This is a genomic window from Viridibacillus sp. d25.2, assembly GCF_055456015.2.
Genome location: NZ_CM196652.1, coordinates 57,672 through 115,342, shown reverse-complemented (window position 1 = coordinate 115,342; position 57,671 = coordinate 57,672). Strand labels below are relative to the sequence as shown.

61 protein-coding genes and 2 other annotated features (2 of these 63 cut by a window edge) are annotated in these 57,671 nt (G+C 36.7%); of the genes, 50 read left to right on the top strand and 11 right to left on the bottom strand.

Annotation, left to right across the window (positions count from 1 at the left end; all coding sequences use genetic code 11):
* Window positions 1-289, bottom strand: the start of a protein-coding gene (locus tag ACZLO7_RS00620; protein ID WP_464940901.1) for an ABC transporter permease. It extends 389 nt beyond the left edge of the window; only the first 289 of its 678 coding nucleotides appear in the window; it begins with the start codon at window positions 287-289; the stop codon falls past the left edge of the window.
* Between the two features lie 1,164 nt (window positions 290-1,453).
* Here ACZLO7_RS00620 and ACZLO7_RS00615 point away from each other — a divergent pair.
* The 5 genes from ACZLO7_RS00615 to ACZLO7_RS00595 all read left to right on the top strand — a co-directional run bounded on the left by ACZLO7_RS00615 (window position 1,454) and on the right by ACZLO7_RS00595 (window position 7,130).
* Window positions 1,454-2,722: an ATP-binding protein gene (locus ACZLO7_RS00615; protein ID WP_464940902.1), complete on the top strand. Its 1,269-nt coding sequence runs from the start codon at window positions 1,454-1,456 to the stop codon at window positions 2,720-2,722.
* 2 nt (window positions 2,723-2,724) lie between these two features.
* Window positions 2,725-3,621, top strand: coding sequence for a response regulator (locus ACZLO7_RS00610; RefSeq protein WP_464940906.1), 897 nt, complete (start codon window positions 2,725-2,727; stop codon window positions 3,619-3,621).
* 153 nt (window positions 3,622-3,774) lie between these two features.
* A complete protein-coding gene (locus ACZLO7_RS00605) occupies window positions 3,775-5,052 on the top strand; it encodes a cation:dicarboxylate symporter family transporter (protein WP_464940903.1) in 1,278 nt (425 codons plus the stop codon).
* Between the two features lie 267 nt (window positions 5,053-5,319).
* The gene (locus ACZLO7_RS00600) at window positions 5,320-6,237 is read left to right on the top strand and encodes a peptidylprolyl isomerase (protein ID WP_464940904.1); all 918 of its coding nucleotides are present in this window, start codon (window positions 5,320-5,322) and stop codon (window positions 6,235-6,237) included.
* A gap of 287 nt (window positions 6,238-6,524) precedes the next feature.
* Window positions 6,525-7,130, top strand: coding sequence for a class I SAM-dependent methyltransferase (locus ACZLO7_RS00595; protein ID WP_464940905.1), 606 nt, complete (start codon window positions 6,525-6,527; stop codon window positions 7,128-7,130).
* A gap of 197 nt (window positions 7,131-7,327) precedes the next feature.
* Here the strand turns inward: ACZLO7_RS00595 and ACZLO7_RS00590 are convergent.
* Together ACZLO7_RS00590 and ACZLO7_RS00585 are read right to left on the bottom strand one after the other, a co-directional pair.
* A protein-coding gene (locus tag ACZLO7_RS00590) for an IS3 family transposase (RefSeq protein ID WP_511261377.1) occupies window positions 7,328-8,472 on the bottom strand; the annotation gives its coding sequence in 2 pieces (ribosomal slippage) (window positions 7,328-8,199 and window positions 8,199-8,472; 1,146 coding nt in all).
* Between the two features lie 112 nt (window positions 8,473-8,584).
* The gene (locus ACZLO7_RS00585; RefSeq protein WP_464939438.1) at window positions 8,585-10,003 is read right to left on the bottom strand and encodes a cryptochrome/photolyase family protein; all 1,419 of its coding nucleotides are present in this window, start codon (window positions 10,001-10,003) and stop codon (window positions 8,585-8,587) included.
* A gap of 51 nt (window positions 10,004-10,054) precedes the next feature.
* Here ACZLO7_RS00585 and ACZLO7_RS00580 point away from each other — a divergent pair, with 51 nt between their 5' ends.
* Window positions 10,055-10,504 carry a hypothetical protein gene (locus tag ACZLO7_RS00580; protein ID WP_464939437.1) on the top strand — a complete coding sequence of 150 codons (450 nt, stop codon included), beginning with the start codon at window positions 10,055-10,057 and terminating at the stop codon, window positions 10,502-10,504.
* Window positions 10,505-10,509: 5 nt separating this feature from the next.
* Here ACZLO7_RS00580 and ACZLO7_RS00575 read toward each other — a convergent pair whose 3' ends face one another.
* Complete coding sequence (locus ACZLO7_RS00575) at window positions 10,510-11,130, bottom strand: TetR/AcrR family transcriptional regulator (protein WP_464939436.1); 621 nt, start codon at window positions 11,128-11,130, stop codon at window positions 10,510-10,512.
* A 118-nt stretch (window positions 11,131-11,248) separates the two neighbouring features.
* On the opposite strand from ACZLO7_RS00575, the gene ACZLO7_RS00570 reads away from it, so the two are divergent.
* The 7 genes from ACZLO7_RS00570 to ACZLO7_RS00540 all read left to right on the top strand — a co-directional run bounded on the left by ACZLO7_RS00570 (window position 11,249) and on the right by ACZLO7_RS00540 (window position 19,090).
* The gene (locus ACZLO7_RS00570; RefSeq protein ID WP_464939434.1) at window positions 11,249-13,468 is read left to right on the top strand and encodes an MMPL family transporter; all 2,220 of its coding nucleotides are present in this window, start codon (window positions 11,249-11,251) and stop codon (window positions 13,466-13,468) included.
* A 326-nt stretch (window positions 13,469-13,794) separates the two neighbouring features.
* The gene (locus ACZLO7_RS00565) at window positions 13,795-15,006 is read left to right on the top strand and encodes an ABC transporter substrate-binding protein (RefSeq protein WP_464939433.1); all 1,212 of its coding nucleotides are present in this window, start codon (window positions 13,795-13,797) and stop codon (window positions 15,004-15,006) included.
* An 85-nt stretch (window positions 15,007-15,091) separates the two neighbouring features.
* A complete protein-coding gene (locus ACZLO7_RS00560) occupies window positions 15,092-15,967 on the top strand; it encodes a branched-chain amino acid ABC transporter permease (RefSeq protein WP_464939432.1) in 876 nt (291 codons plus the stop codon).
* A gap of 13 nt (window positions 15,968-15,980) precedes the next feature.
* Window positions 15,981-16,943: a branched-chain amino acid ABC transporter permease gene (locus ACZLO7_RS00555; protein ID WP_464939431.1), complete on the top strand. Its 963-nt coding sequence runs from the start codon at window positions 15,981-15,983 to the stop codon at window positions 16,941-16,943.
* Entirely contained in the window at window positions 16,921-17,700 is a 780-nt protein-coding gene (locus tag ACZLO7_RS00550) for an ABC transporter ATP-binding protein (RefSeq protein WP_464939430.1), read from the top strand. Before ACZLO7_RS00555 ends, ACZLO7_RS00550 begins: the two co-directional genes overlap by 23 nt.
* A 1-nt stretch (window position 17,701) precedes the next feature.
* Window positions 17,702-18,409: an ABC transporter ATP-binding protein gene (locus ACZLO7_RS00545; RefSeq protein ID WP_464939429.1), complete on the top strand. Its 708-nt coding sequence runs from the start codon at window positions 17,702-17,704 to the stop codon at window positions 18,407-18,409.
* A 198-nt stretch (window positions 18,410-18,607) separates the two neighbouring features.
* Entirely contained in the window at window positions 18,608-19,090 is a 483-nt protein-coding gene (locus ACZLO7_RS00540) for a hypothetical protein (protein WP_464939428.1), read from the top strand.
* Window positions 19,091-19,217: 127 nt separating this feature from the next.
* Here the strand turns inward: ACZLO7_RS00540 and ACZLO7_RS00535 are convergent, their stop codons facing one another.
* Both ACZLO7_RS00535 and rluF read right to left on the bottom strand, forming a co-directional pair.
* Complete coding sequence (locus ACZLO7_RS00535; RefSeq protein ID WP_464939427.1) at window positions 19,218-19,937, bottom strand: DUF6904 family protein; 720 nt, start codon at window positions 19,935-19,937, stop codon at window positions 19,218-19,220.
* Window positions 19,938-19,974: 37 nt separating this feature from the next.
* Entirely contained in the window at window positions 19,975-20,679 is a 705-nt protein-coding gene (rluF, locus tag ACZLO7_RS00530) for a 23S rRNA pseudouridine(2604) synthase RluF (RefSeq protein WP_511261376.1), read from the bottom strand.
* A 214-nt stretch (window positions 20,680-20,893) separates the two neighbouring features.
* Between rluF and adh the strand changes: the two genes are divergently transcribed.
* Together adh and ACZLO7_RS00520 are read left to right on the top strand one after the other, a co-directional pair.
* Entirely contained in the window at window positions 20,894-22,414 is a 1,521-nt protein-coding gene (adh, locus tag ACZLO7_RS00525; RefSeq protein WP_464939425.1) for an aldehyde dehydrogenase, read from the top strand.
* Between the two features lie 18 nt (window positions 22,415-22,432).
* Window positions 22,433-22,795, top strand: coding sequence for a DUF779 domain-containing protein (locus tag ACZLO7_RS00520; RefSeq protein ID WP_464939424.1), 363 nt, complete (start codon window positions 22,433-22,435; stop codon window positions 22,793-22,795).
* Window positions 22,796-22,814: 19 nt separating this feature from the next.
* On the opposite strand, the gene ACZLO7_RS00515 is transcribed toward ACZLO7_RS00520, so the two are convergent.
* Window positions 22,815-23,642 (bottom strand): AAC(3) family N-acetyltransferase, encoded by an 828-nt coding sequence (locus ACZLO7_RS00515; RefSeq protein WP_464939423.1) that lies wholly within the window; start codon window positions 23,640-23,642, stop codon window positions 22,815-22,817.
* Between the two features lie 91 nt (window positions 23,643-23,733).
* Here ACZLO7_RS00515 and ACZLO7_RS00510 point away from each other — a divergent pair, with 91 nt between their 5' ends.
* From ACZLO7_RS00510 to ACZLO7_RS00500, 3 genes are all read left to right on the top strand, one after another.
* Window positions 23,734-24,717 carry a DUF4003 family protein gene (locus ACZLO7_RS00510; protein WP_464939422.1) on the top strand — a complete coding sequence of 328 codons (984 nt, stop codon included), beginning with the start codon at window positions 23,734-23,736 and terminating at the stop codon, window positions 24,715-24,717.
* A 77-nt stretch (window positions 24,718-24,794) separates the two neighbouring features.
* Window positions 24,795-26,222 (top strand): aldehyde dehydrogenase family protein, encoded by a 1,428-nt coding sequence (locus ACZLO7_RS00505; RefSeq protein WP_464939421.1) that lies wholly within the window; start codon window positions 24,795-24,797, stop codon window positions 26,220-26,222.
* Window positions 26,223-26,460: 238 nt separating this feature from the next.
* A complete protein-coding gene (locus ACZLO7_RS00500; RefSeq protein ID WP_464939420.1) occupies window positions 26,461-26,937 on the top strand; it encodes an acyl-CoA thioesterase in 477 nt (158 codons plus the stop codon).
* Between the two features lie 46 nt (window positions 26,938-26,983).
* On the opposite strand, the gene ACZLO7_RS00495 is transcribed toward ACZLO7_RS00500, so the two are convergent.
* The gene (locus tag ACZLO7_RS00495) at window positions 26,984-27,595 is read right to left on the bottom strand and encodes a histidine phosphatase family protein (RefSeq protein ID WP_464939419.1); all 612 of its coding nucleotides are present in this window, start codon (window positions 27,593-27,595) and stop codon (window positions 26,984-26,986) included.
* Window positions 27,596-27,701: 106 nt separating this feature from the next.
* Here ACZLO7_RS00495 and ACZLO7_RS00490 point away from each other — a divergent pair, with 106 nt between their 5' ends.
* From ACZLO7_RS00490 to ACZLO7_RS00465, 6 genes are all read left to right on the top strand, one after another.
* Window positions 27,702-28,649, top strand: a complete 948-nt coding sequence (locus ACZLO7_RS00490; protein WP_464939418.1) for a hypothetical protein — start codon at window positions 27,702-27,704, stop codon at window positions 28,647-28,649.
* A 148-nt stretch (window positions 28,650-28,797) separates the two neighbouring features.
* On the top strand, window positions 28,798-29,571 hold the full coding sequence (locus ACZLO7_RS00485) for a hypothetical protein (protein WP_464939417.1): 774 nt from the start codon (window positions 28,798-28,800) through the stop codon (window positions 29,569-29,571).
* The gene (locus tag ACZLO7_RS00480; protein WP_464939416.1) at window positions 29,568-29,933 is read left to right on the top strand and encodes a GntR family transcriptional regulator; all 366 of its coding nucleotides are present in this window, start codon (window positions 29,568-29,570) and stop codon (window positions 29,931-29,933) included. The genes ACZLO7_RS00485 and ACZLO7_RS00480 overlap by 4 nt, the downstream gene beginning before the upstream one ends.
* Before the next feature lie 2 nt (window positions 29,934-29,935).
* On the top strand, window positions 29,936-30,646 hold the full coding sequence (locus ACZLO7_RS00475) for an ABC transporter ATP-binding protein (protein ID WP_464939415.1): 711 nt from the start codon (window positions 29,936-29,938) through the stop codon (window positions 30,644-30,646).
* On the top strand, window positions 30,636-31,559 hold the full coding sequence (locus ACZLO7_RS00470) for an ABC transporter ATP-binding protein (RefSeq protein ID WP_464939414.1): 924 nt from the start codon (window positions 30,636-30,638) through the stop codon (window positions 31,557-31,559). Before ACZLO7_RS00475 ends, ACZLO7_RS00470 begins: the two co-directional genes overlap by 11 nt.
* Complete coding sequence (locus ACZLO7_RS00465; protein WP_464939413.1) at window positions 31,537-32,535, top strand: DUF2705 family protein; 999 nt, start codon at window positions 31,537-31,539, stop codon at window positions 32,533-32,535. Before ACZLO7_RS00470 ends, ACZLO7_RS00465 begins: the two co-directional genes overlap by 23 nt.
* Window positions 32,536-32,683: 148 nt before the next feature.
* Here ACZLO7_RS00465 and ACZLO7_RS00460 read toward each other — a convergent pair whose 3' ends face one another.
* The gene (locus tag ACZLO7_RS00460; RefSeq protein WP_464939412.1) at window positions 32,684-33,994 is read right to left on the bottom strand and encodes a protoglobin domain-containing protein; all 1,311 of its coding nucleotides are present in this window, start codon (window positions 33,992-33,994) and stop codon (window positions 32,684-32,686) included.
* A 323-nt stretch (window positions 33,995-34,317) separates the two neighbouring features.
* On the opposite strand from ACZLO7_RS00460, the gene ACZLO7_RS00455 reads away from it, so the two are divergent.
* Window positions 34,318-34,521 (top strand): hypothetical protein, encoded by a 204-nt coding sequence (locus tag ACZLO7_RS00455; RefSeq protein WP_427752915.1) that lies wholly within the window; start codon window positions 34,318-34,320, stop codon window positions 34,519-34,521.
* Window positions 34,522-34,561: 40 nt separating this feature from the next.
* Here ACZLO7_RS00455 and corA read toward each other — a convergent pair whose 3' ends face one another.
* Entirely contained in the window at window positions 34,562-35,524 is a 963-nt protein-coding gene (corA, locus tag ACZLO7_RS00450) for a magnesium/cobalt transporter CorA (protein WP_464939411.1), read from the bottom strand.
* A gap of 545 nt (window positions 35,525-36,069) precedes the next feature.
* Between corA and ACZLO7_RS00445 the strand changes: the two genes are divergently transcribed.
* The 6 genes from ACZLO7_RS00445 to radA all read left to right on the top strand — a co-directional run bounded on the left by ACZLO7_RS00445 (window position 36,070) and on the right by radA (window position 42,711).
* Window positions 36,070-36,375, top strand: coding sequence for a magnetosome magnetite crystal formation protein family (locus tag ACZLO7_RS00445; RefSeq protein ID WP_427752918.1), 306 nt, complete (start codon window positions 36,070-36,072; stop codon window positions 36,373-36,375).
* Between the two features lie 239 nt (window positions 36,376-36,614).
* Window positions 36,615-37,085, top strand: a complete 471-nt coding sequence (locus ACZLO7_RS00440; protein ID WP_464939410.1) for a CtsR family transcriptional regulator — start codon at window positions 36,615-36,617, stop codon at window positions 37,083-37,085.
* A gap of 66 nt (window positions 37,086-37,151) precedes the next feature.
* Window positions 37,152-37,664 (top strand): UvrB/UvrC motif-containing protein, encoded by a 513-nt coding sequence (locus tag ACZLO7_RS00435; protein ID WP_511261375.1) that lies wholly within the window; start codon window positions 37,152-37,154, stop codon window positions 37,662-37,664.
* On the top strand, window positions 37,654-38,769 hold the full coding sequence (gene mcsB, locus ACZLO7_RS00430; protein ID WP_464939408.1) for a protein-arginine kinase McsB: 1,116 nt from the start codon (window positions 37,654-37,656) through the stop codon (window positions 38,767-38,769). The genes ACZLO7_RS00435 and mcsB overlap by 11 nt, the downstream gene beginning before the upstream one ends.
* On the top strand, window positions 38,759-41,197 hold the full coding sequence (locus ACZLO7_RS00425) for an ATP-dependent Clp protease ATP-binding subunit (RefSeq protein WP_464939407.1): 2,439 nt from the start codon (window positions 38,759-38,761) through the stop codon (window positions 41,195-41,197). Before mcsB ends, ACZLO7_RS00425 begins: the two co-directional genes overlap by 11 nt.
* Window positions 41,198-41,334: 137 nt before the next feature.
* The gene (gene radA, locus ACZLO7_RS00420) at window positions 41,335-42,711 is read left to right on the top strand and encodes a DNA repair protein RadA (RefSeq protein ID WP_464939406.1); all 1,377 of its coding nucleotides are present in this window, start codon (window positions 41,335-41,337) and stop codon (window positions 42,709-42,711) included.
* A gap of 41 nt (window positions 42,712-42,752) precedes the next feature.
* On the opposite strand, the gene ACZLO7_RS00415 is transcribed toward radA, so the two are convergent.
* On the bottom strand, window positions 42,753-43,415 hold the full coding sequence (locus ACZLO7_RS00415) for an acetate uptake transporter (RefSeq protein WP_464939405.1): 663 nt from the start codon (window positions 43,413-43,415) through the stop codon (window positions 42,753-42,755).
* A 310-nt stretch (window positions 43,416-43,725) separates the two neighbouring features.
* Here ACZLO7_RS00415 and ACZLO7_RS00410 point away from each other — a divergent pair, with 310 nt between their 5' ends.
* The 19 genes from ACZLO7_RS00410 to rpoB form a co-directional block, all read left to right on the top strand.
* Window positions 43,726-44,826 carry a PIN/TRAM domain-containing protein gene (locus ACZLO7_RS00410; protein WP_464939404.1) on the top strand — a complete coding sequence of 367 codons (1,101 nt, stop codon included), beginning with the start codon at window positions 43,726-43,728 and terminating at the stop codon, window positions 44,824-44,826.
* Between the two features lie 63 nt (window positions 44,827-44,889).
* Complete coding sequence (gene ispD, locus ACZLO7_RS00405; protein ID WP_464939403.1) at window positions 44,890-45,579, top strand: 2-C-methyl-D-erythritol 4-phosphate cytidylyltransferase; 690 nt, start codon at window positions 44,890-44,892, stop codon at window positions 45,577-45,579.
* A 2-nt stretch (window positions 45,580-45,581) separates the two neighbouring features.
* Window positions 45,582-46,058, top strand: coding sequence for a 2-C-methyl-D-erythritol 2,4-cyclodiphosphate synthase (ispF, locus tag ACZLO7_RS00400; protein WP_464939402.1), 477 nt, complete (start codon window positions 45,582-45,584; stop codon window positions 46,056-46,058).
* 75 nt (window positions 46,059-46,133) lie between these two features.
* Entirely contained in the window at window positions 46,134-47,594 is a 1,461-nt protein-coding gene (gene gltX / locus ACZLO7_RS00395; RefSeq protein ID WP_464939401.1) for a glutamate--tRNA ligase, read from the top strand.
* Between the two features lie 49 nt (window positions 47,595-47,643).
* Window positions 47,644-47,867, top strand: a binding site (T-box leader).
* 51 nt (window positions 47,868-47,918) lie between these two features.
* Entirely contained in the window at window positions 47,919-48,566 is a 648-nt protein-coding gene (gene cysE / locus ACZLO7_RS00390; RefSeq protein ID WP_464939400.1) for a serine O-acetyltransferase, read from the top strand.
* Window positions 48,567-48,571: 5 nt separating this feature from the next.
* Complete coding sequence (cysS, locus tag ACZLO7_RS00385) at window positions 48,572-49,972, top strand: cysteine--tRNA ligase (RefSeq protein ID WP_464939399.1); 1,401 nt, start codon at window positions 48,572-48,574, stop codon at window positions 49,970-49,972.
* Between the two features lie 5 nt (window positions 49,973-49,977).
* Window positions 49,978-50,418 carry a Mini-ribonuclease 3 gene (locus tag ACZLO7_RS00380; RefSeq protein WP_511261414.1) on the top strand — a complete coding sequence of 147 codons (441 nt, stop codon included), beginning with the start codon at window positions 49,978-49,980 and terminating at the stop codon, window positions 50,416-50,418.
* Window positions 50,396-51,145, top strand: coding sequence for a 23S rRNA (guanosine(2251)-2'-O)-methyltransferase RlmB (gene rlmB, locus ACZLO7_RS00375; protein ID WP_464939397.1), 750 nt, complete (start codon window positions 50,396-50,398; stop codon window positions 51,143-51,145). Before ACZLO7_RS00380 ends, rlmB begins: the two co-directional genes overlap by 23 nt.
* A 10-nt stretch (window positions 51,146-51,155) precedes the next feature.
* Complete coding sequence (locus ACZLO7_RS00370) at window positions 51,156-51,674, top strand: NYN domain-containing protein (RefSeq protein WP_464939396.1); 519 nt, start codon at window positions 51,156-51,158, stop codon at window positions 51,672-51,674.
* A 62-nt stretch (window positions 51,675-51,736) separates the two neighbouring features.
* Complete coding sequence (gene sigH, locus ACZLO7_RS00365) at window positions 51,737-52,381, top strand: RNA polymerase sporulation sigma factor SigH (protein ID WP_193738000.1); 645 nt, start codon at window positions 51,737-51,739, stop codon at window positions 52,379-52,381.
* Window positions 52,382-52,389: 8 nt separating this feature from the next.
* A complete protein-coding gene (gene rpmG / locus ACZLO7_RS00360) occupies window positions 52,390-52,617 on the top strand; it encodes a 50S ribosomal protein L33 (RefSeq protein ID WP_464939395.1) in 228 nt (75 codons plus the stop codon).
* Window positions 52,618-52,661: 44 nt separating this feature from the next.
* Entirely contained in the window at window positions 52,662-52,847 is a 186-nt protein-coding gene (secE, locus tag ACZLO7_RS00355; protein WP_464939394.1) for a preprotein translocase subunit SecE, read from the top strand.
* A 103-nt stretch (window positions 52,848-52,950) separates the two neighbouring features.
* Window positions 52,951-53,484 (top strand): transcription termination/antitermination protein NusG, encoded by a 534-nt coding sequence (gene nusG, locus ACZLO7_RS00350; RefSeq protein ID WP_038179027.1) that lies wholly within the window; start codon window positions 52,951-52,953, stop codon window positions 53,482-53,484.
* A 173-nt stretch (window positions 53,485-53,657) separates the two neighbouring features.
* Window positions 53,658-54,083, top strand: coding sequence for a 50S ribosomal protein L11 (rplK, locus tag ACZLO7_RS00345; RefSeq protein WP_038179029.1), 426 nt, complete (start codon window positions 53,658-53,660; stop codon window positions 54,081-54,083).
* A gap of 129 nt (window positions 54,084-54,212) precedes the next feature.
* Window positions 54,213-54,908, top strand: a complete 696-nt coding sequence (gene rplA, locus ACZLO7_RS00340) for a 50S ribosomal protein L1 (protein ID WP_464939393.1) — start codon at window positions 54,213-54,215, stop codon at window positions 54,906-54,908.
* Between the two features lie 47 nt (window positions 54,909-54,955).
* Window positions 54,956-55,100: a sequence feature (ribosomal protein L10 leader region), on the top strand.
* Window positions 55,101-55,132: 32 nt separating this feature from the next.
* Window positions 55,133-55,633, top strand: coding sequence for a 50S ribosomal protein L10 (rplJ, locus tag ACZLO7_RS00335; RefSeq protein WP_427752577.1), 501 nt, complete (start codon window positions 55,133-55,135; stop codon window positions 55,631-55,633).
* Between the two features lie 74 nt (window positions 55,634-55,707).
* On the top strand, window positions 55,708-56,067 hold the full coding sequence (gene rplL / locus ACZLO7_RS00330) for a 50S ribosomal protein L7/L12 (RefSeq protein WP_427752578.1): 360 nt from the start codon (window positions 55,708-55,710) through the stop codon (window positions 56,065-56,067).
* Window positions 56,068-56,144: 77 nt separating this feature from the next.
* Window positions 56,145-56,744 (top strand): class I SAM-dependent methyltransferase, encoded by a 600-nt coding sequence (locus ACZLO7_RS00325; RefSeq protein ID WP_464939392.1) that lies wholly within the window; start codon window positions 56,145-56,147, stop codon window positions 56,742-56,744.
* Window positions 56,745-56,985: 241 nt separating this feature from the next.
* Window positions 56,986-57,671 carry the beginning of a DNA-directed RNA polymerase subunit beta gene (rpoB, locus tag ACZLO7_RS00320; protein WP_464939391.1) on the top strand. It continues 2,878 nt past the right edge of the window, so 686 of the gene's 3,564 nt are visible here — the first part of the coding sequence; it begins with the start codon at window positions 56,986-56,988; the stop codon falls past the right edge of the window.

Below are 57,671 nucleotides of genomic sequence, written 5' to 3'. Positions count from 1 at the left end.
CAATAATATTTGTGCGTGAAGTTTTCGTAATAAGGAAACGAATTGTTTGTGTCGATGTTTCACGGCTTATCGCATCATGGGAGAGCATAAGGACGAATAAAAAACCAAATAATAAGACAAGGAGTCTGGTGGCAGATGTATAATCATTTGTTCCTGAATCGAAACTCGCTAGGTTTTTTGAAACGAATGAGCTCATAAAATATGATGTGAGAACGAACAGTGCAATAATAAATAAGGATTTAAAGCTTTTCGTCATCTCCGTGAATTCTTTTGTAGCAATAGCAAGCATAATTTCGCCTTCTTTCTTAGATAGTATAAAGTAATAAGATATCTTATTTATTTTGAAAGAATTTACGTGCAGCCTTAAAGGTTAGCGTTGAAATCGTAAAGAAAATGATGAAAATACTAATATGTAATAGTAACGGTAACATTTCTCCTTTAGGGTGTATGGTTGTGTTAAATACGAATATAGTAGCAAAGTAATCTAACAGGATAGCAATTAAAAATAATGTACTTATGTGAAAAAGTGTAGAAATTTTTTTGTATACCAATAAAAGAAAACAGTTAAGGAAATGAAAAAATAAATGGTACCTGCCCAATAAACAGCTAGATAGAGAATAATTGTAGGGGTAAATAAGCAAATACTAATAATCCATACATCATTTTTAGAAAGTTTAATGTTATTTATATAAATAAAGCTGGAGTTATAACTACTAAGAATTGAATAGGTAAATTACCTAATGTACTATTTACACCCATTAAAAAACCACCCTTTCTCATTTAGTATAGAGAAGTAATAGGAGGTTTTAAATACCAATTATATAATTTTATTACAAAAAGTTATTATAACCTCATTCAAGTTCCTGTTGTAATTCTTTTGGGAACTGTACCTCGTGGAAAAAACTGCACATATTTGAACACTACCGTAATGCCCTAAGCTTAAACGTACGGAAGGATGAATGTACAAAAAGGCTAAAAATCAACCAGGTAAGTTGGGCGAAGAAACAAAAAAATCTTACGGACTATAGGATAAAGGTTTTATCATTGCTTACGTACACAACCATCTAAGACCAATCTATCTACATAAGTAAAGCTCGTATCAAGAGTTAAGTAACTAGAACGAAGAAATTTAGTCTTTAACTCTTTTAAATTAACCATCATAGTGAACTTGAAATTTTTTCTGATAACCTCGCTGAAAATAGGGGAAGTGTATTTAGAAAAAAACATTTAATTAACCATTTTTCAACAAACAATTCAGGTCGTATTTAAACATAAATAAAATATTCTGCACGTTTAACTATAGGATTGTTCTAATGAACATAAGCAAACATTTAAGTAAATGTTTTTCCTTGTAAATAGAACAATGGTAAAATGGCGTAGTGGTTGCGTTTTCATGGGAAATAGAGATTTATTACAGATCCATGTTATCGTCTATTTATATAGGAGAGTTCTAATGAACAATTTAAGTACTAAATGGAGAAAGTTTGAACTAATATGGATAATTCTAATTGCTATTTTGACAGCAATTAGTAGTGAGATAAAAGTGACACCTTTTAATGGAGAGAATTTTCGATTTGGTCTAGGAAGTATAATGTTTTTTTTACTTATATTAGTTCGTCCACCAGTCGCGGTTATAAGAACTGGGATTATAACGGGATTGACCGTTGTTACTTTCAGAATTATGAGCGATATAGCGTTTAATATGGGTTATTTTACGGAAAGCTTACTGCAAAATGCGCCTGCTTTTATTTACTATTTTATTTTTGCTTGCGGTTTTCGAATAATAAACGTTGAGAAGTATAAAGAAAAATCATCGCGCTTAGGTATATACGCAACGTTTCTTGAAATAATAGGTAATAGCACAGAGCATATTATACGATATTGTTTAATACCTGAAACAAATATTGGTATATATGATTTAGGATTATTAAGTGCTGTTGCATTATTGAGAAGCTTTTTTGTTATAGGTTTATATAGTTCTGTCGTTATTTCAGAACAACATAAACGATTAGAAGAAAAGTTAACAGTCGATTCAGGTTTATATGTGGAGACATTATATTTACAAAAATCAATGAATCATATAGAGAAAATTACAGCGTCAAGCTATGATCTTTATCGTAAATTAAAGGACATTGAACAAAGAGAGTTAAGTGTAAAGGCTTTGCATATTGCCCAGGAAATTCATGAAGTAAAGAAGGATGCACAACGTATATTCTCAGGTTTATCGAATATTACGCTTCAAAAAACGAATGATGTTTATTTTTTATCGAATCTAATTGATTTCGTTACAACGGCTAATACGAAATATAGTGAGCTATTAGGTAAAAAAATTGTATTTCATGTGGAATCATCCGCAGATTTTGAAACAAATCAACAAATTCCCTTATTAGCAATGCTTAATAACCTCGTAGCAAACGCTGTTGAAGCAATTGATGATGATGGTGAAATTTCAATTGAGGTATCTGATATAGAGGCGAAGACATGCTTTAAAGTAAGAGATTCAGGAAAAGGTGTATCTAAAGAGGATTTAGATATTATTTTCGAGCCAGGTTTTACGACGAAATACAATAAGCAAGGTGTTGCAGCAACTGGAATTGGATTATCTCACGTACGAGAAATTGTACAAATGCTTGAAGGTTATATTTCTGTTGAAAATCTTGAGGATGGCTTGATTTTTCAAATCGAAATACCAACGAAGAATATTCGAAAGGGAGTTGAATAATCCTGCGCTATTTTATAATAGATGATGATGCAGCTAGCCGCCGAATGCTGAAGCAAATAATTATTGAAGGTGATTTGGGGGTAGTAATTGGTGAGGCTGATAGTGGGGAAAGTGGATTGCCGCTTGTTCTATCAAGTCATCCTGATCTTGTGCTTATCGATTTATTAATGCCAGATTTAGATGGTATTGAAACAATTGAACAATTGAAGAAACAAGGATTTAGAGGGCATTTTGTGATGATTTCACAAGTCGTTAATAAGGAAATGGTTGGACAAGCATATGAAAAGGACATAGAGTTTTTTATCCATAAACCAGTCAATCGAGTGGAAGTGCAAAATGTTTTAAAGAAAACAGCAGAACGCTTTTTATTAAAGCGATCACTTCTAACGATTCGTGAATCATTAATAAATTTCGAAGAGACCACAAAAGAAGAGACACATCGGACTATTAAGGATGTCGTGTTATCAATTTTAAATGATATGGGTATTGTAGGAGAAGTAGGAAGTGACGACATTCTTTCAATTATGGAGTTGTTAATCAATCGTAGTGAGTCTTCAATGCAATTGCCTGCTTTAAAAGACTTATATGAAGAAATTGCATCCGAGACGAAGACGAATGGTGTAGAGATTATGAAGGAAAGTAAGGCGATTGAGCAGCGCATCCGTAGAACGATATTAGCCGCGATGAATAATTTAGCGACATTAGGTGTTGTAGATTATACAAATCCTGAGTTTGAATATTACGCACCACGCTATTTTGAGTTCTCAGAAATACGAACTTGTATGCGTTCAATTCAAGAGGACTCTAAAATGGCTAGGAAGCTAAAAGTGAACGTTAAGAAATTCTTACAAGTGCTGTATGTAGAGTCTTTAGAGAAATATCAACACCCACCAAAATAGTAAAAGTAGAAACTAAATAACGATATAAATTTTTATTTCAAAATTTTTTTAATTAAATCTTGTCGGATTTTGTCGGATTTGATAAGTCGTTATTAAAATGTGAATAAGGCTTTTTCTGTAAAAAGTAAAACAGAACAAAGGGGTGACTTATTGATGAAGAAAAAATTTAAAATAAGTTTAGCTGTTCAAATATTGATTGGACTTGTTTTAGGTATTACAGTAGGTGCAATTTTCTTCGGTAATCCTAAGGTTGAAGCTTATTTACAACCAATTGGAACAATCTTTTTGAATATGATCAAAATGATTGTTGTACCGATTATTGTTTCCACATTAATTTTAGGTGTCGCTGGAACAGGTGACATGAAACAACTTGGTAAATTAGGTGCGAAAACGCTTATTTATTTCGAAGTTGTAACAACGATCGCAATTGTTGTCGGTTTATTGATTGCAAATATTTTCAAACCTGGTGTTGGTGTGGATATGAGTGCTATCACTAAAGGTGATATTTCTCAGTATCTACATACAACTGAAGAAGTTCAGAGTCATGGTTTCGCAGATACAATCGTTAATATTGTTCCTACGAATATCATTGATGCTATGGCTACTACCAACATGTTGGCGGTAATCTTCTTCTCTGTATTATTTGGACTTGGTATAGCTTCTATTGGTGAAAGAGGGAAACCGGTTCTTGCTTTCTTCCAGGGAACAGCAGATGCTATGTTCTGGGTAACGAACACGGTTATGAAATTTGCTCCATTTGGTGTATTCGCATTAATTGGGATAACCGTTTCGAAATTTGGTCTAGAATCATTAATACCTTTAGGGAAATTGGCCATTTTAGTTTATGCTTCCATGATATTCTTTATTGTCGTGGTCTTAGGTTCGATTGCAAAACTGGTAGGGATCAATATTTTCCGTTTAATTAGAGTGTTAAAAGACGAGTTGATCTTAGCTTACTCTACTTCAAGCTCTGAAACTGTATTACCAAAAGTAATGCAAAAAATGGAGAAATTCGGTAGCCCGAAGGATGTTGTATCTTTTGTAATACCAACTGGATATTCATTTAACTTAGATGGTTCTACGTTATACCAAGCGATTGCTGCGATTTTCATCGCGCAAATGTATGGTGTTAATTTAACTATTATGGACCAAATTACATTAGTACTTGTATTAATGGTTACTTCTAAAGGTATTGCTGGCGTACCAGGTGTATCGTTTGTTGTATTATTAGCAACTCTTGGTACTGTAGGAATTCCGCCAGAAGGTTTAGCATTTATTGCTGGTATCGACCGTATTCTTGATATGGCTCGTACAGTTGTAAATGTAGTTGGTAACTCTTTAGCTACAGTTGTAATGAGTAGATGGGAAGGTCGTTTCGATTACGAAAAAGCGGCTAACTACTTTGACACACCAGAAGATTCAGTACGATAAATAGCTGAGTGAAATAATTATTTTCTTTCACTGCTATTACAAGTAGGACAAACTCTTACTAAAATAATGAACTCCACTAACTACGATGTTAGTGGAGTTTTTTTGTATTAAATGTCTATTCAATTACGGATTTGTTTATGACATCTAGTTGACGTATTGGAATGATGATTATTTTCTTTTAAAAATATAGATCCCGACATTTAGCTGACACATTTGTTCTGTAAAGTAGGTTTTGTAAAGAACGGAACTTAAGGAAGGATGAGATAAATGACAAACGAAATGGCAGGAGATAAGAAGGAGATTGGTAAACGCTTCATACTCGTCATTGGAACACCATTAATTTTACTAATTGCGTTAATTACCTATTATGTGACAGTACCAAGTGAAAATGAGTATATTGCTAAAATTAATGGAAAGAAAATAACCCAATCAGAGTTAAATAGAAAACCTGTCTCCCTATATGAAACAGACGTACTTAGTACACTGATTACAAGTAAAGTCATTGAACTAGAAGCTACAAAGCAAAAGGTTACAGTTTCAGATAAAGAGATTCAAGCAGAGTTAGATGACTTACAAAACTCTTATGGTGGAAAAGAGGCATTTGAAGCAGCGCTAGAATTTAACGCTATGACAGTGCAGAGTGCAAAAGACAACATCAAAACGTATTTAACAACTATAAAATTGATAGAACCAACAATTGATATCACTGAAAAAGAGCTAAAAACATATTTTAAAGAAAATAAAGATACTTTCTCTCAAGAAGAACAAGTACAAGCCAGTCATATTTTGGTTGAAGATGAGGATATAGCAAAAGAAGTGGCGAAAAAAATTAAAAATGGCAATGATTTTGCAGAGCTTGCTAGTAAGTATTCAACTGACACTGCAAGTGCTTCAGACGGAGGAAACTTAGATTATTTTGGCAAAGGTGTAATGGATGAGAACTTTGAAAAAGTAGCGTTTTCTATGAAAATAGATGAAATAAGTGATCCTATCAAAACGGATTATGGCTACCACATCATTAAAGTTACAGCGAAAAAAGCTGGGAAAGAAGCAACATTTGAAAACTCGAAAGATGATGTGAAAACAGCATTAAGGAATGAAAAAATAAATGTAAATTATTCAACATGGTTGTCTTCTTTATATGAGGATTATGATATCGAAAATACATTAGCTAGTAACAAATAAGAGATAAAGTCGTAGCCATTGGAGCTTAGATTCCTAGACTATAATCTTTTGTAGAGTGCTTTAGCTAAGGAACGAGCGCCTTTTTTAACATAAATATCTTATCCATTACGGCACCACTACCAGTTATGAAGAGGACTTCGCTAGCTAAATGAGCCATTTTATTTACCATTTCTTTGCCGTTAAATTATTATTAAATAATTATTATTAAATTGTGAGGCTATTATATGAGATAATCAAAAGTTTTAATCTTAAGATATTTAAAATTAAAAAAGTAGGTGCCTACAATTATGAATGAACTACAATTTGATCAACTTTTACATATTCAAACGACAGGAGATCAGTATGGCTATCCAACACTGACGCATTACCACCGTTATGAACCTACGCCATATGCCGCGTTAGAACAACTTTTTGAAAAATATAGTCTTGAAAGTACGGATTGTGTGGTGGATATGGGCTGTGGTAAGGGGCGTGTACCTTTTTATGTGCATCACCGCTTTCATATAAAGGTTATTGGGGTTGAAATGAATTCGACTTTTTACGAAAATGCTTTAACGAATAAAACGCAATATATGAAGAAAAACAGTGTGAAAAATAATGCTATAGATTTTCAATGTGTGTTAGCACAAGATTATTTAATTCAGCATAAGGATAATGTGTTTTTCTTTTTTAATCCATTCTCTGTCCAAATCTTCCGTAAAGTAGTGGACAATATTTTACGCTCTGTAGAAGAGGAACCCCGTCAAATTCATCTAATTTTATACTATCCTTCACTAGAGTATTTGCATTTTTTGGAATATGAGACCAACTTTGAATTAGATAAGGAAATATTCCTTAAAGAAGTTTCTACGCACAATATTAATGAAAGGATTTTACTATTTCGTTATGAATAAAATGTTGTAAATAAAATGATGCCAATCAAAGGGGCGTGATTTAGCATTGGAGCTTTTCAGCGTATTAAGTGAGGAAGAGGTCCAACAATATTTGACCATCCAACAAAAATTGCTGAGATCTGTTACAAAAGCAGAGGTATAAGAAAAAGCTTAGTTCTCGGCACTGAGTATCATTTTTGAGACAATAAGAAAACACCTTATTTTGCAGCCAGTTGACGATATTGTACCGGCGACTGGCTGTTTAATTTCGTTTTAATCCGGATATTGTTATAATAATAAATGTATTCTTCGACCATATTTATTACGCGCGCATTTGTCGTGCGGTAAATTTCGTCGAGGTAGAACGTTTCAGACTTTAGCGAGGAGTGAAACGTTTCGATTGGGGAATTATCAACGGGCGTGCCTTTACAAGACATGCTCATGGTAATTCCCTTTTCTTTGATTGTTTTTTGATATACATAAGATGTATATACAGATCCTTGATCACTATGCAGAATGCAGCCCTCTGGTAAATTAGGTAATTGATTGAGCGTATCTAAAACAAAGGCTGTATCTTGCTTAGACCCAATAGTTTGTGCAATAATCTCGCCATTAAACAGATCTAATATACTTGAAAGATACATCATGGTTTGTCCAAAAGGCAAGTAGGTAATATCTGTTACGAGCTTCTCTAATGGTTTTGTTGCACTAAAATTGCGGGCTAATAAATTGGGAGCGATGTAAGCTGGTTGGCCCGTACGTTTACGTTTCTTTACTTTTACACGGCACTGCCAGTTATATTTTTGCATCACACGTTGCACTGTTTTCTCACTAATACCTGTTAATGATTTTGTGATTTTTCGATAACCGTATCTAAATTTGTGTAGCTTGCACAAGTTACCAATTTGTTGGTCTCGAAGCTCCTTTGGTGTTTGCGTATGAACTTTTGCTTTCCAACGATAGTAAGACGAACGGGCAACTCCTAAATGAAGACAGATTTCACCAATTGACATTCTTCCTTTTAACTCCTCCACTAATTGAACTACGACTCTTGAGACCACTTCCTCTCCAACTCTGCGTACTTTTTTAATACTTCAATCTGTTGTTTTAGATAACGATTTTCAGCTTGTAACTTTGCGGTTTCACTTCCATATTCAGGGCCTTTACCGAAGGTATATTGTTTACCCACTGGCTGTTCAATCCGATGTAATTCACCATTTCGATACCATTTCAACCATGTTTTTAATTGACTGTGATTACGAATATTCAACTCTTCTAATACTTGCTTTACAGGAATCCCAGCTAACCTCATCTCAATTGCCTTCATTTTAATTTCTACTGGATAACTGACTCTTGTCCCCATAGAAAAAACACCTCCACGTTGGTTTTTAAAGGTAGGATACCCATTTTTTCAACGAAAGGTGTTTTTATTTGTCTCATATTTTTAGGTCAGTGCCCTCGGACATCTTTGAGGACTAAGCTTTTTTTATTATCTCATAAGCTTGCAATGCACGATTTCTCGCAAAATTATGTTCAACAATAGGATAAGGATAGTCTACTCCTAACACTACATGGGAGAACTCTAATACATTCTGAGGGGCTTCCCATGGTTGATGAATATATTTTTGGGGTACATGTTGCAATTCAGGTATCCACTGACGAACGTAATCTCCAGCTGGATCAAAACGTCGGCCTTGTGCGACGGGGTTAAAGATCCGGAAATAAGGAGCAGAGTCAATGCCACAGCCAGTTGTCCATTGCCATCCCATGGCATTATTGGCTACATCAAAGTCAATTAGTGTTTGCGCAAACCACTTAGAACCTTCTGTCCATGGAATAAGTAAGTGTTTGACCAAGAATGAAGCAACTACCATACGAACCCGATTATGCATGTAGCCAGTTGTTCGTAATTCTCGCATGCCAGCATCCACAAGTGGATAACCAGTTTGGCCAATTACCCATTTATTAAAATCGGTCGATGCACTGATCCAAGGAAAATCATTAAAGGCTTCGCGTAATGGTCTTTTAGGTATAGTAGGAAAGTGGATTAGCTGATCATATGCAAAATCACGCCATACCAGTTGTCTTAAAAATGCTTCAGCAGATGGACCTTCTAGTTCTTGCGATTGGATAGAATGCCAAATCGATTTTACGCTAATATTTCCCCATACTAAATAAGGGGATAGGAGTGAAGTTGCTTGTTTACTAGGGAAATCTTTATAGTGTTCATATTTATCAAGCTCATTTTCTAAAAACTGAGTCCAACTATTAATAGCTGATTGCTCCCCAATTTTCCAGTGTTGTTCTAACTTACTTTCTAAGTTGTTAGGTGATAATAACTGAAGATCATCTATGTTTAATGATGCAGGTAATGTAGAGATAACAGAAGTCATTTTTGGTATAGCATATGGAGTTGGTACATCCTCTTGCATAGTTCTCTTCCAATAAGAAGTGAATACTTTATATGGAGACATGTTTTTATTTAAAATGTTACATTGTTGATACAGTAGATTACCATGAAATGATTGCACTTCAACTCCTAATTTTGAAAGATGTACTTCAATTTCAAATACAGATTGCACCATGAATGGTTCATAGCACATGTTATAAAAAACTGCGTCAGCAGCAGTATCTTTTACAAGCTGAAGTAACTCTTTTTGTATAATGCCTTTACGGATAATAAGAGGTATACCTTTTGTTGCTAAATCTTGTTTTAGTGATATTAATGATTGATGAAGCGACCATTTTGCAGCAGCACTATCTTTATATTCAAATTCTTCTTCAGATGGCCAAATGAAAACAGGTATAATATGCCCCTGATGAGCGGCTTCAAAAAGTGCGGCATGATCGTGAATTCTTAAATCTTTTCTGAACCAAACGATGATTTTTTTCATACCAGTACCTCCAATTATAGTTCAGCAAACAATTAGGAAAGGGTGTTAGTAGTGAGAAAAACAGCTTTCGTTATACCAAGTATTACTGCAGGTACTATCTCGGGTCTTTTCCTCGGCTTCTTATTTAAGTATGTTGAAAGTCATTTCGGTATAAAAGTGTACACTCTGTTGTTAAATATTGATTATATTCCGATATTGGGACAACATCATTACCCAGAGATTGTGGAATTTCTACTGCATCTAATTATTGGAGTCGGTTTATCAGCTTTTTTCGTATACATAATTTACATGAAAAAATGTTTTAAAAGACATAAATCAACTGTAGTGATTTCAGTATCAATTCTAATATCTATAGTTTATTTTCCAACAACAGCACTATCTAATAGAACGCCGGCCTTTACCTCCATTAATGCATTGGTTGTGTGGATTGTTGGTCATCTTTTGTTTGGTATAGTATTAGCTAGTCTTTACTTTTTAATGTTCAAAAATAAAAAGATTTAGGTGTTTTATTGAACACCTAAACCTCTAAGGTAAAAATCAACAATTTGCGTTGTCGCTTCATCAATGGAAGGAAATATGGAGTTCGATTTCGCATCGCGATAATTGCCTACGTTTAATAAGGACATAAAGGAATGCGTTGCAAATTTCGGTTCGAATTGTGGAATTTCACCCGTGTTCATAGCATCTATTAATACTTTTTCTACAGCCTCATACATCTGTTCCTCAGATTCTTTCATCATTTGCAATTGTTGTTCGGATAAATGCGATTTTGCATCGCGCATAAAGCTACCCATATCCACATCAATTGTTGCGGATAGTTGAATTTTAACAAGCTGATATAATCTTGTTTTTAAAGGCGCATCTGTTGCTAAAATTTGCGAAATACGCGAAGCGATCCGCTGCATCATATGTACCATAGCATCAGTAAATAAATCTGCTTTCGTAGAGTAATAATAGTAGACAGATGCTTTTGTAATATCACACTCTTTTGCTACATCATCCATTGAAACAATTTTGTAGCCGTGTTGAATAAATAATTTTGTTGCTGTATCTAAAATAATCATTTTTGTTGGTTTTGTCGTTTGATTTTGACGAGGTCTCCCAAGGCTACGTGATTTCTGCCTCACTTGAACTCCTCCTACTTGGTTATTTTACATATATTATAGCATATTAGATGAAATAACTTGAAAAATTAACTGACCAGTATATATAATAAAAATAAATGTGTTAGGAAGGTGGTAGAACGTGAAAAAACATCCATTAGAAGTATGGGGTGAATTAGTTGGGGGAAAGAAGTCACGTTGGATTTCACTTACAACGTGGGTATTGCTCGTAACAGTTTTATCATTTATATGGCCACAAGTAAACAGTATTGACAATGATTCAGCTGAAAATGTCCCAGTCGACGCAATGTCTCAACAGGCTGCTAAATTAATCGATCAGGAGTTTTCCGATGGCTCGGGGAATCCATTATTAGTTGTATGGCATCGTGAAGGGAAATTATCGACTGAGGATTATTCAGCTATTCAAAATGTATACAAGAAATTAGCTGACAATACATTAAATCAACAAACAGTATTACCTCCATTAGGTAAATTACCACCGCAATCTTTAGCTGCAAGTGCATCTGAAAACGGTACAACAATTGTAACGCCTATTTTCTTTGATAAAGCTGCAAATACAGATGAACTTAAAAAAAGCACAGATGAATTTAAAAAAATTGTTAAAGAAGAATTAGGAAAAGACCCTTTCGCTGCAAAATTAGGTAGTGAAGAGATGCAGCTACGTCTATCAGGACCAGTTGGGATTCAAATTGATGCAGTTAGTTTGTTCTCTTCAGCAGATATTAAACTAATGATTGCAACAGTATTGCTTGTTTTAGTGCTTCTTATTTTGTTATACAGATCACCGCTACTAGCAATTATTCCTCTTATTATTGTTGGATTTGCTTATGGGATTATTAGTCCTTCATTAGGTTTCTTTGCAGAACAAGGTTGGATTAGTAAGGATGCCCAGGCAGTATCAATTATGACAGTACTACTCTTCGGGGCAGGAACAGACTATTGTTTATTTTTAATATCAAAATACCGTGAAATATTACTAGAGGAAGCAGATAAGTACAAGGCGATGAAGCTTGCTATCAGAGATTCAGGTGGCGCCATTGCTATGAGTGCTTTAACAGTTGTTATTGGTCTAGGTACCCTTGGACTTGCACATTATGGTTCGTTCCAAAGATTTGCAGTACCGTTTAGTTTTGCAATATTAGTTATGGGGATTGCAGCACTAACGATTTTACCAGCATTGCTTGTTCTATTTGGACGTGTTGTATTTTATCCTTTTGTTCCACGTACTATCGATATGGAGAAAGCTAGAGCTAATAAAAAAAATAAACCTTATAAAGAACCGAAGCCACAGCATAAATTTAGTCGTAAAGTGGGGCATCTTGTGACGCATAAGCCGTGGTTTGTTATTACGGCAACGGTAATTTTACTTGGATGCTTAGCGGCTTTTGTGCCACGAGTACACTTTACTTTCGATATTCTTTCTTCATTCCCAGAAGAGATGGAATCACGAGAAGGATTTAAGCTTATCTCTGATAATTTTTCCCCTGGAGAGCTTGCTCCTGTAAAGGTAATTGTTGATACAAATGGAGCGACTGTAGATTTACAAAATAATCTATCTAAATTAGATTATATAGACAGTGTAAAAAAAGCTCGTCAAGGAAGTAGTAATAAAGATATTCAGTTGTATGAATTAACACTTTCTGATAATCCATATTCTGCTGAATCATTAGAGCATATTCCCGATTTGAAGAAGAAAGTTAATACATTATTAAAAGAGGCTGGTATAGAGAATGCCACAAACAGTTTCTGGATTGGTGGCGAAACAGCAATACAATACGATACAAAAGAAACTATTGCTCGAGATGAATCAGTTATCATGCCTACAATGATTGCTATTATAGCGATACTATTATTAGTGTACTTGCGGTCAATTACAGCAACCGTCTATTTATTAGGTACTGTGGTTCTTTCATTTTTAGGTGCATTGGGTGCGGGATGGCTAGTGTTGCATTATGGTTTTGGAGCAGAGGCAATTCAAGGATCTATTCCTCTGTATTCTTTCGTATTTTTAGTAGCATTAGGTGAAGATTATAATATTTTCATGGTGTCAGAGATATGGAAGAAACGACGGACTCATAGCCATAAGGATGCAGTGGCAGACGGCGTTGTGCATACGAGTAGTGTTATTACGTCCGCAGGGCTTATTTTAGCTGGAACCTTTGCTGTATTAGCAACATTGCCAATTCAAGTGCTTGTACAATTTGGTGTTGTGACTGCGATTGGGATTTTGTTAGATACTTTTATCGTTCGTCCACTATTAGTACCAGCATTAACTACAGTTTCTGGTCGCTTTGCATTTTGGCCGGGGAGATTATCAAAAAAGGAATATAGCAAAATTTAAAAAGAAATCTCGAGGAATTTTAATTATATTTCTCGAGATTTCTTTATGATTATAAAATGACATAAATATACTGTTTAAAAAGGATAATAGTATATAAATAGCATAAAATAATAATACCAACATAATATATAAGAATATTTTAAATTAACTAAAAATTACTATAGACGTAATTGACAGAATGTTTTAATATATTGAATGTAATTAGAACCCGTTAAAGACCGATAATCTATTAAATATTATTTTATTGTATTGCGTATAGTAATCTAATTGTTTATAATTATCAGAAATATCTAAAAATATAGTTTTATAATTAAAGGGGGATTCATATGATATCAAAAAACAAACTAAAAAGATTTGCTTCTGTATTTTTAGCTTCTTCATTGATCATTGGAGCTTTAGCAGGTTGTGGTGCCAAAGACGGTACGACTAGTGGTGGTAGCGGCAGTGGTGGTAAAGACAGTGATGTCATTAAAGTTGGTATGAACTTAGAGCTATCAGGTGGTGTAGCGTCTTACGGCTCAGGAGTTGCTGCAGGGGCAGAGTTAGCAATTGATGAGATTAACGAAGCAGGCGGTATTGATGGTAAACAAATTGAAAAAGTTAAAATTGATAACAAATCAGATGCAGCTGAAGCAACAGCAGCAGCAATTAAATTAGCAACCCAAGAAAAGGTTGTAGCACAAATTGGTTCGGCAACATCGGGTAATACATTAGCTGCCGTTCAAATTGCAAATAAAAATAAAATGCCAATAATTGGACCGTCTGCTACATCTACGACTGTAACAGTAAATGAGGATGGTTCTGTCAATGATTATGCGTTCCGTACGTGCTTCATTGACCCATTCCAAGGGAAAATTGCAGCAAATTTTGCAACAAAAACTTTAAAACTTAAGGATGTAGCAATTTATGCGGATAGTTCTAGTGATTATGCAAAAGGCTTAGCTAAATCATTTAAAGAAACAGTTGAAGCTAATGGCGGTAAAGTAGTGGCTGAAGAAGCATATATCGCAAAAGATACAGATTTTAAATCTATATTGACTCGTTTAAAAGCCAAAAAACCAGAATTCATTTATATTCCTGGTTACTATGAAGAAGTTGGCTTGATTGTAAAACAAGCTCGTGAAGCAGGTATTGATGTACCTCTTATGGGTGGCGATGGTTGGGATTCACCAAAAATGGTTGAGTTAGCTGGTAAAGATGCATTAAATAACACATTCTTTACAAACCATTATTCTTCTGAAGATCCAGATGAAAAGATCCAAAAGTTCGTAAATGCATTTAAAGCCGCAAATAAAGATAAAGCACCAGATGCGTTTAACGCTCTTGGTTATGACACGGTTTATTGGTTAAAAGATGCCATAGAACGTGCAGGATCTACAGATGGTGAAGCAGTTCAAAAAGCTTTAGCAGCAACAAAAGATTTGCCATTAGTAACAGGTACATTCTCAGTTGATGAAAATCATCATCCAGTGAAAACAGCAACAGTCCTTCAATTTAAAGACGGTAAACAAGTGTTCAACTCTAAAGTTAATCCTTAATGATTTTCTAATAGAAAGGGGAGGCACAGACCTCCCTTTTCGCGTTTTAACTTACCCGGTAAGGGTTTAAAAGGAGTGAGATTTTATGGAATGGGTGCAACAACTAGTAAACGGTATTTCACTCGGTAGTATTTATGCTCTAATCGCATTAGGTTATACGATGGTTTACGGTATTATCAAGCTAATTAACTTTGCACACGGTGATGTATTTATGATCGGTGCATTTATTGGATTTTATGCAATATCAGGATGGGGCTTAGGATTCTTTCCAGCATTACTTTTAGCTATGGTTGTCTGTGCGATTTTTGGAGTGCTTATTGAACGTATTGCATATAAAAGGCTTCGTAATGCTACGAGAATAGCTGCATTAATCACAGCAATCGGTGTGTCATTATTAATTGAGTATAGTGTGATTTACTTCCGTGGAGCCCAACCCGAAGCGTATCCAGATGTCTTATCAAAAGGTACGTTCAACTTATTTGGCGCACAAATTAGTATTCAATCAATTATGATTTTGTCAGTCTCAATAGCTTTAATGCTTATTCTCCAATTTATTGTACATAAAACGAAAATTGGTAAGGCGATGCGTGCAGTATCACATGATGTAGAGGCAGCCCGTTTAATGGGTATCAATGTTGATAATACAATCTCTGCTACCTTTGCTATTGGTTCTGCATTAGCTGGAGCAGCAGGTGTAATTTTCGGAGTATATTATACAAAAATTGACCCGTTAATGGGTGTTATTCCAGGAGTTAAAGCTTTCGTAGCTGCAGTACTTGGTGGAATTGGTATTATCCCTGGTGCAATGGCTGGTGGCATGGTACTTGGCATTGTAGAGTCAATTGTTAGTGCATTAGGTTTCTCTTTATGGAGAGATGCTGCGGCATTTGTCATATTGATCTTAATATTAATCTTTAGACCATCGGGTATCTTTGGTAAAAACACCCGTGAGAAAGTGTAGGTGAGTGGTACTTATGAAAAAGTCTAAAGTATTTTGGCTATATGCAATCATTGCTCTTGTCGTTTACGCAATCGTACAATTCATGATTTCTAGTGAACAACTGGATATGTATTACTCAAACTTATTAATCACGATTGCCATTAATATCATTTTGGCTGTAAGTTTACATCTTGTTATTGGGATTACGGGACAATTCTCAATAGGCCACGCAGGATTTTTAGCAGTAGGTGCTTACATTTCTGCAATTTGTACGATGAATTTAGGCTTACCTTTCCCAGTTGCATTATTTATTGGTGCAATTGTAGCGGCACTTGCTGGATTGATTGTCGGTATACCATCTTTACGTTTGAAAGGTGACTATTTAGCGATTGCAACTCTAGGCTTCGCTGAGATCATTCGAATTATTTTCTTAAACACGGAGTATGTTGGTGGAGCAGCAGGTATGCAAATCACACAAATGACTACTTGGACCTATGCGTTCTTTGGTGTTTTCATCACAGTTATTATTATTACAAACTTCACAAAATCTAGGCATGGGCGAGCATGTATAGCAGTCCGTGAAGACGAGATTGCAGCAGATGCAATGGGGATTAACACAACCTATTATAAAGTCGTTGCTTTTGCGTTAGGTTCATTCTTTGCGGGTCTTGCAGGCGGTTTGTTTTCACATAACTTTTATATTATTCAACCTTCGCAATTCGGCTTTTTAAAATCTTTTGATATTTTAATATACGTTGTATTAGGTGGCCTAGGAAGTATGTCAGGTGCAATTATTGCTGCAATACTTTTGACAGTTATCTCAATGTATTTAACGGAATTTCCAGAAACGCGTATGATTATTTATAGTTTAGTATTAATTATTGTAATGCTCTATCGGCCATCAGGTTTGATGGGGACAAAGGAAATTACAGACTACTTTAAATTTGGTAAGCGTTCTAAAGGAGGTAATCTAGATGACCAAAAACCTTCTTCTTAAAGTAGAAAATGTCGGCATTCAATTTGGTGGATTAAAGGCAGTGCAAGGTTTGAATCTAGAGCTATTTCAAGGCGAATTAATCGGTTTAATTGGTCCAAATGGTGCCGGTAAAACGACGAGCTTTAATATGTTAACAGGTGTGTATAAACCTACTGAAGGTGAAATACTATTTGATGGCAAGCGAACCAATAATATGTCACCTCACCAAGTAACAAAAAGTGGTGTCAGTCGTACATTCCAAAATATCCGCCTATTTAAAGAATTATCTGTATTAGATAATGTTAAAGTAGCAAACCATTCATTAGCGAAGCACTCTATATTCAGTTCCGTATTTCGTTTACCAAGCTTCTTTTCGGGAGAAGCCAAAATGGAAGAGGTATCGATTGAATTTTTGAAAATATTTGGTCTAGATAAATATAGAGACGAATTAGCAAAAAACTTACCGTATGGAATGCAGCGTCGTCTTGAAATTGCGCGTGCACTAGCGGCAGGTCCAAAACTATTGCTTCTTGATGAACCTGCAGCAGGTATGAATCCGCAAGAAACGAAGGACTTAATGGAATTAATCGCATTAATTCGAAAGAGGTTCGATTTAACTATCTTACTAATTGAGCATGATATGGGATTGGTGATGGGCATTTGCGAACGAATTTATGTATTGGATCATGGTCAATTAATCGCGGACGGTACCTCTGAAGAAATTCGTAATAATCCAAAGGTTATTGAAGCTTACCTTGGTGAGGAGGTTACAGAATAATATGCTTAAAGTAAATGACATCAATGTATTTTATGGCAATATCCAAGCATTAAAAGGCGTCTCCTTGGAGGTAAATGAAGGTGAAATCGTAACATTAATCGGTGCTAATGGTGCAGGAAAAAGCACCCTATTAAAAACATTATCAGGTTTGTTAAAACCTAAGCAAGGATCAATTGAGTATCTTGGTTCTTCTATTGCAGGGAAGCAAGCACAATCTATCGTTAAAGCGGGCATTTCACATGTTCCAGAGGGACGTCGTGTATTTGCAAATATGACAGTTGAGGAAAACTTGGATCTAGGTGCTTACTTACGTAAAGATAGAGATGGCATAGCAAAAGACTTACAACGAGTCTTTGAGCTATTCCCTCGTTTGCTAGAGCGTCGTAAGCAGCAGTCAGGTACTTTGTCCGGTGGTGAGCAACAAATGCTTGCAATGGGTCGTGCAATTATGGCAAAACCAAAATTATTATTGCTTGATGAGCCATCTATGGGTCTTGCACCGCTTATGGTGAAAACGATTTTTAGTATTATAAAAGAAATAAATAAAGAGGGTACTACAATACTTCTTGTTGAACAAAATGCGCATATGGCGTTGTCTGTTGCAGACCGCGCCTATGTTATCGAGACAGGTCGAGTTGTGTTATCTGGCACTGCAAAAGAGCTGAAGGAAACTGAACAAGTTAAAGCAGCATATCTTGGAGGCTTGTAAAAAATAAGTATCAGCTTTAATTCATAAAAAAATAGAAACACCTTCGAATCGAGTATGTAAACAATACATACAACTATCGAAGGTGTTTTTATGCAATTCAAAATTGTTAAATTATAGGGTATTATAAAGGTAGTATAACTTAGTGAAATCTATAAACCAAAATGTGATAAATAGCTATTAAGTCTGGAGTGAATACTAATGATTAAGATAACCATATTGGATGATGACGAATCATTTATAGATATCCATGATGGAGAAGTGCACTGGTCGAATCTATTTGAATTTAATGCTATTCTCACGTTTGCTTATGGTGATAATGGGATATGTGAATTTGAAACTATGCACCATTTTATGTTAATAGAAAGTATGTGCGAAGGAGTTCTAAATTTACTATTGCAACAGAAGCAATCTAGTTATTCTGATTTCGGGAAGACTTACACTAATAAGTTAGCTTTCAAAATTAAAAATCATGATGTGAATATTACTGTTCACCCCTCAAAAGGTGAAAATACTTTAGCTAAAACTACTCCAAATATTTTAGCACTAGATTTTTTAAGAGTATTAAAAAATCTAAAGAAACTGTATTTATCCTATAGAATGGATGATTTGTGTGATACTGAGTTGAAAGTACTCGATCATTATTTTCGTTCCATCTCCAAGGCGTTGAATAATATAAGCTAATGAGTAAAGTAGCCCTACGTACTTTCTGGAAAAGCTTAGTGCCCAGTTCTTTGTTTGTTGGGAACTGTTGAATGAATCTCCAATAGTACATTATTGATTTTACGATTTGCACCTTACATATTTTGAATTACCATTCAATTTCTTTAGGGTATTTTAAGGGTAGCTTCATTTTATGAATGGGGCTTTTGGTAATATTGGCTGTTTCAAGTAACTGTTTTTTTAATATGAGGTATTCAGTGTCTTCATATGCAATTTTGTAAGCAAATGATAATAGATTCATTTGCCGTTCCTCTGGCGTCATCTCGATGAACTTCAGGTTCAATAGATCTATATATTGAACTGCATAGTCTGCTATAGATGTTTGATGGACTTGAAGCATATTTATGAAAAGTTTAAAGTCATTGGGATTCATTGAATCTTTCAGACAGTCGATTATATTGGCTTGGAATTTTCGAATGGTAGTCATATGTAAATTCCACTCATGACAATTGTTATGGTCTTGTTGTAATCGGGAAAATTTATTTAGAGCAATTGTTGCAAAAAGCAACTCAGGCCACAATATTTCAACGGATAGATAAACATTTTGTTCGGGAACAATGACATTCTGTGATTTTATAATGTCTTTATGCATTCCATTCATAACGAATTCGATATTATGCTTACCTTGTGCGGCAAGACGTATATCATAGGAGACACTTAAAATCCTAATACGAGCACCCTCATAAGAACATTGTAGCTCGCCAAGAGTAGTGATGTGATGTATTGCATGGACGAGTTCTTCGAAGTCCCAAAAGTCGCCACTAATGCGAGCGCCAGTCAAATTTTCTGTACTCTTGATTGAAATCATTGTCTAGCCCTCCCAAATATTTATCTTAACCATTAATTTAATTCTTAGGTTTATAATCCAGTAAACCAAATAATTCTGAGCTTTCCTTTTCTGTTAAGTCACGCCATTCACCGACACGTAGGTTATCTAGTTTGATGTTCATAATACGAATTCGTTGTAGGCTTGTTACTGCATATCCTAAAGATGAACACATTCTACGGATTTGGCGGTTCAAACCTTGCGTTAAAATGATTTTAAATGTATTGCTAGATAGTTTTTCAACTTTACAAGGTAACGTAGTAGTATCTAAAATTTCTACACCTTCAGCCATTCTCTTTAAGAAGTGAGTAGTGATAGGTTGATCCACTTTAACAATATATTCTTTTTCATGTTTGTTTTCAGCACGTAATATCTCATTTACAATATCGCCATCATTTGTTAATAATATAAGTCCTTCTGAATCTTTATCTAAGCGACCTATATGGAAAATTCGTAGTGGATGGTTAACGAAGTCTACGATATTACCTTTAATATGTTTTTCTGTTGTACTTGTTACACCAACTGGTTTGTTTAATTTAATGTAAACAAATTGATTTTGTTTACCGACTGGTTTACCGTCTACACACACTTTGTCACCGTCTTCTACTTGGCTCCCTAAAGTTGCTGGTTCACCATTAATCGTTACTTTACCATCTGTTATCCACTTGTCAGCTCCGCGTCTTGAAACAATTCCTGACTCGCTTAAATACTTATTTATACGCATAATCTTCCACCTTTTTTTGAGTAATATAATTATATATGATAGCATAAATTCTTTTCTGGAAAATTGAGCTCTCTAAGTTGTAATTTCTTCTAAAGTAAGGGAATATAGTAAATGTAGACAACCACTTGAATAATATAAAATTTCTATATTTGATGTAAATGTAAGCGTATTCTATGTGGACAGTTTTAAATTAATGTAAAAGGGGAGATAGAAGATGATTTATGCTAATCCTAATACTGAAGGTGCTCTAGTTAACTTTAAAGAGCGATATGATAACTTTATTGGAGGCGAATGGGTAGCACCGGTAAATGGTCAATATTTTGAAAACGTATCACCAGTAACAGGGCAAGTATTTACAAAAGTAGCACGCTCAACTTCTGAAGATATTGAACTTGCATTAGACGCGGCACATGCAGCAAAAGATAGTTGGGGGACTACTTCTGTTACTGAACGTGCACGTATCCTAAATAAAATAGCAGATCGTATGGAAGAAAATCTTGAACTTTTAGCGGTAGCTGAGAGTTGGGATAATGGTAAAGCAGTACGTGAAACATTAAACGCGGATTTACCACTAGCGATTGACCACTTCAGATATTTCGCTGGTGCTATTCGAGCTCAAGAAGGTTCAATTAGCCAAATAGATAATGATACAGTAGCATATCATTTCCATGAGCCAATCGGCGTTGTTGGACAAATTATCCCTTGGAACTTCCCTTTACTAATGGGTGTTTGGAAAATGGCTCCAGCATTAGCGGCAGGGAACTGTATTGTTTTAAAACCGGCTGAGCAAACACCAACATCAATCCTTGTATTATTAGAGTTAATCCAAGATCTATTACCAGCAGGCGTATTAAACGTTGTTAATGGATTCGGTCTAGAAGCAGGTAAACCGCTCGCTACAAGTACAAGAATCGGAAAAATTGCTTTTACTGGTGAAACGACTACTGGCCGCCTAATCATGCAATATGCAACCCAAAATTTAATTCCTGTCACTCTTGAGCTTGGTGGTAAATCACCAAATATCTTCTTTGAAGACGTAATGGATCAAGATGATGCATTTTTAGATAAAGCGGTTGAAGGGTTTGTTATGTTTGCCCTAAACCAAGGTGAAGTATGTACATGTCCATCACGTGCTTTAATCCAAGAGTCTATTTATGATAGATTCATAGAAAAAGCGTTGAAACGTGTCGCTGAGATTAAAATCGGTAATCCTCTTGATACTGATGTCATGATGGGTGCTCAAGCTTCTAATGAACAACTTGAGAAAATCCTTTCATACATTGATATTGGTAAACAAGAAGGTGCGGAGTGCTTAATCGGTGGCGGACAAAATGAACTTGATGGTGAGCTTGCAACTGGTTATTACGTGAAACCAACTGTCTTCAAAGGACACAATAAAATGCGCATTTTCCAGGAAGAAATTTTTGGACCTGTACTTTCTGTGACGACTTTCAAAGACAAAGCAGAGGCGCTTGAAATTGCAAATGATACATTATACGGATTAGGTGCAGGTGTTTGGTCTCGCGATATGAACACAGCTTACCGTATGGGGCGTGGAATCCAAGCGGGCCGAGTTTGGACAAACACATATCACCAATACCCAGCCCATGCTGCATTTGGTGGTTATAAATTATCTGGTATTGGCCGTGAAAATCACAAAATGATGCTTGATCATTACCAACAGACTAAAAACTTGCTAGTAAGTTACTGTGAAGGTGCACAAGGCTTCTTCTAAGAAAGGTGTGTTCTGAACATGGTAGAACGTGTTATTGCAACAGATGAAGCTTTAGCGTTAATCGACTTGCTTAAAAGTAAACATGGACCTATCATGTTCCACCAATCAGGTGGATGCTGTGATGGTTCCTCACCGATGTGCTATGCTGAAGGGGACTTAATCCTAGGAGATGTCGATGTACTTCTTGGTTCAATAAGTGAAGTTCCTTTCTATATGCACGAAAGCCAATATGATTATTGGAAGCATACCCAACTCATTATTGATGTTGTGGATGGGCGTGGGGGCATGTTTTCCCTTGAAGGTGTTGAAGGTAAACGTTTTTTAACACGTTCGCGAGCGTTTACTGAAGAAGAATATACAGAAGTGAAAAAACTTTTATAAAAGAAAAGGGTCTCTAGCGTTAAGTAGCTAGAGGCCCTTTTGCATGATTGTTTAGCCAAGTTGTACCGTATTCGATAAGTGGCTTCATTGAAATAATTTTAGTGCTTGCTTGCCCTAACTTTCCATAATGTACATGTTCAGAATGTGCCTTTTCAAATGCGTTACCAATTTCAAGGAAGCGATCTGAATCTACATTTAACATATCAAAGGTAACCCATTGGCGCTTACCCTCTATCAACATAGCCGCCCCTTGAGGAGATGTATGTTGTATATCCGCAAGGTACTCTGATAAATGAAGAGCTGTACAGGAATCATAATCTACACCAATTAATAATACCTTCATATTGTGTTGAAGCATTTTTCCAAGAGGTGATGCAAGCCCAAATGAGCTTTCAATTGGATGCGAACTCATCCATTTTTTTGCGTTTAATCCCCATGCCATAAATGAATGTGTGGGATGTGAGCTACGAACTGTTGAAGGGTGTCTTAGAAAGCACTCTGCTATTTTCCCCATGCCACGTAAAGGCGATAGATACGGATCATAAGCTGGCATTGAATCGCGAATTGCTTGATACCAAGGCTCTGGTACAGGAGGTAGCGCCCAATATGACGGCTCCGAATTGGTAGCAGATTGAGCAGGCATAACGATTGTACCTGCATCAGTAATAGTCTCCATTAAAGCCTCAATTACAGCCTGCTCGGCGCCAGCAATCCATCCCATTTTGCTAAGCGAAGAGTGAACGAAAATGGAATCCCCTGTGCATATGTCAAGTTCCTGAAGCTGTACTTTTAATGTATCTTTTGATTGAAAAGTACTTGTTAGTTGTATGACATCAAATTCTGTCATGATACTCACCTCACTCGTTAATTATTTTGATTATAACAAAATGAAACCATCAATTAACTAATACGTAAAATAAAAAAAGGAGATGAATATTATGGAAATGATGCATGTGAAGCAGGATTTACAAGATACTTATGATAGATTAAAAAATGCGGTGAGCTGGAGTGTAGATAAGCGTTTTTTAATCTCTATCGCTAGCTATTATGTCACAACCGGACGCGCTTTTAACGCAAAAAGATTTATAGAAATATCAGATGAAATTAAAAAGCAGACAAAATTATTATCACCTCTAAGGTCCTATGTGCATCATAGTATGGTTGCTTTCTTAGATAGCACAGATGAGTTGCCAAGTACAGCAGTTGGACAATTAATAGCGCGAGAAGAAGTCTTGAAGCAAGCAGGATTTAAACGATCGATGTATTCCTATCTAGCAGCTCTTTTTATCAATGCAGATGGTATACCAGAAAAGGAACAAGCGTGTAAGGGAAAAGAGCTTTACGACAACATTCGAAAGCATCACCCTTTCCTTACGTCACATGAAGATATCCCTTTTGCTGTGCTACTAAGTCAACAAGAAGGAGATTTACAAGAACGTGCAACGACGATGAATGATTACTTTAAAGATTTAAAGGGTAATCGTTTTTATAGTAGTGATGAATTACAATGGACATCACAAATTATGACCATTACAAGTTCTAGCTATAACCGCCAACTTACGGAAAGTGTGTTGTATGTACGTGATTATTTGAAAAGTGCGGGTATTAAATTAAAAAGATCGCATTATATGGTAATTGGTTTGTTGGGAGCTATTGGTGCGAAAGATGAACTCCTACAACAAATTGTTGATGTCTATTACGACCTTGAACAGATGAAGCTCTTTAAATGGGGTTATAAAGAGATGATTTTACCAATTGCAGTTCAGTTTGAAACAAAGCATTTAATTGAAACACAAACTGGAGCGACAATGACAGTACTCACCTCAATAGAATCTATTCTACAGGCTCAGCAAGCTGCGATGATTTCAACAGCAGTGATTGTCAGTTCATCTACTGCAGCAAACAGCGCTGGTGATAGTTAAGAGCGTTTTTACAATGGAGTAAAAAAATAGTGTTAACATGGAGAGGAGTAGTAATCGAGATATAGGAGGTATCTAAAATGAAAGAAACAAAACTTTGGATAGATGGAAGTTGGCAAGATACAGCAGAGAGCTATAAACTACAATCTCCGTATAGTGGTGAAGTAATTGCGAAAGTGGCAAAGGCAACACCAACAGATGTGAAACGTGCTATAGAAGGAGCACATAAGGCATTTCAATCTTTTAAAAAAACAACTGCATATGAAAGAGCTGAAATTTTATATCGTGTCGTTGAAATTATGCGCAGACGCCGTGAAGAATTAGCAGAAATCTTGACATTTGAGGCAGGAAAACCAATTACAGCAAGTCTAGGTGAGTTAGATCGTACCATTGCTACCTATCAATTTGCGGCAGAGGAAGCCAAACAATTACATGGTGTGACAGTACCGATGGATGCAGCACCTGGGGTAACAAACAGAATTGGTTGGACGAAGAGGGTGCCTCTTGGTGTTATTTCTGCTATTACACCATTTAACTTTCCGTTTAATCTTGTGGCACATAAATTAGGGCCAGCTTTTGCTGTAGGAAATACGGTTGTCTTAAAGCCAGCAACGCAAACACCATTAAGCAGTATCGTGATGGCAGAAATTTTTGAAGAAGCAGGTTTACCAAATGGTGTGCTTCAAATCGTCACGGGTAGCGGAAGTGAACTAAGTGAAGAGCTTGTTACAAATCCAGCAGTAAAAAAAGTAACATTCACGGGAAGTGGATCTGTTGGTTTAAAAATAAAAGAACAGGTCGGCTTACGTAAAATTACACTTGAACTAGGTTCAAATGCTGGGTTAATTATAGAACCAAGTGCACCGATTGAAAAAATTGTAGGACGCTGTGTGAACGGTGCATTTGGCTTTGCTGGACAAGTTTGTATTTCGTTGCAACGCATTTTTGTTCATGAATCGATTTACAATGAATTCACAAAGGCATTTATAGCAGAAACGGACAAATTAGTAGTGGGTGATCCGTTTGATAGGTTAACGGATGTCAGTGCAATGATTAATCCGAAAGAAGTATCAAGAATTGCAGCATGGATTGAAGAAGCAAAAGCCCAAGGAGCAATCGTTGCAACTGGCGGAACATTTACTGAACGTATTATGACACCAACCGTCATGATGAATGTCGAATCTGATATGAAGGTAGTTTGTCAAGAAGTATTTGCACCGATTGTGTCGATTGTTCCATATGAAACATTCGACAAAGCAATCGATTTATTGAACGCATCTGACCTTGGTTTGAATGCAGGGATTTTCACTAATATGCTAGACGATGCTATGCGTGCTGCGGATGAATTAGAGGCAGGAGCTGTTATTATTAATGATATTCCCACATTCCGCACTGATAATATGCCGTATGGTGGCGTGAAAATGAGTGGTTATGGGCGTGAAGGAGTTAAATTTGCAGTAGAAGATATGACAGAATTGAAATTTATTACGGTAAATACAGGTCTTTAAAATAACATAATCCTACCTTTTAGAATACAAGCGGCTATGTGTGGAGAAGCTATGGAAAATAATCTATAATTATTAGCATTATTAGTCGAATAAGCCCGTTTTTCTCAAGTTATTTTAAGTTAGTAAAATTGTCATTTATAGTTTGGAATATTATTTTTGTCTGAATTGTAGAAAAATAAATGCATTAACTTTAAAATAAACTTTAGAAATAAAAAAGATTTAGGAGAGTGTTTAGAAAATGACAGAAGCAATCCCGATGAGTCAGTCACGTACTATACAATCGAAATTAGTTCTTCCCCCTGATACAAATCACATGAATTCTATTTTCGGAGGAAAAGTTTTAGCTTATATTGACGAAATTGCTGCGATTACATCCATGAAGCATGCAAAAAGCGCAGTTGTTACAGCTTCTATTGATTCAGTTGATTTCGTATCGCCAGCACATGTTGGAGATGTTCTAGAGCTAGAAAGTGTAGTAACTACTACTGGTCGTTCTTCTATGGAAGTTTATGTACGTGTAATTTCTCGCAATTTATTAACAGGCGAACAAAAGTTAACAACGGAATCTTTTGTGACAATGGTTGCAGTCGATGAAAATGGTAGACCTGTTCCGGTACCAGGCGTGTTCCCAGAAACAGAAGCAGAAAAACGATTATTCGAATCTGGCCCTGCACGTCGCGAGCACCGTAAAGCAAAACGCTTAATGCCTCACTAAAAAAACGTCCTTCATGCATGAGTCTACGTGCAGAAGGACGGTTTTTTTATTCAAAATGTGAAGTATCACCAATGATTTTCAAAGTTGCTTGTCCGTCACTATTTATTTCTACAACGGTTAAGCTCGTACCATGTATAAAAGGGGGAGCCCATAAAGAGTTTAATGGATTTCCTTTAAAATAATTGATAAGTAATTTCTTTACAACACTATGTGTGACGATTAAAACATTTCCATCGTGTTCGGCTTTAATTATCCGATCTAACGCTGAAAGAACCCGCTTTTCTACATCGTGAAAACTCTCCCCTGAAGTAGCTTTAAAATTCTCGGGTTGTTCATAATAAGTAGCATATTGGGAAGGGAATTTGGATTCAATAGTACTTAAAGTCATTCCTTGCCATTCACCCGCATTAATCTCTCGTAAATCCTCGTCTAGAATAGTAGTTACTTCTCGTCCCTTTAAAAGAATTTCAGCGGTTTGCACAGTACGTCCACTTGGACTAATATATGCTGCAGAAAAGGGAATCTTTTTCAATTTATCCCCTAATTTTTCCGCATCTAGACGCCCTTTTTTTGTTAAAGGAGAGTCAGACCAGCCCTGCATCCGCTTCTCTAAATTCCACTCCGTTTGACCATGTCTTGTAATATATAAAGTAACCAATACGATCACCCTCCCGCGATTATTCTTTTAGTTTATCAAAATAAATGAAACTATTTCACTATCTTTTTCGTATGTTAATAAAAGGTAATTTCGGGAGGTTAAATAGATGTTACAACAACTAGATGATCATCAGGCGGAATTAAAGTTTGAGATGGATAAAAGAGATAAAGTTTTGCGCCGCCAAACTGCACTCCAAGAACAACTAGAAGAAATTGGTATAAGGGCAGGAAGATATTATAGAAAGTTACAGAAAGAAACAAAGGATGTCGATAAGCTAGACCGCTTTTCATTTTTAAATATGTTCAGAACGTGGACAGGCAAGCAGGATGAAATCCGATTAAAGGAATTGTCTGAAATGACAGCAGCAGAAGCAAAGTGGCGTGAAGCTCAGATGATGGAAGAGACGATACAAGCTGATTTATCTGAAATACAAACGGAACTTAATAATCCTAAGTGGCAAAATATCGATGATAGATGGAGTGCAATTATTAAGGAGAAGGAAGAATTCATTTTCAAAAATAATTTGCCAGAGTGTCGTCTATTGGGAGAGTTGTATGAAGAAAGATCGTTACTAACGACTTTACAACGGGAAATAGAAGAGGCAATAAAAGCCGGAGATGTAGCGAAGAGATCACTGCAGTTTGCACTGAAACGTTTAGACAATGCTGAAGGTTATTCAACATGGGATACGTTTTTAGGTGGTGGGTTTATTGCGACCGCTTTAAAACATGGTGAATTAGATGATACAGAAAATGCTATCCATAAAGCGCAGGTCGCACTTCAAAATTTCCAAACAGAACTATTGGATGTGAAGGAAGTCCAAGTTGAAAACTTACAAGTTGAGCGAGGTTCATTTATTACATTTGCGGACTATGTGTTTGATGATATTTTCTCCGAATGGTCATTGCACTCACGTATTAAATCATCACAAAAGCATGTAGAACAGACATTGAATCAAGTGATTACTACTAACGATGAACTTTTGAAGCGTTTCGAAATGACAGAAGATAAAGAAAAGCAAATACGGAGAGCAATTGATGCCATTTTAGGATGAGGTTAAGGTAGTGGTAGCAAGGCGTGGGGCGATTAGCGAGATAACATAAGAACAAGGTGTTTGGAAATTAGTTTACAAAATTACTTGCATTTTATCCATGTTCTGGTGTACTATATATCTAGTACACTAGAACATGTGAGGTATACTTATGGAAAAATGGAAAGGCCTATTTCGAAGGGAATGGTTATTATACCGTTCTTGGATATGGGGAGTTATATTAGCTACAGTTGTGACAATTCTCCTGGTACCAATAGGGCTAATGAAGGTTTTTCCTTTGGAGGGCAAATATGCAGAAATTGCAATTGTAATAACTGGGATTTGGGTACTATTAGTGAGTTTTATAGTATTGATTCAATTTTGCATCAGTTTAAATCAAGATGCAAAAAGAGTAGATGTATGGTTGCATACGCCAGCTTCAACAGGGCAAATCATAAGCTCTAAAATTGCCTTTAGTATCCTTTTTGAGGTTGCCGTGTTTGTGGTGTTGGGTGTATCGGGTATTACTTTGCTAGTAGCTAGCCATATTGCCGAGTTAGGAGAGTTAACTTTACTTGGTATTTACCTTCTATTACTACTCGTATCAAACTCATTGTTTATGTTTGTTGCTGTGTTATTGTTATGGATTTTCCATATGAAAATAAAACCGTACACTGGGAATTTCACTGGGTTTATTACCGTTGTGGTTGGAATGATAGCTACTTTACTTTGGCCAAAAATGTTAGAGCTAGCACGGGTGGAAAAGTGGGTTAATACGTTAGAAATCCCTTTAACTTCATTTCGGAAAGTGGTACTTAAGATTACGGAAATACCTGGTTTACTAGGAAATCTTTATTTGGGATCCATTCTATTTTATTCCATCGTAACAGTTCTCTTCTACGTTATCGCATTAAAGTGGTTTGATCGAGGAGTTGAACAACGATGACAGCAGACTTTTTGAAGGATAAACCAATTTATCAACAGCTCGTGAATCGTATATGTGGTGATATTATTCGTGGAAGTTTAAAGTCGGGAGATCGCCTTCCATCAGTTCGGGAATATGCTGTTGAAGTCGGCGTTAATGCGAATACAATGCAGCGCGTATACAAGGAGTTGGAGCAATTGGGTATTACGGAAACGAAGCGTGGTCAAGGTACATTCGTAACGGAAAATCGTGAGCGACTAGCTGAACTACGTGAAGAGATGAAGTTAGGTTTAGTTGAAAGTTTCATTCACAGTATAGAGTCATTAGGCTTTACTCAAAAGGAAATTATAGAGGTATTGCAATCAAAGGAACGAGGTGAGTAAGTATGATAACAGTTGATAAAATCACAAAAAAATACGGAAAAAAAACCGTGTTAGCCGATGTTTCTTTTACTATCCCAAATGGAAAAATTATTGGGTTAGCTGGAGAAAATGGTAGTGGTAAATCTACGCTGTTAAGAATAATTGCTGGTTTATTACATCCTACGAGCGGCAGAGTACAATTAGATGGTAGAAAAGCCAATCGAGGGAGTGCCGAGCATATCGCTTACTTACCTGACTTAGATTTGTTTTATCCTTACTTTACTGGAGAGGAACTTTTCCGTTATTACGACTCACAATTCGTAGATTTCCATTATGACAAAGCTTGTATTGTCGCAAAGTTTTTGAATACTCCATTAGATGTAAAGCTGAGGAATATGTCAAAGGGTAATCGTGGGCGTTTGAAAATGGCAGCTACACTAGGGCGAGATGCATCTTATTATTTAATGGATGAACCATTCTCTGGTTTTGACCCACTCGTACGCGAGAATTTGATTAAAGGGCTTATTCAATTTACAGATTCAGAAACACAAACAATATTCCTTTCTACCCATGAAATTAGGGAAGTTGAACCTTTGTTAGATAGTATTATCGTTCTTCAAAAAGGACAAATAGTGGCTAAGGAAGAAATTGAAAACATCCGTGAAGTATACAACCAAGATACGATTACATGGTTGAAAAATTTATTGAAGGAAGGTGACAAAGTTGGACAATAAACCAATTGTTGAACTAAAAAATTTATCAAAAACAATTAAAGGTAAGAAGATTATCCATGATTTAAATTTAGCTTTGTATCCCGGTCAAATTACGGGATTTTTAGGACCAAACGGAGCGGGGAAAACGACAACAATTCGTATGATGGTAGGTCTTATGAAGCCAACGAGCGGGGAGGTTTTCATCGATGGCCAGTCGGTACAAAGGCATTTTGAGGAAGCGATTAGCAAAGTAGGTGTAATCGTAGAAAATCCTGAGATGTATAAATACTTATCGGGCTATAAAAACCTTGAACACTTTGCACGTATGAATAAAAACGTAACAAAAGAGCGAATTGATGAAGTTATTCGTCAAGTAGGTTTAGAAAAGCGTATTCGTGAAAAAGTATCGACGTATTCGTTAGGGATGCGTCAACGTTTAGGTTTAGCACAGGCTTTGCTAAATAAACCTAAGTTTTTAATATTAGATGAACCTACGAATGGCTTGGATCCAGCGGGTATTCGAGAATTCCGTAACTATTTACGTAAAATTGCGGAGGAGGAAGGTGTCTCTGTTTTCGTATCAAGTCACTTACTCTCTGAAATAGAATTAATGTGTGACAGAATTGCAGTTATTCAAAATGGTAAGCTGATTGATATGCGTGAAATGAATAATGACGAGCAGTCAAATTACTATATTGAAACGGAACAAAATGCTAATATCACGACAGTCTTTGCTGATGCAGGTATTGTTTTTGAACAGCATGAGAAAGGATGGCTCGTACAGGCTGAGAAAACACAAATTCCAGCAATTGTGCAGGCACTTGTTGCTAGTGATATTAATATCTATGCGGTAAATCCTTATCATAAAACATTAGAAGATCAATTCTTAGAAATGACAGGAGGTGGCCAAATTGCTGAAACTAATTCAAAATGAGTGGATGAAGTTGTGGCGTAAAAAAGCCACTTGGATTATGTTAATTATGCTAATTGTACTAGTAATTGGTATGGGTGGGATAAATAAGTGGATATCGTCTATGGATAGTTCGGCGGATGATTCAACTGGTGGAGCCGTGACTACAGAAAAGGCTGAAGGGAAAGATGCACCGAAGTTGAGTTGGCAAGAACAAGAAAAGGTTACTATTGCCGAGAATGAAAAAACGCTAAAAGAAGCTGGTCTATCTAAAGATGAAAAAGAAGATATAGTCGAAAAAAATAGTATATCAGAATATCGCCTGAAGAATGATATTGCACCTGAAGATGAAACGAGTATGGAAAGCTTTGTGTTAGGCTCTCATGGTATATTGGCGGTAGTTACTATGTTTGTTGTCGTTATTGCGGCTGGAATTGTAGCAATTGAGTTTTCAGAAGGTACAATTAAAATGTTATTAACGCGACCAGTAAATCGTTGGAAAATACTTACATCTAAGTTTGCTACGGTTTTATTATTCGGGATAGTAATGGCAGCAGTCACTTGGATTTTCTCTGTAATTGTTGGTCTTATACTATTTGATTCAAGTGGTGTAGGTTACTTGAAATGGAATGGCAGTGAAGTAGTAGAACAGTCGATCTGGCTACGTTCATTGTATTTATATTTAATTTCATCAGTTAATATTTTTGTAACTGCAACATTTGCCTTTATGATTGGGTCTGTTTTCCGTTCAAATGCATTAGCAATTGGTATTTCAATGTTCCTATGGTTTATGGGAAGTAATGTTGTACTCCTCTTAAGCAAATATGAATTTGTAAAATACTTATTCTTTACGTATACGGATTTAACGCAATTTGTATATGGTACTGCATTTGTTGAAGGTACAACAATGTCACTTGCACTTGTAGTGTTATCAGTTTACGTAGTCATTTTCATGGCAATTAGTTATATTGTTTTCACCAAACGAGATGTTACAGCGTAAAAAGATGTCAGAAATGATGTGTATTATAGCTATCATTTTTGTTGGAGCTATATTTGTATTTGGTGGCTTTTATGGAATAAAGAAATTTTATCAAAAATAAAAAAACAGGCTGTTCACTATGACTTTTCATGGCGAACAGCCTGTTTTCTTAATTTAGTTGGCTCGTAATTTCAATTAAATGATCAGATGATGCAGATACTTGAGCAGCTCCCTGGCTCAAATCCTCAAGTAGACGAGAAATACTAGTAATGTCTTTTGTTGTATTTTCATTTTTCTCTTTTATACCTGCAACCGCTTCAGCGATAATATTGAATGATTGTGAAAGGTCACTTTGCATTTCAACACCTTTGGAGATTTGAACATCAACATCCTTAACTGAAGTTGACATATTCTCGATGTTATTTTCGGTATCCTTGATAAGAAGTGAGACATTGTGAACAGCACTTTTTGTTTCCTCAGCTAATTTACGTACCTCGTCAGCTACGACAGCGAAACCTTTACCATGTTCACCAGCACGTGCTGCTTCAATTGAAGCGTTTAATGCAAGTAAATTGGTTTGATCGGCAATGTCTGTTACTAGACGTACAATTTGTGTGATTTCATTGGATGAAATACGTAATCTATTCATTGTTCCATCTAATAATGAGACACTTGCAGACATTTTGTTCATCAATTTTGTTTGCGCATCTAATAGTTCTCTGCCACTATCAGACTTTTCTTGAGTAGAAGTAACAAACGTTAATCCTTGTTGCGTTGATTGTGCAATATCATCTGATTGGCTAGCTAAAGATTGTAGTGAGGCTGTTGTTTCTTGACTAATTGCACATAGCTCTTGTGCCGTGCTTTGAACTGAGTTAACAACCTTTTGTTTTGTTTTATCCGATTTCTCTCTTACGCGGTCTTGTTCGTTTTCATAAGCCTCGATGACTAGCTGTTGTTCGAGATTTATTAACTTAGAAAATGCCTCAATTGCTAAAGTAGACTCTTTCGTATCGAGTTCCAAACTATTAACAAAACGAATGAAAGATGTAGTTAAAGACTGGAATGAATTAATATACCACTTAGATTGTAAACCTATACGAACATGTACCTTTGCTATAACTTTGCGTTGTTCAATATAAGCGTCATTAATATGACATTCAAACATTTCAGATAGATGGCGTGACAATGTCACTTTTAACTTGTTGATTTCAGAATGATTTTGAATAATACTCATTAAATTGTTTGATTGACTGATAGAATCATAAAATTTCTCGACCATTTCTGTTATAAGTTCCTGTGTTAATGGTTGTAGTTGTTTTAAGATAGCTAAATCTTGTTTTTTTAGATCTAATAATTGAAATTGTTTTTGTATATCATGATGTCTCGTTACATTTAAAGTAACTTGATTTATATAGTGTTCTGTTTGAAAATAGTGTTCTTTTACTTTACTAGTTTTTCTCATTGTCCAAATTGACACGTCAATTTCTCCATTCTACTATTAGCGAAATTTAGTTTATGATGATTCTATTCTACCATTTTTAACGTATCTATAAACATAATATATATACCATTTTGATGTGAATATAGTAATAATTAATTAATAAATTGGGATATTTCAAGTAAAAATTAAAGGTATAAAGTAACGATGTAAGGGTTTGCAAGGTCTTTTTGTAGAAAAAGTTCCTTTTAAGATGATACAAAAAAGTGAACAATCGATGTCACATATTGTTTCACCGTGTTCTTATAGGGGGTCCATGCTACAATATAAGAAATGTCTTGGAGAAAAGGATGTATTGGTCAATGGATCGTAAACGTGGAATGAAATTTGCTTTACCAATAATGGCTGTTGTAGTGGTATCAGCAATGATGTTATTGAATAAAGATTATACAGAGGTTCCTATGAACTCTCGTATAATGATAGCAGCTGGTGCAGCATTATTTTCAGGTGTAATTTCTTTTGTTTTATTTGGCTTAAAAGATGCTAAAGATGATGGACTAAAGTGAAAATGCAGACTCTTCACCAATTGTGAGGAGCCTGCATTTTTTATGGTTTAAATAGGTCAAACCAGCCTTTGTATTTGAACCAAACTAACATGAATACGGCAATGAAAATCATTATGCTTAGAACGATAAAGTAACTGTAATGCCAATGTAGTTCAGGCATATTCTCAAAGTTCATACCGTAAACGCCTGCTATAAAGGTCAATGGAATGAAGATTGAGGAAATAATAGTTAAAATCATCATAATGCCATTCATGCGGCTTGCATTCATCGACATATGACTATCCCGCATATCTGCCGTAAGTTCGCGATTAGATTCGACCATTTCAGTTAGTTTGATGAGGTGGTCATGGATATCGCCAAAGTAAGCCCGTTCAGTTTTAATCAGTGCAAAGCGTTCGGAGTTTAAAATACGATATAATAGGTCTCGCATTGGTAAAATAGTACGTCGAATATGGAGTAAATCACTTCTTAAGTCAAACACATAGCGCATTGATTTAGCGTTACTTTGGTAATTTAGTTCGTCGTCAATTGTATTTAAATGGTCTTCAATGTTGTAGACCATAGGGAAGTAACTATCAACGATTTTATCTATTGCTTGGTAAGTCACGAAAATAGCACCGCGTTCCCAGTTCTGAGGCTGATCTTGTAAACGTGAACGGACGATATCAAATTCATTTACTGGCGATTTATGAAAAGTTACTACAAATTTCTTGGAAACGAACATGTTAACCTCTTCAGCTTCAAAGGTATTCTCATTTAATTTATGTAAAACCAAAAATTGGTAGTCGTCATAGTAATCGAGCTTTGGCCGTTGTAAACGCATTAAACAGTCTTCAATAGCTAGTGGATGGAAGTGAAAGAATGTACTAAGTAGCAGTTCTTCTTGTACTGTGGGTTCATCAAAATCAATCCAATACCATTCAAAAGAGTTATTGCTTATTTCTTCTAGTGGAAAATCCATTTTTAGTTCTTGATTGTTAGTAATGCCAAGGGTTCGAATCATAGATAGTCCTCGTTTCAACTAATATATAACTATCCTCTCATAAATGGCATCATATTGTCACGGAGAGACGTTGAATATTGTATAAATAGTAAAGAGGGCGCTTCTATATAGCGACCCTCTTTTATATATTGTAGAATTTAGTTGTCGGTTTGGAGAAACTTCAAAACAATTTGATTCCTACTTTTTTCGGTCGAATTTTCAATAGTATCTTGATGTAGCAAATCCGAATCACTGATTGAGTTGATGATTTTTATTTTATGCTCTATGGTTTTAGAGCATGAAGAAGTTTTAGTTTCGCAATCATTAGAAAATGAATTTTTCAATAAACAATATGGCATTGCAATGAAAATGATTAAGCATAGCGCGATACTTCCGATGAATAACAATACTTTTTTCAAAGGAATACTCCTCCTTTTTGTTCGTTACTACAGAGGACGCAAGGATAATAATAATGTTCCTTTTTTTGAATTGAATATGAAACTAATGGATTTTTTAATCGTATACATAGATAAGAAGTATAAAAAAATGAAAGTGAGTTGCTCTAATTGGAATCTAAAGGATTAAAAGTAATTCTTCATGCAAGTGCATTTTTTGCTCCATTATTATTGCCAATCCTATTCTATATATTTATTGACGATAAACAAATTAAACGTTTGTCTATTCAAGCGTTATTGTTCCAATTTGTTATGTGGGCATTAGTCGTTGTTTCAGGCATCTTTAGTTTTTTATTAATTGGACTTCCATTCTTAGTGGTTTTTTTGATTATGACTGTGGTCGTACCAGTAATAGGTATTGTGAAGGCTCTTAATGATACAGATTGGGATTACCCGATTGTTGGGAAATGGTATTAATACGATAAAACCGCGATAGCTTTTTTGCTATCGCGGTTTTTTAATAGTTTAAACATGGGTAGAATAGTAAAAAATAGCGGATTTTAGCGTTCCAATTTTAGATGTCAGTCGAAGCTGAACAAGTGAAAAGCAATTAGGTGAGCATTTAAATTGCGTGATTTTTAATAGGCTGTGTATAATATATTCAAATATAGTCAAAGATAGTCAAAGTCAGTGATGCAAGCGAGGTGGAATTTGAAATGCGTAATATCTCTGACATAATAGAAGGTTATTTGAAAGAGGTTATCGAATTAGGTGGAGAAGGACATATTGAGATTAAACGAAGTGAAATTGCTGATAAATTTCAATGCGTACCCTCTCAAATTAATTATGTTATAAATACACGATTTACCGCAGAGCGTGGCTATTTAGTTGAAAGTAAACGTGGCGGTGGAGGATATATACGGATTTTGCGCGTCAAAGCTAGTTCAAAAGCAGATTTAATTAATCAAGTGATTGAGCAAGTAGATGAAGGTGCTTCACAAACTATGACGGATGATTTGATTTTCCGTTTAATTGACGAAGGCGTAATTACGAAAAGAGAAGCTAAAATGATGCTAGCAGCTCTTGATCGTTCTGTGTTAAGAATAAATTTACCGGTACGTGATGAGCTACGTGCGCGTATCCTACAAGCAATGCTACTGACTATAAAATATGACAAGCAATTGTAAAAGAGGTGCGAGGGTATGATTTGTGAAAACTGTAAACAAAGACCGGCCACTATCACGGTGACACAAATGAAGAATGGTAAAAAAACGACAAGGCATTTCTGTGAAGTGTGCAATAAAGAACTTGATTCTTTCCATTTGAACCTCGACTTTAATGCCGATCCAATTTCAATGCATAAACTTTTTTCAAATTGGTTTGGTACACCGAGTTGGTCAGTTGCAGCACCAAATGTAAACGAACAGAAAGCACAGGAACATGAGATTTGTCCGGAATGTGGTATGACATATCATCAATTTTTGAATGAGGGTAAATTTAATTGCCCTAGCTGTTATGAAACTTTTAAGGAGCAGTTACCTCAGGTCTTAAAACGTTTGCATAATGGAGCCGTGGAACACGTTGGAAAAGTGCCAGGTTCTATTAATGAGTTGTATCAATTAAAAAGACAAATTGAGGCGATTCGTATGGATATGAAAGTGGCCATAGAAGAAGAGCGGTTTGAAGATGCAGCGACTATGCGGGATAATGTCCGTGCTCTTGAAAAAAAGTTACAAGTTGGAGGTGAGTCTCAAGATGAACATTGAGCACTTTTTACACAATCCAACAACTAATTGGATGCAAGAAGAAGGGCAATATGGTGATATAGTCATGAGCACTCGCATCAGATTAGCGCGTAACCTAACGGATTTCCGTTTTCCAAGAGCATTTTCTGATGAAGAGGCAATGCAAATTGATAAAGCTGTTTCAAATGTCTTGATTGATGCAGATGAAGAAGAACATTTTCAGTTCTCTTACTTTTCTTTGCATGACATGCCAGCGTTACAGCGTAAAGTATTAGTAGAAAAGCATTTAATCAGTCCTCAGCTAGCGGATAAGGAGAGAGTCGGATCGGTTTTATTGTCAAAAGATGAATCGATAAGCGTAATGATTAATGAGGAGGATCATATTCGTATTCAGTGTTTGCAGCCGGGGTTACAACTAGCAAAAGCGTATGAAAGTGCCGATCAAATTGATCGACTATTAGAGCACCATCTACCGTATGCTTTTGACGATACTTTTGGTTATTTGACAAGTTGCCCTACAAATACAGGAACAGGTTTAAGAGCGTCTATTATGATGCATCTACCCGCATTAACTATGACGAACCAAATCAGTTCTCTCATAAGCACGATGCCACGACTTGGTATGGTTGTGAGAGGAATGTATGGTGAGGGAACGGAATCAGTCGGCAATTATTATCAAATCTCCAATCAAATCACACTTGGTAAGTCAGAAAAGGATATTTTATTAGATTTGCAAAGTGTAACTGAACAAATTATTCAAAAAGAGACTGAAGCACGTACAGCATTAATAGAGCATGCGTCAATTGCTTTAGCTGATCGTCTCAATCGTTCTTTAGGAACTTTACTATATGCCAGAATATTAACGAGCGAAGAAGCTGCAAATTGTTTATCTAACGTTCGTTTAGGTATATATTTGGGTATAATCCAGAATATACCTATTGCTATTTTGAACGAGTGTATGCTTTATATGCAGCCGGGTTTTTTGCAACAACATGCAGGTACTACTCTTCAAGCAAATGAACGAGATGTATATCGAGCAAGTTTGTTGCGAGAACGATTGCAATGCAATAGAGAATTAAAAAAAGGTCATTCTGACGAAGAGGGAGAGGATACTTATGATGTTTAATCGATTTACTCAACGCGCACAAAAGGTGCTTCAACTAGCACAAGAAGAGGCAATTCGTATGAAACACGAATCAATCGGTACAGAGCACATTTTACTTGGCTTAATTCGTGAAGGTGGCGGTATAGCGGCTAAAGCGCTTGAAGCAATTGATATTAGCTCTGGAATGATAGAAGAAGGCATTGAGGAGTTAGTGGGTGTTGGTACAAAAGACGTTGGTCCAATCGTACACTACACACCTCGTGCAAAAAAAGTAATCGAACTATCTGTCGATGAATCACGTAAACTAGGTCACTCGTATATCGGTACAGAGCACTTATTATTAGCCCTTATTCGTGAAGGAGAAGGCGTAGCAGCACGTGTTTTAAATAATTCAGGAGTTAGTTTGAACAAAGCGCGTCAACAGGTTCTACAGCTACTAGGTAGCCATGATCATGCACAAAATGCAAATAGCGCTACACAAGCAGCAAGTACACCAACTTTAGATAGCTTGGCACGTGATTTGACTCAAGTTGCAAGAGACGGTAGCTTAGATCCAGTAATTGGCCGTAGTAAAGAAATTACACGAGTTATTGAGGTGTTATCTCGCAGGACCAAAAACAACCCAGTTCTAATTGGGGAACCAGGTGTAGGTAAAACGGCAATTGCTGAAGGCTTAGCTCAACAAATTGTCAACAATGAGGTACCTGAAATTTTACGTGATAAACGCGTTATGACGCTTGATATGGGAACAGTTGTAGCGGGCACTAAATACCGTGGTGAATTTGAAGACCGGTTGAAAAAAGTAATGGATGAAATTCGTCAAGCTGGCAATGTTATTCTCTTTATAGATGAACTACACACATTAATTGGTGCAGGTGGAGCAGAAGGCGCTATTGATGCATCGAACATCTTGAAGCCATCTTTAGCTCGCGGAGAATTACAATGTATTGGTGCTACGACATTGGATGAATACCGTAAATACATCGAAAAAGATGCTGCGTTGGAACGCCGTTTCCAACCTATTCAAGTAGATGAACCAACTGTTGAGGAAGCCATCCAAATTATTAAAGGTTTGCGTGATCGTTACGAAGCGCATCACCGTGTGAAAATAACGGATGAGGCCATTGATGCGGCAGCAAAAATGTCAGATCGTTATATTTCGGACCGCTTCTTACCAGATAAGGCTATTGATTTAATCGATGAAGCAGGTTCTAAAGTACGCTTACGTTCTTATACAACACCTCCAAACTTAAAAGAACTCGAGCAAAGGCTAGAAGCAATTCGTTCAGAGAAGAACGCATCTGTTCAAAGTCAAGAATTTGAAAAAGCCGCTTCGCTTCGCGATACTGAACAAAAATTAAAAGAAGAATTAGAGTCTACAAAGAAAACGTGGAAAGAAAAGCAGGGTAAAGAAGAATCTAAAGTAACTGTAAATGATGTTGCTGAAGTAGTCTCTGTCTGGACCGGAATACCAGTATCGAAGTTAGCACAAGAGGAGTCTGCTAAGTTACTTAATCTTGAAGACGAACTGCATAAACGCCTCATCGGTCAAACTGAGGCAGTTGAAGCCATCTCTAGAGCTATTCGCCGTGCACGCGCGGGGTTAAAAGATCCGAAGCGTCCAATTGGTTCATTTATTTTCCTTGGACCAACCGGTGTTGGTAAAACGGAACTTGCTCGTGCGTTAGCAGAAGTAATGTTTGGTGATGAAGATTCCATGATTCGCGTTGATATGTCTGAGTACATGGAAAAACATTCGACTTCAAGACTTGTCGGTTCACCTCCAGGCTATGTTGGGTTTGAAGAGGGTGGCCAGTTAACAGAAAAAGTTCGTCGTAAGCCTTATTCTGTAATCTTACTTGATGAAATTGAGAAAGCACATCCAGATGTCTTCAATATTCTATTGCAAGTATTAGAAGATGGTCGTCTAACAGATTCTAAAGGACGCGTAGTGGACTTTAGAAATACAGTTGTTATTATGACATCAAATGTAGGAGCTTCAGAACTTCAATATAGAAAATCACTCGGCTTTAGCTCTGCTAATGCAAAAGACATACACAAAGATAATAAGAGCGTTACAATGGCGGAATTGAAAAAAGCATTCCGTCCGGAGTTTTTAAACCGTATTGATGAAATGATTGTTTTCCATGCATTACAAAAAGAAGAATTAACAAAAATCGTTGCACTTATGGCAAAACAGTTAACTAAGCGATTACAAGAACAACATATCGAATTAGAGTTATCTGACTTAGCATTAGAGAAAATCGCTAAAGAAGGCTATGATCCACAATATGGTGCCCGTCCATTACGTCGAGCGTTACAAAAGCATGTTGAGGACCGTCTATCTGAAGAGATTTTAAAAGGTACTGTACTAACAGGCCAGCGTGTCATTTTCGATGTCGAGAATGATGAGTTCGTTGTTAATATTAAAGAACTTGTAACAAAATAATTCATTCTAATGATGGAGTTCAGTAGATTGCTACTTAATTCATCAAAAGTCTGAGCAAACAGGGCATTCCGAACAACATGTTTGGAGTGCCTTGTTTTATAATAGAGAGAACAATAGAAGTATTAGTAGGAGGAAATATGGTTAAAAAGAAAACGAAATTTTTATGTAATTCTTGTGGCTATGAATCACCTAAATGGATGGGGAGATGTCCAGGGTGTGGTGAATGGAATAAGATGGTGGAAGAAGTTGAAGTGATTTCTAAAGGGCCTAGAGGAGCGTTCCAACATTCATCAAACACTTCTCAAAAAGCTATGCCAATTATTTCGATTGAAACAGAAGACGCACCGAGAGTTGAAACTGAACTAAATGAATTAAATCGTGTACTTGGTGGAGGAGTAGTTCCAGGTTCTTTAGTGTTAATTGGTGGTGATCCAGGGATCGGTAAATCTACACTGCTTTTACAAGTTTCCGCGTTACTTTCTAATAAAGGTCATCGAGTTCTCTATATTTCAGGTGAGGAATCTATCCGTCAAACAAAATTACGTGCAGAGCGATTGGGCGTAAAGTCTGCGGAGTTATATATTTATTCTGAAACGAATTTGGAGTTTTTAAACCAAACAATAGAAGAGGTTCAACCAAAATTTGTCATAGTTGACTCCATTCAAACTGTGCATCATCCAGAAGTAACATCTGCACCAGGTAGCGTTTCACAAGTACGTGAATGTACAGCCGAGCTGATGCGTATTGCTAAAACAAAAAATATTGCCATTTTCCTTGTTGGGCATGTAACAAAAGAAGGGCAAATAGCAGGTCCGCGTATATTAGAGCATATGGTAGATACGGTTCTTTACTTTGAAGGGGAGCGTCATCATACGTATAGAATACTACGTAGTCAAAAAAACCGCTTTGGGTCAACGAATGAAATTGCCATCTTTGAGATGTTACAGGGTGGTTTAAAAGAAGTGTTGAATCCCTCAGAACTGTTCTTGCAAGAACGATCGCAAGGGGCTGCGGGTTCTAGTGTCGTTGCTTCAATGGAAGGGACACGCCCAATTCTAGTTGAAATCCAAGCTTTAGTGACTCCTTCAAGTTTTAACTATCCGAAACGCATGGCTACAGGCATTGATCAAAATCGTGTGTCGTTATTGATGGCTGTACTTGAAAAACGTATGGGTATGCTACTACAAGCTCAAGATGCGTATATTAAAGTGGCGGGTGGTGTGAAGTTAGATGAACCTGCAATTGATTTAGCAGTTTTAACAAGTATTGTTTCAAGCTATCAAGACCGTGCTGTGAATGCAGGAGACTGTGTTATAGGCGAAGTAGGCTTAACGGGTGAAGTTCGTCGCGTATCACGTGTAGAGCAACGTGTGCAAGAAGCTGCTAAGCTTGGCTTTAAACGTGCGATTGTTCCGGCATCTAACATAGGAGGTTGGGATTTCCCAGCAGGTATTGAAATAGTGGGGGTAGAAACAGTAAACGAAGCACTGAAACTTTGCTTCCGCGATTTATGATGAAATCAATGAAAGAGACGGCCCATTGGCCGTCTCCTTTTTTAAAATGATTGGTTATTGGTTTGTAATTGAGAGGCGTTTTCTTTTTCTATAGGTTTAGTAATAATTCCGAAAGGTTTACCTAAAGGTAAAAATTCGAAACCAAAATGTTTGTTCAAAACATTTGCACCAGCTCCATATAGAGATAAGATTGCAATACCAAACTCAGAATAAGCAGCTAGAAGGTGCATACCGTGTTCCATGATGCCTAGCGAACTTAATGATAAACCAGCGAACAAGAAATTGATTAAGAAGAAAATGAAGAATAGTACTTTATTTGTTTCTAAAGCACCAATCGTCATAAAGATTGTGAAAACAAGGTATCCTATGTATACGAACCCTAGTTGATGTACATCCGCGCTTTCTTGAAGAGTTAATCCAAAGGTTCCCGATTGAACAAACCAAGATGTAGCTACTGCCATCCAAAAAAGTCCATAAGCTCCAAAAGCAGTAGTTCCGAATGTATTATTATGTTTAGAATCTAGTATAGAGGCATAAAATTGTGCGATACCGCCTAGGAATATTGCCCAGGGAATGACTAGTCCTACACCTTCAGTCCATCCTAATTTTTGAGATGAAGCCACAAGTGTAACAATTGCTAGTCCGAAAAGCCCGATGCCCGATGGGTCTGCTGTTGTAATTTTAATATCCTTGGTTTGATTCATAACAATCCTCCTGTTCTGTGTTGTAAATTTTCTCGAATATGAAGATTGTAACCGATTTCAAATTGTGTGACACAGCGATGTCACATTTGACTGAAGGATGGTCATTAACGAGAGGGATTTCTGTTGTAAAGAGCATATTTTGTTTAATTTATAAATTAAATTTTTTGTGTAAAAATCCGATTTTTCTAGATTATTGATAGTAAAAAGCAGAAAATATACGTTATTTAATTGATTTAATTTGTACAAGGGGTTTGCCGAGCAAATAAAAGGGAAACTATGTATAATTAAAACTATGAAGGAGGTGTTCATTTTGTTGAAAATAGTTATTCAAGTTGCTTTCTTATTTATCGGAGGTACGCTGGGTTTATTATTTTTACCGCCATTATACGAAATCATTCATTTATCCTCAAACCCATGGCTAAATAATCCGTATGTATCCGTTGCAATCGGCGCATTCATTTTATTTGCATTTTCATTTTTATTTTCCGATTCCTGTGTCCGATTTATTCGTTGGATGGAAGACAAGTTATTGAAAGCTCCAGTGGGTGATTTGTTATTTGGCACGTTAGGGTTAATTGTAGGATTAATTGTGGCGTATTTCATTAGCTTTTCAATTGATAGTATCCAAATAATTCCTATAACGACGGTGGTACCAATATTATTATCTATTGTTCTTGGATATTTAGGATTCCAGGTAGGTTTTAAAAAACGTGATGAATTGCTTCAGGCGTTTTCAGCAGCTAGAGTAAGTAATTTATCTAAAAAGAAAAGCACTGATGAAGTGGTTCAAGAAACGCCGGAAACTTCTTATAAGCTACTTGATACGAGTGTTATTATTGATGGGCGTATTGCTGATATTTCGAGAACTGGTTTTATAGAAGGTACATTAGTCGTTCCACAGTTTGTATTAACAGAATTACAACATATTGCGGATTCGTCAGATACACTGAAACGTACCCGCGGTCGCCGAGGTCTTGATATTTTAAGGACTTTACAAGATGAACGAGCAACGGATATTTTGATTACAGAAGTGGATTTTGATGATATTCAAGAAGTAGATCTAAAATTAGTGCGTTTAGCAAAAAAAATGAGTGGGCAAATTTTAACTAACGACTTTAATTTAAATAAAGTATGTGATCTTCACAATGTTGCCGTCCTGAATATTAATGACTTAGCGAATGCTGTGAAGCCTGTTGTTATTCCAGGTGAAGAAATGCATGTAGTTGTAATTAAGGATGGTAAGGAACACAATCAAGGTGTCGCTTATTTAGATGACGGTACGATGATTGTCGTAGAGGAAGGGAAATCCTATATTGGCCAAGCAATTGTAGTCGTTGTGACAAGTGTTTTACAAACATCTGCTGGTCGTATGATTTTTGCTAAACCAAAAAATAGTGGTAAAGCAGCTTAATAGAAAACAAAAAGAGACAGGGCATTTTGCCTTGTCCTTTTCCATGAGTAGGACGTGAAAATTTTGAAGCAATATGATGTTATTTTACCTGCAGCTGGTAGCGGTAAGCGTATGGGCGCAGGACATAACAAGCTGTTTTTAGAACTGCGTGAAAAGCCGATTTTAATTCACACACTTGAGGTCTTTGAACAGGACTTTGCATGTAAAGGTATTTGGTTAGCGGTGAAGCCTGAAGAGCGAGAATATATTGGATCACTCCTTACAAAATATAATATTAAAAAAGTAAAAGCACTACCGGATGGTGGCGCAGAACGTCAAGATAGCGTTTATTCTTGCGTTAAAAAAATAGAAGATGGTGAAATTGTACTCGTTCATGACGCAGCTAGACCATTTATCACAATTCCAGTTATTCATAAACTAGTAGCTGCTGCGGAAGAAAAAGGTTCAGCAATTGCGGGGGTACGTGCAAAGGATACGATGAAAACGGTAGTAAATGGGGTCATAGTAGAGACGGTTGACCGTTCAAACTTATGGATGATTCAAACACCTCAAGCATTCCAGTTTTCAATTTTACAAGAAGCTGAACAAGCTGCTGAAAAGGATCAATTCTTAGGGACAGATGAGGCTATGTTAGTCGAACGTCTAGGACAAGTCGTCCATATTGTTGAAAGTGGCTACGACAACGTTAAGATAACAACAAAAGAAGATTTAGTATTTGGAGAGGCTATTATAAGCCAACGTATAGGAGGATAACTATGTTTCGAGTAGGACAAGGTTTTGATGTACATGCATTTGAAGAAGGTCGACCACTAATTATCGGAGGTATTACAATTCCTCATGAAAAAGGATTAGTAGGCCATTCAGATGCTGATGTTTTATTGCACACAATAACAGACGCTGCTTTGGGGGCAATCGGTGAAGGGGATATTGGTCGTCATTTTCCAGACACAGATCCTGCATTTAAAGATGCTGATTCAGCAAAGTTATTAGAATACATTTGGAAAATCGTTGAAAACAAAGGATACGTACTTGGTAACGTGGATTGTACAATTATGGCACAACGTCCTAAAATGGCACCGTATATTGAAACTATGCGTAATCGAATTGCGGAACTTTTGAATGCAGAACCTAGCCAAGTGAATGTTAAAGCAACAACAACTGAAAAACTTGGATTCACAGGCCGCGAAGAAGGAATTGCTTCAATGGCGACCATTTTACTAATAAAAAAATGACTTCCTTTAAATTTTAAACTTGCAGTGGTAAAATGAACGAAGTGAATTTTTGCAGGAAACTAGGAGGATTTTATCATGACTAAAAAAGTTCGTGTTCGTTATGCACCAAGCCCAACAGGACATTTACACATTGGTGGCGCACGTACAGCTTTATTTAACTACTTGTACGCTAGACACCATAATGGAGATTTCATCGTTCGTATTGAAGATACAGATATTGAACGTAATATCGAGGGCGGCGAAGCTTCTCAATTAGATAACTTAAAATGGTTAGGTATGGAGTATGACGAATCAGTTGATATTGGTGGACCATACGCTCCATATCGTCAAATGGAGCGTTTAGATATCTATCGTGACCATGCGAATCAATTAATTGAAAAAGGTATGGCTTACAAATGCTTCTGTACTTCAGAAGAATTAGAAGCTGATCGCGAAGTTCAAAAGTCAAGTGGTGTAGCTGCTCCGATGTACAATGGGAAATGCCGTCACTTATCTGCTGAAGAAGCCGTAGCTAAAGAGGCTGCTGGTGAAGCGTTCACAATTCGTATGCGCGTCCCTGAAGGCGTTACATACAAATTCAACGATTTAGTTCGAGGTGAGGTATCATTTGAATCTAAAGACGTTGGTGACTGGGTACTTGTCAAAGCAAATGGTATCCCAACTTACAACTATGCAGTTGTATTAGACGATCACTTCATGGAAATGACTCATGTATTCCGCGGTGAAGAGCATTTATCAAATACACCAAAACAATTAATGATTTTTGATGCATTTGGTTGGGAAGCACCAAGCTACGGCCATATGACTTTAATCGTTAACGAAAATCACAAAAAATTGTCAAAACGTGATGAATCAATTATCCAATTCGTATCACAATATCGTGATCTTGGTTATTTACCAGAAGCAATGTTCAATTTCTTCGGTTTATTAGGTTGGTCACCAGAAGGTGAAGAAGAAATTTTCTCTAAAGAAGATTTTATCCGTCTATTTGATGAAAAACGTCTTTCAAAATCACCATCTATGTTTGATAAACAAAAATTAACATGGATGAACAACCAATACATTAAAAAATTATCACATGAAGAAGTTGTAGAACTTGCGTTACCACATTTACAAAAAGCAGGTCTATTATCAGCTGATTTAACTGAAGAACAACGTGTTTGGGCATCTGATTTAATCGGCCTATATCATGAGCAATTGAGCTTCGGTGCTGAAATTGTTGAGTTATCTCGATTGTTCTTTACGGAGGAACTTGCATACAATGAAGAAGAAAAAGAAGTATTAGCTGGCGAACAAGTTTCTGAAGTAATGGCTTCATTCAAAGTACAATTAGAAGGATTGGAAGATTTTGAACCAGGAGCTATTAAAGCGGCTATTAAAGCGGTACAAAAGGAAACTGGTCACAAAGGTAAAAATCTATTCATGCCTATCCGCGTTGCTACAACAGGTGAAATGCATGGCCCAGAACTTCCAAACTCAATCGCATTACTAGGTAAAGAAACTGTCATTAAACGTGTCGAACAATTCATCAAGTAATTTAGTTTGCTTTTTTCTAGCTTCATTGTAAAATGAAGCTACTATCGATATAAAAGCGTTGAAGAGGAGAAGTATGTAGAACAAGCTCTTTAGAGAAGACCATCACCGGCTGAAAGTGGTCTGAGCCAATGTAATACAGAAATGCACCTCTGAGCACTAAGTTGAACGTTAAGTAGGCTTAGTCGGTAAGTCACCGTTATAGACTTTAAGCGGGAAGTGTTTCTTTAAATGCTTCCAACCAGAGTGGAACCGCGCATATCCAGCGTCTCTGTCCTATAGGGCAGAGGCGTTTTTATTTTGAAAAAAGAGGGGAGCTTTGAATATATGTTCAAAACTATTAGGGAAGATGTTGCGACGATTTTTGAAAATGATCCGGCTGCACGTAGCACCTTGGAAGTTGTGCTAACTTATTCTGGTTTGCATGCGGTATGGGGACACCGCGTTGCACATGCTTTTTACAAGCGGAAATTTTATTTCATGGCGCGTTTTATCTCTCAAGTAAGTAGGTTTTTCACAGGGATTGAAATTCACCCTGGTGCCAAAATTGGCCGTCGTTTCTTTATTGACCATGGTATGGGGGTTGTTATTGGTGAGACTTGTGAAATTGGTAATGATGTTACCTTATATCAAGGAGTCACACTTGGTGGTACAGGGAAAGAGAAGGGTAAACGCCATCCAACACTAGAAGATAATGTACTTGTTGCAACAGGTGCAAAGGTACTTGGTTCTATAACTGTCGGTGCAAATAGCAAAATCGGTGCAGGTTCTGTTGTGTTAAAAGCTGTACCACCTAATGCTACTGTCGTCGGTATTCCAGGGAAAATCGTCATTCAAGACGGTATCAAAGTAGAGAATAGGCAAAAACTAGATCACCAAAATATTCCGGATCCAGTAGAGGATCGCTGTTCAACTTTAGAAAATAGAATTGAAGAGCTTCAGAAACAAATTGAACTAAGCAAAAAGGAGATGTAAATTACATGGCTGTTCAAATTTTTAACTCATTAACTCGACAAAAAGAGGATTTCGTTCCACTTGAAGAAGGAAAAGTGAAAATGTATGTATGTGGTCCTACTGTTTATAACTACATTCATATTGGTAATTCTCGTCCTGTAATTGTATATGATACAGTACGTCGTTACTTAACTTATAAAGGTTTTGAGGTTACGTATGTATCGAATTTTACAGACGTTGACGATAAAATTATTAAAGCTGCAAATGAGCTTGGAGAAGAGGTATCCGATTTAACAAATCGCTTTATTCAAGCTTATTTTGAGGATATTACAGCGCTGGGCTGCCAAAAAGCAGATTCACATCCACGTGTTACGGAGCATATGGATCAAATTATTGAATTTATCGCGGTGTTAATTGAAAAAGGCTATGCTTACGAATCTCAAGGGGACGTATATTACCGTCCGCGTAAATTTGAAGGCTATGGTAAGCTTTCTCATCAGTCTGTAGATGACTTGAAAGTTGGGGCTCGTATTGAAACAGGTGACAAAAAAGAGGATGCTTTAGATTTTGCTCTTTGGAAAGCAGCTAAACCGGGTGAAATCTTCTGGGAAAGTCCTTGGGGCGAGGGTCGACCTGGCTGGCATATTGAATGTTCTGTAATGGTACATGAGCATTTTGGTGATACTATTGATATTCATGCAGGTGGGCAAGATTTAACATTCCCGCACCATGAAAATGAAATTGCTCAATCTGAGGCATATACAGGTAAACAATTTGCGCGTTATTGGATGCATAATGGCTATATTAACATCGACAACGAAAAAATGTCTAAATCACTTGGTAACTTCATACTTGTGAATGATATTCGTAAGCAAATTGATCCTCAAGTATTGCGTTTCTTTATACTGTCAGTACACTACCGCAATCCAATTAACTTTGCGCAAGATTTAGTTGAAGCTGCAGCTGCGGGATTGGAACGTATCCGTACTTCTTATAACAACTTGCAACATCGACTAACTGCAACAGCTAATTTAGGTGAGGAAAAAGACGAGTGGTTAACAAGTATTACTGAAGTAAAAGAACAGTTTGAAATTGCAATGGATGATGATTTCAACACAGCAAATGCAATTGCAGCACTATTTGAATTATCAGCAACTGCCAATAAATATTTACTTGAACAAAACACGAATGAAGAAGTATTAACGAAATTTGTCGATACTTTACGAACATTGGCTGATGTGCTTGGTATTGAATTAGATGTAGCAGAGGAATTACTTGATGAAGAGATCGATGCGCTTATTGAAGAACGCATTCAAGCGCGTAAGGATCGTGACTTTAAACGTGCTGACGAAATTCGTGATCAACTAAAAGATATGAATATTATTTTAGAGGATACACGCCAAGGCATTAGATGGAAACGAGGTTAATGGCAGTGGGAGAGCTTCGTAACCAAGATGTCAAACAATTAAATGCATTAGCGTTAGCATATATGGGAGATGCCGTACTGGAAATCGCAGTACGTGAGCATCTTCTACGCTCTGGACGTGTCAAACCGAATATTCTCCATAAAGAAGCAACTCATTACGTTTCTGCAAAGGCTCAATCAAGTGTTATTCACAGAATGATGGATGAAGAGTATTTTTCAGAAGAAGAGATGGCAGTCCTAAAACGCGGTCGCAATGCGAAATCAGGTTCGGTACCAAAGAATACCGATGTTCAAACATACCGCTATAGCTCAGCTTATGAGGCTGTAATTGGCAGCTTATATCTAACCGGTCAACTGGATCGAGTAAATGAAATAATCCAATATACAATTGATATTATTGAAGAATCAAAAGGAGTGTCAAAAGATGACGGAAGAACAGTCAAATGAGATGATTGCCGGGAAAAACCCGGTATTAGAGGCACTTCGTGCAGCAAGAGAAATGAATAAAATTTGGATTGCAGAAGGTGTTCAGCATGGTAGCTTGACGGAACTTCTTGCATCAGCGAAAGAACAAGGAATTATCGTACAATTTGTTCCAAAGAAAAAATTAGATCAGTTAACAGATGCTAATCACCAAGGGATTGTGGCCTCTGTTGCGGCTTATAAATATGCTGAATTAGATGACTTATTTAATTTAGCAGAAAGCCGTGGAGAGGATCCGTTTTTCCTTATTCTCGATGAATTAGAAGATCCGCATAATTTAGGTTCTATTATGAGAACGGCAGATGCTGTGGGTGCTCATGGTATTATCATTCCAAGACGCCGTGCAGTAGGTTTAACAGCGGTTGTTGCGAAAGCATCTACGGGCGCGATTGAACATATTCCGACTGTGCGTGTCAATAATCTTTCACAAACAGTAGATGAGTTGAAAAAACGCGGTGTTTGGATCGCTGGGACAGACGCTAAAGGCTCAGCAGACTATCGTAAAATGGATGCTACTTTGCCGCTAGCTGTCATTATCGGCAGTGAAGGGAAAGGTATGAGTCGATTATTGAAAGAAAAATGTGATTTCCTATACAATTTACCAATGGTCGGTCATGTTACATCACTAAATGCATCAGTTGCTGCTGCTTTATTGATGTACGAAGTATTGCGTAAACGCCAAGAAGTTTAAGGTGAATGCCATGGATATACTGTTGGTTGATGGTTATAACATTATTGGTGCTTGGGTAGAACTCCGAAGATTAAAAGAGCAAAGGCTAATAGATGCGAGAGACCGACTGGTAGAAATGATGGCAGAGTATAAGGCGTATTCTGGCTGGCGCGTCATTGTTATCTTTGACGCGTACCTCGTGCCGGGAATTGAAACAAAAAATGTGCAACATGACGTAGAAATTATTTATACTAGAGCTAGAGAAACTGCGGATGAAAGAATTGAAAAACTTACTGCTTCTTTGAGTAGTAAACGGGTCCGTATTTATGTAGCGACATCTGATATGACAGAACAAAATGTTGTTTTCGGGCATGGAGCATTAAGAAAATCGGCTAGAGAATTAGAAATTGAAATGCAATCTACGCAATCTAAAATTACGCAAACAGTAAGAGATATTCAAGTGCAAAAGCCCAGTTCTAAGATACAATTAAGAGATGATATTGCTGCGAAATTTGAGTTATGGCGGAGAGGAAATAAAATGAATGATTGACTGATATTTTCCAATTCCGTTATACTGTTTTTAACAATGCTAGCGCAATTGGAGTGATACTATTGATTATTAGCGATCATTTACACTTGAAGCAGCAACAACAATATGAGCAATATACTGACGAAGAGCTTGTGGGAATGGTCCATAGTGGTGATAGCGAAGCATTAGACTTCCTCATTACGAAGTATAAATCATTCGTTCGTATGAAAGTGAAGTCGTATTTTCTCATTGGTGCTGATAAAGAGGATATTGTGCAAGAAGGTATGATTGGGCTGTATAAAGCTATTCGCGATTTTAAAGGAGATAAGTTATCCTCTTTCAAAGCGTTTGCGGAACTTTGTATTACACGTCAAATCATCACTGCAATAAAAACTGCAACTAGACAAAAGCATATTCCACTTAATTCATACATCTCATTGGACAAACCGATTTTTGATGAAGAATCCCAGCGCACGTTAATGGATGTGCTAACGGGTTCGGTTGTCGACGATCCAGAGGAGCTTATCATTCATCGTGAAGAATTTAGCTACATGGAAGAAAAAATTGGAGAAATATTAAGTGATCTCGAACGTCAGGTGTTGGCACTTTATTTAGATGGACAATCTTATCACGAAATTTCTGCTGAATTGAACAGGCATGTGAAGTCGATTGATAATGCCTTACAACGGGTAAAAAGGAAATTAGAACGTCATTTAGATATTGAGTGATTGCAAGAATGCTAGCTGTAGGCAAGTTGACAGTATTTGTGATAGGTGTTAGTCTTTATAAGGACAAATGCCGAAAAGGTGATAAAATGGCAAAAAAAGTCGTGCTTAGCTGTGAAAAGTGTGGTTCAAGAAACTATTCACTTCCTGCATCTAAAGACAGTACAACTGCAAGGATGGAACTGAAAAAATATTGTTCTCACTGTAATGAACATACATTACATAAACAAACTAGATAATACGATTCGCTTTGTATATATGATTTTATTCGGGGGTTAGTTAGATGGGTAAGATTAGTAACTTTTTCCGCGGTGTTATGTCGGAAATGCAAAAAACAAGCTGGCCTAAGCGTAAAGAACTTACGAAATACACAGTTGTTGTAATTTCAACTTTACTTTTCATGGCTGCGTTTTTCATGTTAGTAGACTTAGGGATTTCTAAATTATTCCGCATGTATTTGGATTTATGATTGAATTAATGTTAATATTTTTGAAATGGCCCGTGAATGATCTGTAACGGGTTTTTTCATTTGCCTTTAGCGAAGGAGGGAAGGACGAGTAGTCCTATCTATTATGGAAAAAAATTGGTATGTAGTTCATACTTACTCTGGTTATGAAAATAAAGTTAAAGCAAACCTAGAAAAACGTGTTGAAACTATGGGTATGCAAGATAAAATTTTCCGTGTCATCATTCCTGAACAGCAAGAGACGGAAGTTAAAGATGGCCGCAAAAAAGAATATATGCGTAAAACATTCCCTGGTTATGTATTAGTGGAATTAATTATGACAGATGACGCATGGTATGTAGTGCGTAATACACCAGGTGTTACTGGATTTATCGGTTCATCAGGCGGTGGGGTAAAACCTACACCGTTATTACCTGAAGAAGTTGAATTTATCCTTAAACAAATGGGTATGCAAGAAAAATCGCTTGAAATTGATTTCTCTATTGGCGATTTAGTTGAAGTATTGGAAGGGCCTTTTGCTCATTTCCAAGGTAAGGTCGAAGAGATCGTTGCTGATAAAGGAAAAGTGAAAGTAACTATTGATATGTTCGGTCGCGAAACTAAAATGGAATTAGATTACGATCAAGTGTTAAAAGTATAATTGACAATTATACTTGCCTTAGAAAGTTAAAAGTGTTATCATTTCAAAGGTCAGACTGTGATTTTTTGGACTGACATATTTATTTTTAATGTTATCGGAATAAGCCGACAGACAGATATTGAGTGGGAGGGGCAACCCAATTACCACATCACGGACTTAAGGAGGTGTGTCTCGTGGCTAAAAAAGTTATTAAAGTTGTAAAACTTCAAATCCCAGCTGGTAAAGCAAACCCAGCGCCACCAGTAGGTCCTGCATTAGGTCAAGCAGGTGTTAACATCATGGGATTCTGTAAAGAATTCAACGCTCGTACTGCGGACCAAGCAGGTTTAATCATTCCAGTAGAGATTTCTGTATTTGAAGATCGTTCATTCACTTTCATTACAAAAACTCCGCCGGCAGCAGTTTTACTTAAAGTAGCAGCTGGTATCCAATCAGGATCAGGTGAACCTAACCGTAAAAAAGTAGCTACAGTGAAACGCGATAAAGTTCGCGAAATCGCTGAAACTAAAATGCCAGACCTTAACGCTGCAACAGTTGAAGCAGCTATGTTAATGGTTGAAGGTACTGCACGTAGCATGGGTATTGTTATCGAAGACTAATCCCATTACTTGATAGAAGTATTGTTTTTTGAGGGTTGCGAATGTTTCTAATAGTCATATTTGAAACTCGCAGCCTTTATTCGTGGGAGGTTTATTCCGTTACAACCACAATCAAGGAGGAAATTTAAAATGGCTAAAAAAGGTAAAAAAATGCAAGATGCTGCTAAACTAGTAGACCGTACTCAAGTGTACTCTGTACAAGAAGCAGTTGAATTGGCTAAAAAAACAAGCACTGTTAACTTTGACGCAACTGTTGAAGTGGCATTTAACTTAAATATTGATACACGTAAAAATGACCAACAAATCCGTGGAGCAGTAGTACTTCCAAACGGAACTGGTAAAACTCAACGCGTATTAGTTTTCGCTAAAGGCGAAAAACTTAAAGAAGCTGAAGCAGCTGGTGCAGACTTCGCTGGTGATGCAGAATATATTGCTAAAATCCAACAAGGATGGTTTGACTTCGATGTAATCGTTGCAACTCCTGATATGATGGGTGAAGTTGGTAAATTAGGTCGCGTATTAGGACCAAAAGGCTTAATGCCAAACCCTAAAACTGGAACAGTTACTTTCGACGTTGCTAAAGCAATCGCTGAAATCAAAGCTGGTAAAGTTGAATACCGTGCTGATAAAGCTGGTATCGTTCATGCTCCAATCGGTAAAGCTTCATTCGAAGCTGACAAATTAGCTGAAAACTTATCAACTCTAGTTGATGTAATTCTTAAAGCTAAACCTGCTGCAGCTAAAGGTACTTACATGAAATCAGTACATGTAACAACTACAATGGGACCATCAATCAAAGTTGATGCTTCTACTGCTGCAAAATAATTATTGATTGACAAACGACATTATATTTTGATATGATGAACAACGTTGTGAATCATCCATTTGTACCGTAGACCGTAGGGGCAAGTAATTGCTTAATTATCCTACCGAGGACAAAGGAACTCAGACTCTTATTTAAGATGATGACTTTCCGCCTCTTTGTCTACATAGACAGGAGGCTTTTCTTTTGTTGGTATAAATGACCCATTCTTATAGGAGGTGTCAAGATGAACAAAGCAGTTGAAGCTAAACAAGCTGTCGTTCAAGAAATCGCTGACAAGTTCAAAAGCGCTGCATCCGTAGTAGTTGTTGACTATCGTGGTCTTACTGTTTCTCAAGTAACAGAACTACGTAAACAACTTCGCGAAGCTGGTGTTGAATTCAAAGTATACAAAAATACTTTGGTACGCCGTGCTACTGCAGAAGTTGAACAAGAAGAACTTAATGAATTCCTTACAGGTCCAAACGCAATCGCATTCTCAAATGAAGATGTTATTGCTCCTGCTAAAATCATTAACGACTTTGCAAAAGCTAACGAACAACTTGAAATTAAAGCTGGTCTTATCGAAGGTACATTTGCATCTGCTGAAGATGTTAAAGCATTGGCGGAACTTCCATCACGCGAAGGTCTACTTTCTATGCTATTATCTGTGCTTCAAGCACCAGTACGCAATTTCGCTCTTGCAACAAAAGCTGTTGCAGAACAAAAAGAAGAGCAAGGCGCTTAATTTTAAGCGTAGCTTAATCTTCACGGCATAATATGCCAAAACAAAACTAATATTCCGTATAGGAGGAAATTATAATGAACAATGAACAAATCTTAGAAGCTATCAAAGCTATGACAGTTCTTGAATTAAACGATTTAGTAAAAGCAATCGAAGACGAATTCGGTGTTACTGCTGCTGCTCCTGTAGCTGCTGCTGGTGCTGCTGCTGGTGCAGTAGAAGAAAAAACTGAATTTGATGTAATCCTTGCTTCTGCAGGCGATCAAAAAATCAAAGTAATCAAAGTGGTACGTGAAATCACTGGTCTTGGCTTAAAAGAAGCTAAAGAAGTAGTAGATAACGCTCCTAAAGCTCTTAAAGAAGGCGTTTCTGCAGCTGACGCTGAAGAAATCAAAGCTAAACTTGAAGAAGTTGGCGCTAACGTAGAAGTTAAATAATTTCTACTTTCTATTTGAAAAAAGCTCGTCAATTCTGACGAGCTTTTTCTTCATTTTACGTGATGGAGGGCATTTTCTTGTCAGAACATTATTATTCAAAAAAACCTCAAGTCGGAAGTAATCCGAGTAAATGGAAATTCACTCTTAGGGGATTTTCTTTTGTATTTGAAACAGATGCAGGGGTTTTTAGTAAAAGCGAAGTAGATTTTGGCTCCCGTGTGTTAATTGATAGTTTTGAATTGCCTAATGTTGAAGGGTGTATTTTGGATGTGGGCTGTGGCTACGGTCCAATCGGCTTGTCTATTGCAAAAAGTTATCCTGAACGAGTCATTCATATGATGGATGTTAACGAACGTGCGGTTTCATTAGCGAAGAGAAACGCTGAGGTGAACGGGGTACAAAATGTGCAGATTTTTGAGAGTGATGGACTTTCCGCTGTTCAAGAAGAACAAGTCGCTGCCGTTATGACAAATCCTCCGATCCGCGCGGGAAAAGATACAATTTTCCGTTTTTATGATCAAGCTTTTGAAAAACTTGTGGATAATGGTGAGCTATGGATAGTTATTCAGAAGAAGCAAGGTGCACCATCGACTATTGCGCACTTAGAAGAGAAGTTTACTGAGGTAACGGTCGTGGAAAAGAAAAAAGGCTATTGGATTATCAAAGCCAAAAAATAATTTGTTAAAGTTTATAGATTGACTTGACAAATTAGCTGTGATATTATAATAAAATGCAAAAATATTAATTTGAATACGTCTGTCCTTTTGTATAAAAACTATATGAATATGGATAGACTTTTCAAAGTTATGTTTGGTTAATCGAAAATGAGCTCTTTAACGAACTCGTTTTCTTTTTGTCTTTCGATATCATACACCATTTGTATGATTTCGCAAAGACCTATTATCGCTTTATTGAGGGGTGAATGAGTTGACAGGTCAACTAGTTCAGTACGGACAACACCGCCAGCGTAGAAGCTTTGCGCGTATTAATGAGGTGCTGGAACTTCCGAATCTAATTGAGATTCAAACCGCATCTAACGAGTGGTTTCTTGAAGAAGGTTTACGTGAAATGTTCCGCGATATTTCACCGATTGAAGACTTTACAGGGAATCTTTCACTTGAATTCGTCGACTACAGTCTCGGAGAACCGAAATATGATGTCGATGAATGTAAAGAACGCGATGTTACTTACGCTGCACCATTACGTGTAAAAGTACGTTTACACAACAAAGAAACAGACGAAGTGAAAGAACAGGAAGTATTTATGGGTGATTTCCCATTAATGACTGAAACTGGAACTTTCGTTATCAACGGCGCAGAACGCGTTATCGTTTCACAATTAGTTAGATCACCAAGTGTATACTATCACGATAAAACAGATAAAAACGGTAAAAAAGGCTTCGGCGCAACTGTTATTCCTAACCGTGGAGCATGGTTAGAATACGAAACAGACGCAAAAGATGTTGTCTATGTTCGTATCGACCGTACACGTAAATTACCTGTAACAGTACTTTTACGTGCATTAGGTTTTGCTTCAGACCAAGAAATCATCGAGCTTATCGGTGATAACGAATATTTACGTAATACTTTAGAAAAAGATAACAC

Excerpts from the sequence above, each read along its gene's own strand:
- ACZLO7_RS00615 (WP_464940902.1), top strand. The coding sequence starts at position 1,454 with ATGAACAATTTAAGTACTAAATGGAGAAAGTTTGAACTAATATGGATA.
- ACZLO7_RS00605 (WP_464940903.1), top strand. The coding sequence starts at position 3,775 with ATGAAGAAAAAATTTAAAATAAGTTTAGCTGTTCAAATATTGATTGGA.
- ACZLO7_RS00600 (WP_464940904.1), top strand. The coding sequence starts at position 5,320 with ATGACAAACGAAATGGCAGGAGATAAGAAGGAGATTGGTAAACGCTTC.
- ACZLO7_RS00595 (WP_464940905.1), top strand. The coding sequence starts at position 6,525 with ATGAATGAACTACAATTTGATCAACTTTTACATATTCAAACGACAGGA.
- ACZLO7_RS00585 (WP_464939438.1), bottom strand. The coding sequence starts at position 10,003 with ATGAAAAAAATCATCGTTTGGTTCAGAAAAGATTTAAGAATTCACGAT.
- ACZLO7_RS00565 (WP_464939433.1), top strand. The coding sequence starts at position 13,795 with ATGATATCAAAAAACAAACTAAAAAGATTTGCTTCTGTATTTTTAGCT.
- ACZLO7_RS00560 (WP_464939432.1), top strand. The coding sequence starts at position 15,092 with ATGGAATGGGTGCAACAACTAGTAAACGGTATTTCACTCGGTAGTATT.
- ACZLO7_RS00555 (WP_464939431.1), top strand. The coding sequence starts at position 15,981 with ATGAAAAAGTCTAAAGTATTTTGGCTATATGCAATCATTGCTCTTGTC.
- ACZLO7_RS00550 (WP_464939430.1), top strand. The coding sequence starts at position 16,921 with ATGACCAAAAACCTTCTTCTTAAAGTAGAAAATGTCGGCATTCAATTT.
- ACZLO7_RS00545 (WP_464939429.1), top strand. The coding sequence starts at position 17,702 with ATGCTTAAAGTAAATGACATCAATGTATTTTATGGCAATATCCAAGCA.
- ACZLO7_RS00540 (WP_464939428.1), top strand. The coding sequence starts at position 18,608 with ATGATTAAGATAACCATATTGGATGATGACGAATCATTTATAGATATC.
- ACZLO7_RS00535 (WP_464939427.1), bottom strand. The coding sequence starts at position 19,937 with ATGATTTCAATCAAGAGTACAGAAAATTTGACTGGCGCTCGCATTAGT.
- rluF (WP_511261376.1), bottom strand. The coding sequence starts at position 20,679 with ATGCGTATAAATAAGTATTTAAGCGAGTCAGGAATTGTTTCAAGACGC.
- adh (WP_464939425.1), top strand. The coding sequence starts at position 20,894 with ATGATTTATGCTAATCCTAATACTGAAGGTGCTCTAGTTAACTTTAAA.
- ACZLO7_RS00520 (WP_464939424.1), top strand. The coding sequence starts at position 22,433 with ATGGTAGAACGTGTTATTGCAACAGATGAAGCTTTAGCGTTAATCGAC.
- ACZLO7_RS00515 (WP_464939423.1), bottom strand. The coding sequence starts at position 23,642 with ATGACAGAATTTGATGTCATACAACTAACAAGTACTTTTCAATCAAAA.
- ACZLO7_RS00510 (WP_464939422.1), top strand. The coding sequence starts at position 23,734 with ATGGAAATGATGCATGTGAAGCAGGATTTACAAGATACTTATGATAGA.
- ACZLO7_RS00505 (WP_464939421.1), top strand. The coding sequence starts at position 24,795 with ATGAAAGAAACAAAACTTTGGATAGATGGAAGTTGGCAAGATACAGCA.
- ACZLO7_RS00500 (WP_464939420.1), top strand. The coding sequence starts at position 26,461 with ATGACAGAAGCAATCCCGATGAGTCAGTCACGTACTATACAATCGAAA.
- ACZLO7_RS00490 (WP_464939418.1), top strand. The coding sequence starts at position 27,702 with ATGTTACAACAACTAGATGATCATCAGGCGGAATTAAAGTTTGAGATG.
- ACZLO7_RS00485 (WP_464939417.1), top strand. The coding sequence starts at position 28,798 with ATGGAAAAATGGAAAGGCCTATTTCGAAGGGAATGGTTATTATACCGT.
- ACZLO7_RS00480 (WP_464939416.1), top strand. The coding sequence starts at position 29,568 with ATGACAGCAGACTTTTTGAAGGATAAACCAATTTATCAACAGCTCGTG.
- ACZLO7_RS00475 (WP_464939415.1), top strand. The coding sequence starts at position 29,936 with ATGATAACAGTTGATAAAATCACAAAAAAATACGGAAAAAAAACCGTG.
- ACZLO7_RS00455 (WP_427752915.1), top strand. The coding sequence starts at position 34,318 with ATGGATCGTAAACGTGGAATGAAATTTGCTTTACCAATAATGGCTGTT.
- corA (WP_464939411.1), bottom strand. The coding sequence starts at position 35,524 with ATGATTCGAACCCTTGGCATTACTAACAATCAAGAACTAAAAATGGAT.
- ACZLO7_RS00440 (WP_464939410.1), top strand. The coding sequence starts at position 36,615 with ATGCGTAATATCTCTGACATAATAGAAGGTTATTTGAAAGAGGTTATC.
- ACZLO7_RS00435 (WP_511261375.1), top strand. The coding sequence starts at position 37,152 with ATGAAGAATGGTAAAAAAACGACAAGGCATTTCTGTGAAGTGTGCAAT.
- mcsB (WP_464939408.1), top strand. The coding sequence starts at position 37,654 with ATGAACATTGAGCACTTTTTACACAATCCAACAACTAATTGGATGCAA.
- ACZLO7_RS00425 (WP_464939407.1), top strand. The coding sequence starts at position 38,759 with ATGATGTTTAATCGATTTACTCAACGCGCACAAAAGGTGCTTCAACTA.
- radA (WP_464939406.1), top strand. The coding sequence starts at position 41,335 with ATGGTTAAAAAGAAAACGAAATTTTTATGTAATTCTTGTGGCTATGAA.
- ACZLO7_RS00415 (WP_464939405.1), bottom strand. The coding sequence starts at position 43,415 with ATGAATCAAACCAAGGATATTAAAATTACAACAGCAGACCCATCGGGC.
- ispF (WP_464939402.1), top strand. The coding sequence starts at position 45,582 with ATGTTTCGAGTAGGACAAGGTTTTGATGTACATGCATTTGAAGAAGGT.
- gltX (WP_464939401.1), top strand. The coding sequence starts at position 46,134 with ATGACTAAAAAAGTTCGTGTTCGTTATGCACCAAGCCCAACAGGACAT.
- cysE (WP_464939400.1), top strand. The coding sequence starts at position 47,919 with ATGTTCAAAACTATTAGGGAAGATGTTGCGACGATTTTTGAAAATGAT.
- cysS (WP_464939399.1), top strand. The coding sequence starts at position 48,572 with ATGGCTGTTCAAATTTTTAACTCATTAACTCGACAAAAAGAGGATTTC.
- rlmB (WP_464939397.1), top strand. The coding sequence starts at position 50,396 with ATGACGGAAGAACAGTCAAATGAGATGATTGCCGGGAAAAACCCGGTA.
- ACZLO7_RS00370 (WP_464939396.1), top strand. The coding sequence starts at position 51,156 with ATGGATATACTGTTGGTTGATGGTTATAACATTATTGGTGCTTGGGTA.
- rpmG (WP_464939395.1), top strand. The coding sequence starts at position 52,390 with ATGCTAGCTGTAGGCAAGTTGACAGTATTTGTGATAGGTGTTAGTCTT.
- secE (WP_464939394.1), top strand. The coding sequence starts at position 52,662 with ATGGGTAAGATTAGTAACTTTTTCCGCGGTGTTATGTCGGAAATGCAA.
- nusG (WP_038179027.1), top strand. The coding sequence starts at position 52,951 with ATGGAAAAAAATTGGTATGTAGTTCATACTTACTCTGGTTATGAAAAT.
- rplA (WP_464939393.1), top strand. The coding sequence starts at position 54,213 with ATGGCTAAAAAAGGTAAAAAAATGCAAGATGCTGCTAAACTAGTAGAC.
- rplJ (WP_427752577.1), top strand. The coding sequence starts at position 55,133 with ATGAACAAAGCAGTTGAAGCTAAACAAGCTGTCGTTCAAGAAATCGCT.
- rplL (WP_427752578.1), top strand. The coding sequence starts at position 55,708 with ATGAACAATGAACAAATCTTAGAAGCTATCAAAGCTATGACAGTTCTT.